The organism is Chitinophaga sp. 10T418, from assembly GCF_056394125.1.
Genome location: NZ_JBFTHG010000005.1, coordinates 115,343 through 173,013 on the forward strand (window position 1 = coordinate 115,343; position 57,671 = coordinate 173,013).

Genomic DNA, 57,671 nt, shown 5'->3' on the forward strand with positions numbered 1-57,671 from the left:
ACAGAAAGATGGCTTCTTCTCCGATATCCCAGGCTGCTGGTTTACTTGCAGCTGCATGGTGGTAAATGAGCTCGCCGTTCTCTTTTGTCTTTACTGTAAAAACCGGCGAGTAGGCATCATCAATTTCTTCCAGCGAGGTAACGGTGCCAATGGCCCGTTCGCTTTTGCTGATGAAATCAAGAGACTGTTTCAATTTGTATAATGAAACGGCAAGTAAAATGAAACCGGCTAACAAATACAGTTTGTACAACATAGGATGATTTGAATTGCATCAATTATGCAGGGCATAGAAAACCAGACTCCCCAACCGCTTCCATACACCCACATCAGAAAACGTTTAATATTTCATGCTACACTATCGCTTGCGTTGAGAGCGTTTTTTACCCTTTGGGTGCCCGAACCAATTTGACATTGAATATAAATCTACCACAAGATAACAACAAAATTTCGGGAAATTGCGGAATAGAACAACACTTGTTTTCTCATATCCGGAGCGCCTTGAAAGCCGCGCTGAGATCCTGCACCAGCGCGAAAAACAAAGAAAATAACCCCTTCTTGGTATGAATCTTGCTCAATGCATGGGCAATGGCGTAAATTAAGACTATTGGGAAAAAAGTTCAAAATTGAAAAACCATATCTTCAACGATCAATATAATCAAAAGCATAAAAATGAAATTAACCTGTTATACCCTTATTGCTTTTTCCATCCTTGTTATAGGCATCTCCAGTTGTAAAAAAGATAGAAATACAGCGTCCAATCAACCTGATGGCCCCGAAATACCCGTGTCTGAAATATATGTAGCGGGTTATGAAAGCAGCGCGGCAAAATACTGGAAAAATGGTATCGTTACCAACCTCACCGGAGGAGCCAGTGGTTATGCCACAGCTATAACTGTTGCCGGTAATGATGTATATGTAGCCGGCTGGGAAGATATTGCTGGCGGAAGAAAGCTCCAATACTGGAAAAATGGTGTAGCTACGCAACTGGCCGTTGGTGATTTCAATACACTGACAGGCGGCATTGCTGTAAATGGTAATGATGTTTACGTTACGGGAGCCCAAACAAATAGTAACGGTACCAAAGTAGGTAAATGTTGGAAGAACGGCGTGGCCACCAATCTCTCCGACGGCACAACCGGCCACCATACTAATGCAAACGGAATAGTGGTGTCAGGAAAGGATGTGTATATAGCAGGAGGCGAATTTAACGGGAGCAGGCTTGTAGCTAAATATTGGAAAAATGGAATAGCTATACCACTTACTGATGGTACTAAATCGGCACATGCCAATGCAATTGCAGTAGTGGGTAATGATGTATATGTAGCCGGATATGAATCCATATCAACTGAGGGCGGAAGCAACCCGGTTGCCAAGTACTGGAAAAATGGAGATGCGGTATCACTCACCGATGGCAGTGAATACAATGTGGCAACAGGCATTGTTGTTTCTGGGAAAAATGTATATGTATCCGGTTATCAAAATATCGGAAGCAGGGGAAATATTGCCAGGTATTGGAAAAATGGGGTTGTTAAAAATCTGGGCGATGGTACCCGAAACACCAAGGCTAATGCCATCGCTCTTTCGGGTAGTGCAGTGTACGTTGCTGGCTTCGACGGTAATTTTATCACCTACTGGAAAAATGGAGTGGCTACCCACCTTTCAAATGGTGGTAGTAGTAGCTCTGAAGGCCTGGCCATCTTTTTGAAGCAATAAAAAGGGAGATGATTCCCTTAAACATAATCTCCAATCCTGAGGAAACAAACGCCATCATCTGGTACCTATCCAAAGAGTGGATCTTACTGGGGCAGGACATAAGGATCCTTCAATCTGACAATCTTATAATGTATCCTCCGATAAAACACATACCAAAGGCAACCTGTCAAAGTATTTTCCAGGTTGCCTTGGTACAAGATAAATTGTAGTTAATCCAAACTGACCGAAAGGACTAATTACAAAGAACGTGAGGATTTGTTTCTGTAAAACAACCTGCATTAGGTAACCAGGTAGGGCATCCATAGGTAGTTCCGGGACCTCCGCCGATTAACTGATATTGTTCCTGATTGTTAAGAGGGGCAACAATTTCTCTTTGAACGAATAGTTTTTTACTTAAAGACAGCTTTTTCTTTTTCATTTTAAGGGTTTTGTTTTGTCTTAACAAAGTACGGGATAGTACTGCGGTTATTTTTCGGTAGTCATGAATGGCTATCACAACAGAATCAGAAAAGAGTCTTGTACAGATACCATATTGCGTACGGGAATCAGCAAGCGGTGGATCGTATTCAGGATATAAAGCATTGGATTTGTTTGGTATTTACAAATAGCTATTGGTACCAATTATTATTCTTTCAGGCTCAGATGATGAAAGAATTGGCATATCGGAACTGCCAGCATGTTGGGGCTAGATAGTCAACAGGATTGTCTATATAATCTATTGTATTTTTTTTATTTTCGCACTGATCTGCAACTGACACACTGTTGTCACAACCCGCTTATAACTTTGTTTCAATAAATACCCAGGATATGAAACAAACTATTCTTTTACTGAGCATCGCGATAATGGCAATGACCTCCTACGCGCAATCCAAAAAAAGCAACAATATGTTTACTGTAAAACCCTTCAAGATCAATGTGCAACAAGTTGTACTGGACGACCTCCAAAACCGCCTCCGCCAAACCCGCTGGCCTGATGCGCCTGAAAACATTGGCTGGAAATATGGTACTGATCCTGAATTTCTTAAAAGCCTCGTTGCCTATTGGCAAAATGGGTATGACTGGCGCAGCCAGGAAGCCTCCCTTAACAAGTTCCCACAGTTTACAGTGGAAATAGACAGCCTTTCCATTCATTTCCTCCATATTAAAAGTAAAAAGCCCGATGCCCCAACCCTGCTACTCATTCACGGATGGCCCGATTGCTTTTATCGCTTTCACAAAGTCATTCCACTATTAACAGACGATTACAACCTGGTAATACCTTCCATTCCCGGTTTTGGCTTTTCCAGTCATGTAGCCATGACGGACGATGGCTCTGCAAAAATTTTCGCTACGCTGATGAAAGAGGTACTTGGTTACAAAACCTTCCTGGTAGCCGGAGGAGACGTGGGTAGCGGCATCACCAAATCAATTGCTAATCTTTATCCCGAAAACGTGACAGCCATCCACTTGTCAGACGTAGGATATCCCAACGGTACGGAAGATTGGAGTACCATGTCCAAAGCCGAACAGGAATTCGGGCAGTTTATACAGCAATGGTGGTACCGGGAAGGAGCATATGCTATGCTGCACGCCACAAAACCACAAACGCAGGCTTTTGGCTTGAATGATTCCCCTGTGGGCCTGGCTTCCTGGATCGTAGAAAAATTCAATGCGTGGCGTACACCAGGCGGCGATATCGGGGATCATTTCACAAAAGATGAACTCCTCACCAACATCATGATCTATTGGGTGAGCCAGACGATTAACTCTTCTATGCGCACTTATGCCGTAGGTGCTTTTCAACAACTGGCTTCAGGCCAAAAGGTTAATACTCCCACCGGCGTTGCCATATTCGCTGGTGATGCCCCAACACCACGGGAATGGGCAGAAAGAAAAGCAAATGTCAAGCGCTTTACCGTCATAGATAAAGGCGGCCACTTTGCGGCATTGGAAACTCCGGAACTATGGGCGAAAGAAGTAGATACTTTTTTCAAAAGTACCCTGGAAAAATAACAGGAAATAATATCTTACTAAAAAAGAGAAGGCCGTACGACCTTCTCTTTTTTAGTAAGATTTCAACAGGAAAAATATAGACCAACAAGCAGCGGTGATAGCCGTTGCTTGTTGGTCTATATTATTTTCTCTGCTGATAGAACGTCTGGATACAACCGGTAATATGCGTGACCTGCTCATCCGTCAGCTCATAAAACAAGGGAAGTCTTACCAGTCTGTCTGAATAATAATCGGTATACTTCAGTTCGCGGCCATCATGCTTATCCTGATAGTAGACGGATTTATGCAGGGACAAATAATGGAAAACCGCCAGTATATCATGTTGTTTCAGCCAGGCGATGAGCGCCTGCCTTTCTTCCAGATCCCGGCACACGATGTAAAACATATGTGCGTTATTGGTAGCATAGTCCGGAATAAAAGGCAATGTGATGCGGTCTTTCAGGCTATCCAGCTCTTTTCTGTATAGCTCCCATATCTGCACTCTGCGTTGTTGTATATCTTCAATATTTTCAATCTGGGCATATAGAAAAGCGGCGATAACTTCAGAAGGCAGGAAGGAAGAGCCGATATCTACCCAGCCATATTTATCTATTTCACCGCGGAAGAAGGCGGAGCGATTGGTTCCTTTCTCCCAGATAATTTCTGCTCTCGCAATAAACTGTTCATCGTTGATGGCCAGCATACCACCTTCTCCGGCAATGATATTTTTGGTTTCATGGAAAGAGAAAGCTGCCAGGTGTCCTATAGATCCCAGCGGGCGGCCTTTGTAAGTGGCATCAATAGATTGTGCGGCATCTTCAATAACATAGAGGCCATGTTTATTGGCCACGTTCATGATCATGTCCATGTCACAGGCAATACCGGCATAATGCACGGGAACTATGGCCTTAGTGCGCGGAGTGATCAGCGATTCCAGCAATTCCGCATCTATATTGGGATTGCCTGCGCTGCTGTCGGCAAATTTAATAGTGGCGCCTCTCAGTATAAACGGGTTGGCAGTGGAAACAAAAGTATAAGAGGGGACAATGATTTCATCTCCGGGTTGTGTATTTATGAGTATGGATGCCATTTCCAGCGCATCTGTGCAGCTGGTGGTGAGCAGTGTTTTCTTAAAGCCATATTTTTTCTCCAGTGCTGCCTGGCACTTCCTGGTAAAAATCCCGTTGCCGGAAAGTTTGCCGGACAAGGCCGCCTGGTACATATAGTGGGCTTCTTTACCGGTGAGGTATGGCTTATTAAATGGTATCATATGCATGGCTTATTAAAAAAGTAAATCATGACCGTTCAGGCCAGAAATGATAAAAGTATATGGTATTCTCTACAACGCATCCGCTTTTCTCATACAGGGCACAGGCCGGGCGGTTCAGCCCCTGTGTAACTACCTGCATGGATGTATATCCCTGTGAAGCGCTCCAGTGTTCTGCAGCCGCCATCAGTGCGGTACCGATGCCCATTCCACGGTAGCGTTCATCTACCGCAAGCAGTCCTATGTCTCCCCTCCCATTTTTCTCTCCCAGTGTTACCACACCTGCGATCTTTTCTTCTACCTGATATATCAGTACTTCCTTCGCAATAGTCCGGTTAAGGGAGTTGTTCATCCAGATAGTATACAACGCTTCAAATTTACTGCCGCCAATACGGGGGTCCCTGTTAAACCTGGACCAGATCCCGCTTTGAATGGCCAGCTGTTTCAGCTGTTCATCCGGCACACCAGCCCTGCAGCTGGAAATATGCTCCGGCAGGATGCCGGTACGGATGTTATGTTTGACATAAATAGTTTTAATGTCTGCTTCGAAGCCGTGGAAAGATTGCAGTGCCGGCGATTCCAGCGCTACCTTTGCTGCACCAGGATAGTACACCAGCCGTGCAGAAGCGGGTATTGCCGTCAACAGCGCTGCCAGCTCCGTTTCGCTGCCGGCCTGCCGGTTGATCCGGTATACTTCAAATCCCAGAAAATCACTATCCCATTCCAATAATTCAAACGGCTTCATTACACAATTGTTTTTATGACAACATCTCCTGTAATACCTGCATCTTTCTTTCGGTATCAAAGAAAGCATATACAGTGCTGTTATGATGAAGAAATGCTTTCAGGCTGCGGAAAAAGAGTGTCAAATATAAATAAAATATACTAATTAAGGAGGGTGTTTTATTAAGTTAAAATCACAGCAATAGAAAAAGAGTGCGAAAAACGCGCAACTGCAGAGGTTTTTTCCACTACACATTATAGACAGTTGGAACAATTAAATGGTAAATTTCAGGTGAATCTAAGTTCAATAAAATCCCCCTTTTAAGGAACCTGGAAGGTGCCCATCGATGAATTACAGAGAGAAAAGTCACACTAAATCAAGTATTGCAGGTGTAACCTTTTATGTTACCATTCACGGATCAAGTTGAAAACCTGGGGAATCTCTTTTTTCAATATGCTCTAAATGCCCATACATTCGCATTTGTCATTCTCAAATCCCCATCGAACTATCGCTGAATATTATGCAATACTCATTACACTGGTTTTAGATAATCTTCAATTTGCCCCGAAAACAGGTTCCCCGGATTATCTTATATTTATAGTAATCAAAATCATCTCCCATGGCAAAACAAATGTCTATCTTTCCCTTTACGGGAAAACTCGGTCCTCTCATCGGCTATAAGCGCAATGGCAACTACTTCCTGCGCAGCATGCCTGAAAGCGTACGGCAAACCACTGCTACCCGCCGCGCATCCCGGCGCTTTGGCATCGCCAGCAGGAAAGGTGCTTTTATCCGTCATGCTTTCTACCCCAACCTGGATATCCATTGTGATGGCGCCCACATCAATCGTCTCAACAGGGTACTCATTGCTGCCGGCGATCACCATGCGGCCATCACAGGCTTCCGCTTCAATCAGCATGCCGGAGTAGATCGTTTCTTTCCGGTGGCTCCCCGGCTTTTGAACAACGGGATATTAAATATTCCTGCACAAACCATCGCCGGGTATCAAGGTATTGCTGCCCTGGAAGTAAAAGTGATCGCAACGCGTATTGATTTTATATCACGCCAGGTGGCGGGTAGCGAAACGGTTACGCTAACGGTAGCCCCCGATACCACTTTCCAGGAAACAAATGTTTCACTGGATGTACCCGGGAAGGGTTCACTGATAGTAGTTTTCCAGGTAAGAGCGACGTACAAAGATAGCCCATCCCGCAGCAGGCAATATATGGCGGCCGATATTATTGCGGTGGCAGCACCACAGGTACCCAAACAGGCTAATAAACGTACTTACCCCAAGCGGACGAAATTGCTTCCCAAACTCACTTATACACATGCCTATCCAGCTGTTATTCAACTGGAATAAAGCGATCTTGCCCCGGAGATATTTTGATCAATAATCCCTTTATACCTGCTTTCTTTCAATAGTATATTTCTTTCCGCAGCTACCCGCTGATGCTGAAGCAGCTCTGCTATGCCTGGTTCTGACCTCCATCCATTTGCTGATGCAATTTCATCGGGGTTATACATCCGAAACTCATCCCCGCATCAAGTCCACCTCTCCTGCACTACTTCTGTAGGTACTAAGCCGGTGCTAAGCATAGCCTGGACAGCGACTACATAATGACGATACTCTTTGTAGGTAATATTGACCATGATGATGAGTGTTCTTAATGCCCTATAAACTTCAGGCTTAAAATTTACTCTATCCCCGAGTTTTCAACTTGATCCCCCATTCACCTTAGTTTTAAATGATAAACCTTTGTAGCCCAAAATCAGCAAAGCCGCGTAAATCGTGCGATTTATGCAGCTTTGATACTGTTTGTATTCTTTGTTGTGATCCCTGTGATACAAAAATCAAACTATTTCATCCCGGAATTATGCCAAATAAGTTTCTTATAAAAAATTAAATAATTTACTCAAAATGAATATAATCTTCCGTATATCCTTCTTCATCGAAGATAAATCCCCCACCCGGGACTGTTTAAACAACTTTGTAAATCTATTTAATAAAGAAACATATCATCCATTATCATCAACTTCCTCCAATAACTCGTCAGTACTATAATACTCAGTCACAAAATATCCAGATTTACAATTGAGTGTACTAGCTATAGCTCTACCATTAGTGTTCCAAAAATTGGTGCTCCTACTTTAGTTCCTTTATTAGGCAAAGGATGCCTGGCTCTAGCAGCTGGCATACTTGTTTTAATGTAATTACTGTCTTGAGTAATGTACTAAAACTGCACCGCAGGCAAACGCTTTACACGCTACAAGTTTTAACGCTAATTCGTTTTTCAAAGGATTGAAGGTTTGTTGTCCGTTACCTAATGCAGCAGGGTTTGCAAGCACATAATACTCATCGATTAAATCATGTTGTATTAGTGATGATACAAATGAATCGCCGCCATACACAATGATGTCTTTCCCATCTTTATTTTTCAGTGCTTTTATTGCTTCTGCTAAATTGCCATTTATAATGATTGTATTGTCCCACTTGCTGTCCTTGAGGGTATTTGAAAAAATTGCATTTGGAATTTCTGCAAACCGTCTTCCAAGTTTGTGCTCATCATCATTGGGATTGTTTGCCACTTCAGTCCAATATGGAATAAACCCTTCCCCGGTTTTTCTCCCATGCAGAATACAGTCTACATTGGCGAGATTGTCAATACTAAAGTCTGACATTCCGCTGTCCCACTTATTGTCAAGTAAAATGTTCATTTGTAATTTTATCTTTCTCATTTTATTAGTTTTTACAAAAGTAATTAGGTCGTCTTACAACCGAGGTAGGCTATTGCGACATTTTAAGAGTTATTTACGACAAGTAGTGTGGTCGTTTTTGCTTGCCGCTAACATTATTAATCCTTTTAAGTGGAGCTTGACGTGCCTACCCAAATCCTTGAATATTTGAGAAGTCGTTAAGCATTACCAGTACCGGTGGTGTCGCCCAGTGCTATCTTTTAGTAGTAAATCCTATAAAATTGCTGGTCTCTGTTTCTGGAACCGTAAGAAGTTACGCATTGATGATAGTCTACCCGAAAATCACGGGAATGTAGCAGACCTCAACCAACGCCTGCAAACCAGTATACGCATTGCACAGGACATGCTTACTTATGCCATGAAAGAAAAAATAAAGGATCTTATTTCTTTTCTTAAGCACACCTTTAAGCCGGACCTTGACCCGAAAATCCTTGCCTCTACAGCCAAAGAGGCTGCCGCCAGACAGCCCTTACAGGACTCGACCCCATCACAATTGATTATTAGCAATTCACAAAATAAGGAGATTTAAGAAGGAATCAATTGAACATAAAAAGCCTCCAAATCCAATGACTTGAAGACTTTTAAATTATCAGGTGATCCCTATGATACGAATCTGGAACCAATTTATTCAAGACTTGAAAAAATCAGGTGATTTAAAGGAGGAAAAACACAGCATTAAAACCCGGCCCCTGTACTGTAATTTATTCATGCCATTAACTTACCAGGCTTACTTTTGCAACAGTATAAGGCTCTGGTATATGATCAGGAGGAACTGAACAAGTATGGCTTTGGGCAAGGAGGAAAGGGCTTAAATGTAGTAAGAACAATTTCTGGGTAGCAATCCGAAATCCTATCTATTGCGAAAAAATACTCATCACAGCTTACAAGAATGAGCCAGCAAAATTTGTATCTGGGCGACATGAGCCTTTAGTAAGTGAAGCATTGTTTCAACTAGCCCAGGAAGCCATTGATGGCAGGAAAAGAAAAAGCGCCACCAAAACAGTCTCCGAAGATAAACTTCCGCTTAGGTTTTTTATTATGTCCCAAATGCAATAAAGCACTAACCGGAAGTGCATCTAAAAGCCGATCTGATTATCATTACAATTATCATTGTACGTCTGTATGCGTTTTTCGGGTAAAAGCTGAAATTGCCTTTACTTTCTACGATCAGAAGTAATGGAATCAAAAGAAAAAGCCCAAGCTATAAGAAGGATGGGCTAGCCATATTTTGTAAAAGCACCGGTTTGATCTGACAGTGGGATCACTGTCAGAGCTTTTACACTTAAACTAATCACCAGGGCATCGCTTAATTATTTTACTTAGCTTATTTTGTTTCTATACTATATAAGTTTCCAGATGTTTGTTTACACTTGCAGGACTGGCGAAAACTCAGCACCAAAAAAAATAACGAAGCAGGCCATAAATGGGCTGCTTCGTTATTTTTTTGGTATTAATAAAATAAACTTAACGCCTTTAAAATTAGCAAAATTGGTTCGATAATGCTCTCCTGATGCGTTTATGAGTGGCATAGATTCTCATTATTTAATACTCAATGGTAACGTTTTGGGGTATCTCGAAAAAATACCTACTTCTGAAGGTAATTTTCCTTCCGCAAACTCTATTATATCGGCATAATCAAGTAACCCGTTAATCGCAATATTCATTTCCAGTTTAGATAATTGCGATCCTAAACAAAAATGCCTCCCCAAACCAAAAGTACGCAAATTTGAAGCACCTGTAAATGTTGTTTTTACGTCTAGATTGCTTCTAAAAATATTAAAAATATCCGGGTCCTGAAATTGCGAGCTATCTCTGTTAGCAGCGCCTAACATACATAATACATTAGCATTGGCAGGTATTCTTCCTCCACTCAAAATCACTTCTTCAGTAGTTATTCTGATAACCATGTGGATAGGTGGAGAAAACCTGAGTGATTCACAAATAGCCAGGTCCACCAAACTTCTATCTTTTCGTATTGATTCCATTTGTTCAGGATGCATAACGAGGTTTCTAACCATATTTGCAAGCGCTTTATCAGTTGTTTCTCCTCCTGCAAGTAGCAGCAAGCTGCAGAAGCCCTTTATAAAATCATAAGGTAATAATTCTCCATCAATATCAGCGCTGCATAAGGTAGATAATAAATCATTCTTAGGATTCTTTTGGCGTTGCAGGATATGGGAGCGAATATATTCGCCAAATTCATCCCGTGCAATAAACCCCTGTTGTTTTACCTCCTCCTCATTTTTTATGTTTTGGAAATATGCCGAAAACTGCATATACCACTCGCTGAATAATGGTAGATCATTTTCTGGGAGATCTAAAAGAAGCGAAATAACACTTATAGGAAATACTTTTGAAAAATCATTTCTATAATCAATCAGCGCCTTCCCTTTCATTTTTCCATACAATTTATCAGCGCATTTTTGAATCTCCTGATAAAAATTATCCATTAATTCCTTATTCCTGAAAAAAGGGATAATCGTATTTCGATGAGCAGAATGCTCTTTTCCATCCATTTCTGCAATAGTTTTACCGTGTATCGGCCCTAACTGCCATTGATAGCTCGCATTGGAAAATGCCGATGAGTCCTTCAGGGCTTTTCCAACATCATCCCATCGGCTGATTACATAGGATTGGGAAGCTTCATGAAAGAACAATGGGAGGTCATTCCGCATCTTTTCATAGAATAAATATGGGTTATCTTCATATTCTTTAGAAAAAATTTCTATTTCATTTTTCATCAGGAGAAATTTATTGTTTGAATAAATGGCTATTAATTAGTGCCCCTGCATACTCTCTGGCTTCGGCATCGCACTCAAAATAATCAGCCAGGGAAGGTGTTTGAATGAAGGAAATGTTGTCCATCGTTTCTTCTATTACTGCTGTCATTTGTAAAAAACCGATCCTCTCATTCAGAAAAGCATTAACCGCCACTTCATTAGCTGCATTCATTATGCAGGGGGCATTTCCTCCCTTATAGAGAGCTGAGATTGCTACTGCAAGGTTTCTGAATGTCTTAATATCAGGCTCTTCAAAAGTGAGGGCTGGGCAAATATTGAAGCTAAGACGGGGATAATTATTATCTAATCTATCAGGGTATCCTAATGCATATTGAATAGGTAATTTCATATCAGGTAAGCCCATTTGAGCCTTTATAGAACCGTCTGTAAACTGTACTAAAGAGTGAATAATTGATTGTGGATGAACAACTACTTCTATTTGTGCCGGCGTAAGGTCAAAAAGCCACCTGGCTTCGATCATTTCCAGCCCCTTATTCATCAGCGTGGCCGAATCTATTGTAATTTTAGCTCCCATATTCCAATTCGGATGCTTTAACGCCTGCTCCTTTTTAACACATTTCAAAAACTCATTACATTTACCCCTAAAAGGTCCGCCAGAAGCAGTTATAATTATTTTTTCCACCTTATGAGGATGTTCTCCCCGTAAGCATTGATAAATAGCAGAGTGTTCAGAATCAACGGGCAATATATCTGTATTATTCCGGTGCGCAGCGGCTTTAATAAGATCCCCGGCAACAACAAGCGTTTCCTTATTTGCCAGTGCCACTGTGATACCCTGCTCAACGGCGGCCAGTGTAGGACCAAGTCCTGCAAATCCCATAATAGAAGCGACCATAATATCGGTGGAAGTCCATGCCGCCACTTCTCTCATTGCTTTACTTCCAGCAAAAACTTTAATACCTCTTCGTGCCAGCACATCTTTTACCAGCAGATATTTTTCCTCATTGCCAATTACGACAGCCTGCGGATAAAATTTCAGTGCCTGGGATATTAGCAGGTCAGCATTATTCTGGGCAGTTAAAACATTTATGGCAAATCTGCCAGGATGGGCAGCAATTACCTCTAGTGCCTGGACACCGATCGACCCAGTAGATCCAAAAATGGAGATATTTTTATGATACATTCTGGTTAATATTAGAAATTAGAAATCTAACCGGATTACTAAATATAGTAATGGTGCAAACTTTGGAGCCTGTCTTGGGGTTGTTGAGTTAACTGTCGCACTACACTATGTATTGAATACGACCTATGATCAATGTGTATGGGATAATGGCGTTTCCTGCGTAACCATTTTATCGAAAATTAAAAAGAGGAATGTATATTTTCATCAAAATCGGGATCAATCCACATACCTGATGCTTTTATAAGTTCAATTAGCGATGCTACAGCAACGTTACTGTCGATATTCCGTCTAACTACTTCTTTCCCTTTATATAAAGATACTCTTCCTCGCCCACTGCCTACATAACCAAAATGGGCATCTGCCATCTCACCCGGGCCATTTACAATGCATCCCATAATAGCAATCTTTACATCTTTTAGGTGATCTGTGGCCGCCCGAATACGACTTGTAATTTCCTGCAGATCGAATAATGTGCGCCCACATGAAGGGCAGGAAACATATTCCGTGGCCGAAATCCTGGTATGTGTAGCCTGCAAAATCCCGAATGCAATGTTGCTTAATGTGCCTGAAATATCAGGTACAGTTTTACCTGTTGCTTTCAGCCATAGTCCGCTTCCCCATCCGTTCAATATCAACACGCCGGTATTTATAGCCACATGCAGGAGTAGTTTGTCGTACCTGGCACCAGCAGCATTACACTGAAGTATGAACGGAATGTTAACTGCTTCTTTTCTTAAACGGCTAAATGTCTGCACCACTTTACTAATATCGACGGAATCTTCCACATGTATCAGAAATACTATAGTATTGCTTTCGTCAAATCTATTATTAGCAATAAAAGCAAGAATATCATCTGCATCTATCTCTATCACATTCATGATAGCCGACCGCACTTCTCCATATAAATATTCCTGAGGGGTAAACAGTGGGAAGTAATTTTCTTTATCCGCTATGTTTTTCCATAGCGCACCAGGTGTGATTACCTTTAGTGCCCCTGGTAAAGGAAACAATGCGGGATGCATTGTAAAAATATAGTCTGCCGCCTGATTGGCAATACTCCACTTCCCGACATCAGGATTGTAGCTATATCCAATTTCATTAAGTTTCTGGAGTGGGAAATTATGCAGATGGGAGTAGTCAGCAATGACAACGGGCACTTTGTTTCCGCCTATATTGCATACCACTTGTGTCAAATCTCTGTCATTGCTATTTGTGTCAAAAATTTGTTTTTCCCTCCTATTTGTCAGGGCTTCAACGCTGGTATATCTCGTAATAAGATGACGACAAAAAGAGACTTCCTCTACTGGATCTTCTGTGAGTGACACCCTTATAGTATCTCCAATTCCATCTTCCAATAAAGTGCCTATACCAATAGCGGACTTGAGCCTTCCGGCCAGTCCATCCCCTGCTTCCGTTACACCAAGATGAAGTGGATAACAGTGCCCCAATTCGTCCTGCATTGTCCGAACCAATAAATGGTAAGCTTCCACCATTATAAGCGGCCGGCTGGATTTCATACTTAGAATAATATTTCTGAAATGATGTCTTTCTGCTATACGCAAAAACTCCATAGCACTTTCTACCATACCAACCGGTGTATCACCGAACCTACTCATAATTCTATCACTCAAAGATCCGTGATTGGTTCCAATGCGTAAAGCGGTACCATACTCCTTGCATATTTTCACCAAAGGTGAAAATATACGCTCTATGCGATCTAATTCAGCATTATAATTATCATCTGTATAATTAATTATTTCAAATTTCTTTCTGTCAGCATAGTTGCCAGGATTAATTCTGACTTTTTCTACTATTCTGGCTGCTATTTCAGCTGCCCTGGGAGTAAAATGAATATCAGCAACAAGTGGAATATGACAATGTTCCTCTCTAAGCTTATTTTTAATAGCGAGCAGGTTTTCAGCATCCCGTTGTCCAGGTGCGGTAATACGAACAAGATCGGCCCCGGCAGCGGCGCAAGCAATTACTTGTTTTACGGTGGCCATTGTATCCATCGTATCTGTTGTTGTCATTGTTTGGATTCGTATAGGATGTAAATGACCAAACAATAAGTCGCCTGCACTTACCTCAATCGTCTTTAGGCGTTCCTTTCTCTCCGTTCCATCGCTACTATTCACTTTCATACGATTATTTTTTTAAGATTAACTAATGCCGGCGTATCAATAACTGGTGAGTCACCTCCACCAGCTTCCCGCAAAGGGAAGCTGAGACATCTATCATATTCATACATTTAAAAGCCATCTCAATATATTTTCGATAGTGAAATATTCACTACCTGTTTTTAATGATAAAGTGAATGAAATTTGACAAAAGGCAGACTTACGGATGAAGGAGCACAGAAGTAATAATGGCTGATTTAATTGTACTGCCTTTAAAATAAATTGGATTATGGTAATTGCATTGCAGCGGTAATCAGTTACCGCCTATAATAAAGGCTGAGAAAAAATATCAAATATGAACTTGGATGTGCAAGAAAAAACAGGAAGAAATACTTTCAATTATATGCCAAAATATAAGTAGGAAGTCGGCAACTTTTTTTTATATTTAAAGGAATGGCTTCGCCAGCATCCTGCTACAATTACGCTCAATAAACAATATTCACCAGCAGATAAACCACTCTTGTAAAAATAATATTAAATACTGTACTATAAACGCGCTGGTCTAAAAAAATGGAAATGTCACCAAATCCGGGGCATCATCGTCAGTTCCGTATCATTAGGCCGCAGGAGATAAAATCGAAATATTACGAAGGCAATAACTACGTTTTCTTTTGTTGTTAATAATCTGTTCTATACTTTTCCATTGCGAATCGCTCAGTAAGGTGAATTTTGTTCCCATAGTTTGTTTCTTGTAAATCCAAACTAAGTGATCGATTCATTTTTTCTAATTTTCCCTCTCAAATTTTCAAATAAGCTCTCCGTTTACTGTGAATAAAGATCTTGTTAAAGACCTGGTAATTGTCCGGGATCTCAGTAGAAAAGAAGTACAACGAGAGGTATTACGCGGAATGGATGAACGATCTATCCAGGCGTGGTTGCCGGGATTTATTTTTATAGAGGTAGTTGTCAGTCCACAGGAAAAATACACAAGCAAGTTAATATTGCATAAATATCCCTTCTCTAAAGAATGTCACAACTGAATTAGTGGCATCTATTTTTTTATTGGAACGCAAGGGAAATGCAGTATGGATACGTACTTTTACCAAGAGCAAAATTTCGACGGTAAATATTATTTAAGAAATAGTAAATGTAACAAGGTATTGGCGAAGCCATTTTAAGAAGTATAAACTTTGTTACCACTAGTATTTATTTGCTAATATCAAAAGACGTCACCCCGCTCTTGCCCTTATAAATTCCCCCTAAATATTGAGCAATTCCAATACTGTTTCCCAATGCCTCCTGTCTTGATTAATTCATTTAATTAGTTTGACTATACCTCTTTTTCGATTCAAAGGAGTATGCATTTCTAATGCTACCTGTTATAAATCCTTTTTAGCAGAATCTATCCGCCAATTCCGCCAGGAAACTAATGAAAATCTATAACCCAAACCCTGTTTTATGCCGAAAAACCACTGGAAGATTATTTACACCTATGCTCATTACGAAAAAAAAGTGCTTGCTAGTCTTACAAAATTAACCTGTGAATCATATCTGCCATTATATCTGGTGAAGAGAAGATGGCGTGACCGGATTAAAGTATTGAGTAAACCACTTTTTCCTAATTATCTCTTTGTATTACCGTCAGATGAGCTAAAGTATGAAATCCTGAAAATACCCGGCGTAGTAAAGTATGTGGTCTTTGACGGAGAAGTTGCGACTATCTCTGCGGAGGAAATTACGGAGATCAGGCAGTTAACAGACCTGCAACATACACTTGTCAGGAAAGGGAAAGTGGATATTGAAGGTGCTACCATAGTTATGCTGGAAGGCTCCATGAAAGGGCTTCGTGGCAGTATTATCAGGCGTCTCAATGCCTCTTTCATTGAAGTAATGTTTGAATCATTGGGTCATCTTGTTACCCTGAATATTGAAAATAATATGATAAGGATAATCGAGCATAAGAAGACAACCTGATGCTTCCTAATACATAAATACGTATCATTCCCGGAACGTCTTTAGCGTAATGAATATTACGTCGGGTTTCTTATGTCTGAAAATTGTTAATGAAAATTTCGTTTATGTGTTCAGAAAATACACCTTTAAACATTTGGAAGAAAGATATCGCTATAACAGGCATCTCTTGCCGATTCCCTGGCGCCGCTAATTATAGCGCCTACTGGAAGAATTTAAGAGAAGGAATATCTTCTGTTACAGAAATTCCTCCGGAGAGATGGGATTGGAGAAAATATTGGGGAAATCCTCAAACAACTCCTGGTAAAAGCTTCAACAATTGGGGAGGTTTCATTCAGGATATCGAATATTTTGATGCCGGATTTTTTAACCTTTCCGGTACTGAACTGGAATCTATGGATCCTCAGCAACGGATAATGCTGGAACTGGTATGGGCTTGTCTTGAAGATGCAGGAATCCCCCCGTCTTCTATTGCTGATAGTAATACCGGGGTTTATATTGGCGTATTTAATTTTGATTATAAAGAACTACAGGAAAAAGAGGGCCGCCTCAATATCGAAGCGCATCATTCTACAGGTACAGCTGCAGCATTAATTCCTAACCGTATATCGTACCTGTTCAACCTGCATGGTCCCAGTGTTCCGGTAGATACAGCCTGTTCTAGTTCACTGCATGCCATTCACCTTGCCGTACAATCATTGCAGCTGGGAGAGTGTGACCATGCACTTGCTGGCGGCGTGAATTTATTGCTGACGCCTACACGTCATATTTCTTTTTCCAAAACGGGAATGTTGTCGCCGACAGGAACAAGTAAATCATTTGATGAAAGTGCTGATGGGTATGTACGTAGTGAAGGCGCCGCGGTGCTATTATTAAAGACGTTGGAAAGGGCCATTGCAGATGGCGATCATATTTATGGTGTGATTAAAGGCAGTGCGGTGAATCATGGTGGGAAAGCGCCTACACTAACTTATCCTAACCCCCATGCTCAGGCAGCGGTCATTAAGCAGGCCATTCGAAATGCTGGTGTGGATCCTGCATCCATTACTTTCCTGGAAGCGCATGGAACGGGCACTCCCAAGGGAGATCCCATTGAAATAGAAGGTATGAAACTGGCATTTGACACAGCTTCCGGCGGAGCTGGTCCCGCGTCTCCTTACTGCGGAATAGGCTCTGCCAAGTCAAATATTGGTCACTTAGAAGCTGCTGCCGGCGTAGCTGGCGTAATAAAAGTACTGATGTCTATGCAGCACAGGGAGCTGCCACCCCTGGTTCATTTTCATCAGTTGAATCCCCGTATTGATTTACAGGGAAGCCCTTTTTACATTGTAGATCATCTGCAGGAATGGCGTCACGCAGAAATAAACGAGCATCGTATTCCTTTCAGGGCGGGAGTAAGTTCTTTTGGATTTGGTGGTACAAATGCACATGTGGTAATAGAAGAAGCGCCATTGGATACGCGCCTTTCCCCGGAATACCCCGCCTATCTGCTGGTTTTCTCCGCAAAGACAAAGTCTGCATTAAGCAGGCAATTGAAACAATTTGCAGATTGGGTTAATGAAGAGAAAGAGGCAATAAACCTGACAGATATTAGTACCACACTATTTACAGGCCGGGAGCATTTTAATATCCGGGCTGCCTTACTCGTTCATAATAAAGAAGACCTGTTGCAGCTAGTAGAAAAAGTGACTGCTGATGGCCAGGGAGATGGATATTTTCTTCAGCATAAAAATAATATACCGCTTAATAACATAGAACGGGAACAAGGAGACAGCTTACTGTTTTCCTTTACAGCCGAACCTGCCGATAGCGTGGATAATTACCATGGAAAGCTGCGGGCACTGGCAGAATGGTATATATCAGGATACACTGGTAACTGGAACATGATCTTTTATAAAGGAGCAGGTATCAGAATAGGCATGCCTACTTATTCTTTTGAAAGAGAAAGATATTGGATTCCATCTATCAGTCAGACGACAGATAAAACGCCAAACGCCCCAGCTATCAACAATGATACACTGCTACCTGGTTTGTTTATGACAGCCTCCTGGCAGAAGAAAATACCTGCCCGTTCAGAGCATCATTACGAAAAACATTTGATTTGCCTTTGCGATCCGGCACCAGGTGTGCGCGACTATATTGCTACGCAGATGCCCGCTGCAGAACTCAGCACTTTATCTGCCAATGCCGCAACGATAGACCTGGCCTTTATAGAATATTCACTGGGCCTGTTTCAAATAATTGCGCAATTAGTGAAAGAAAAGATCAAAGGGAAAATATTGATCCAGGTGTTGATAGCTGGCCCTTTAGAACGTAGTTTAATGGCTGGTTTGGGAGGCTTGCTAAAAACGGCTGCATTGGAATACCCGATGGTGAGCGGGCAGATATTGGAAATTGATGGTGATGCTCCGCAACAAAGCATCGTAAATATGCTAAGAGAAAATGCCTTCCAATCAGCAGACGAGCATGTACGCATTGCCGGTGGTGAACGTTGGGTGAAGGAATGGAAACAGCCGCTCTCTAAAGAATTAAATCTGGCTATCCCCTGGAAAGAGGAAGGAGTATACCTGATAACCGGAGGCGCCGGTGAGCTGGGGCTACTCCTTACCAAAGAAATTTTGTACCGCCAGCCAACAGCCACTTTAATCCTTACCGGCCGATCAGCCCTATCTGCTAAAAAAGAAGCCCTGATAGAATCCCTGGGCCACAATGTTGTATATCTTCAAACCGATATTACTGATAAAGAAGCGGTGGAGAGATTAGTGCAAAATGTGTTAGACAATTATGGTCAGTTGCTGGGTATTATTCATTGTGCAGGAATTATCCGGGATAACTTCATTTTCAGGAAAAAATTATCTGAGGTGAAAGAAGTACTTGCGCCCAAGGTTTCCGGTGTGATGAACCTGGATCACGCCACAGCAAATTATCCACTGGATTTCTTCCTTTTATTTTCATCCGTAGTGGGTGCCATGGGAAATGTAGGGCAGTCAGATTATGCTATGGGCAATGCTTTCATGGACGAATTTGCCTTTTACCGGAATACCCTCATCAGAGAAGGGAAACGTTACGGCCATACGCTTTCACTTAATTGGGGGCTTTGGAAAGATGGCGGTATGCAGGTAGATGCAGTGATAGAAAAAAATATGATGCAAACAATGGGTATGACGCCGTTACCAGGTGTCAATGGTATCATTGCTCTTTATAAAGCAATGTCGCTGGATGCAGATCAGGTGCTCATTGCAGATGGTGATCCGGAGGGAATGAAAGCCAAACTTTTTTCAAGGGCGCATATTTTTGGACGGGAAGAAGAAAAGAGCATTGACACTCACGAAGCTGTTTCAGAAGTAACGACTCCGTTGATGTCTATCGCAGATCAGCTTATTATTATGGCTTCAGCATTATTAAAAATTAATGCCGACAACATTACGGATGATGCAAATTTTTCGGAATTTGGATTCGATTCAATTCTATATACTTCCTTTGCAGTAAACATTAATGAAGCCTGGGGACTGAGCCTGACACCGGCTATATTTTTCCAATATACAACGCTACAGGAATTGGCAGCATATCTTGTAACTACTTTCCCTGAGCTATTTGCCGCAGGCGCCGCTGCACCGGACGCCTCTATATATGTAGATCATGACGATAAAAATCCACCATTCTCCCATACGTTGGTGGATACTATCGCGATCATTGGTATCAGTGGATGTTTCCCGGGAGCTGCTGATATAGACCACTTCTGGGAAAACCTGAGGGCCGGCAAGGACAGCATTACCACCGTTCCTAAAGGCAGATGGGATTGGCAGGCCTATTACGGTAACCCTGCTACAAGCCCCAACACAACGAATATAAAATGGGGTGGCTTTATTGATGATATGGAAACTTTTGATGCCCGTTTCTTTAACATCTCTCCAAAAGAAGCCACTTACATGGACCCGCAACACCGGTTGTTACTGATGTATACCTGGAAGGTGATTGAAGATGCTGGTTATGCACCGGAATCACTGTCTGGTAGTCAAACAGGTGTGTTTATAGGTATGACCGGGCATGAATATAGTACCAGGCTTGCAAAAACCGATCACGTGGTACAGGGATATTCTTCTACCGGGATGATTGCTTCTGTAGGGCCCAATAGGGTCAGTTATTATCTGAACCTGCATGGTCCAAGCGAACCTGTGGAAACAGCCTGTTCCAGTTCCTTAATCGCTATTCACCGGGCCGTTGAAGCTATTAAGAGCGGGAGCTGCGACAAAGCATTAGTAGGTGGGGTAAATATCATGCTGGCCCCTGAGATGTTCATGAGTTTTAATAAAGCCGGAATGCTGAGCGAAGATGGGCGATGCAAAACATTTTCAAGTGAAGCTAATGGCTATGTACGTGGAGAAGGAATTGGCATGTTGTTTCTGAAAAAAATGGAAGATGCCATCAGGGACGGGGATCATATCTATGGCGTTATCCGCGCTACCGCCGAAAACCATGGCGGCCGCGCCAACTCACTGACCGCGCCTAATCCGAACGCGCAAGCCGATCTGCTGGTAACGGCTTACAGGAAAGCAGGAATAGATCCTCTTTCGGTAGGCTATATAGAAGCGCATGGTACAGGAACTGAACTGGGTGACCCTATTGAAGTCAATGCGTTGAAGCAGGCATTTGGTGAGCTTTTAAAAGAAACAGGTCATGAGCATATCACGAACAATTATTGTGGCCTTGGTTCTGTGAAAACAAATATCGGTCACCTCGAATTCGCCGCAGGAGTAGCAGGTGTAATCAAAGTGCTATTGCAGTTGAAGTATAAGAAACTGGTGAAAAGCTTGCACAGTGAGCACATCAATCCGTATGTCCGCCTGGAAAACAGTCCTTTTTATGTGGTGCAACAGGAAACTGAATGGCCCGTCATCCGTGATGCATCCGGAAACGAACTGCCGCGCCGCGCAGGAATAAGCTCTTTTGGATTTGGCGGAGCAAATGCCCATGTCGTAATGGAAGAGTACCAGGCACCTCAAAGAAAGGGAGAAAGCGGAGAGGAAGCGCTATCTTTTGTGGTGCTGCTTTCCGCTAAAAATGCTCCTTGCCTGAGAGATCAGGCGATACAACTGCTGGATGTATTCAATAAGGAAAATTTTGACGTGTCAGCATTAGCCGATATTGCGTATACCTTGCAAACCGGTCGTTCAGAAATGGAAGAACGATTGGCGATAGTTGCAGATGATATTACATCGCTCCGTAGTAAACTAACATCATTCATCACCGGAGAGGCATTGCAACCTGCTATTTTCCGCGGAACTGTGAAGAAAACAATTAAAAAGATACCCGGTATCCCAACGATTCCGGTATCCGGCCGGCTAAAACCAGATGTTACAAATATGGCAAAGGAATGGGTCAACGGCACTAAGGTGGACTGGACGCTATTGCACAAGGGAAGAAGATTACGCCATGTCAGCTTGCCTACCTATCCTTTCGCAAGAGAACATTATTCCTTGTTCACTGCTATAGCACCTGTTGCACCCTGGAAATCGCTTTTAAACGAAGTTCAGATGGCACCGCAGCACCCGTTGCTGCACGAAAATACTTCCAGCTTCTCCGCCTACCAGTTCAGCACTGTTTTTACCGGGAGGGAATTTTTCTTGCGGGATCATGTCATCAATGGCCATCGGGTATTGCCGGGCGTTGCATATCTGGAGATGGCCAGAGTAGCATTACTTCGATTATCTGGTGAAACAGATATGTCATTAGGTAATGTTACTTTCAAAAATGTAGTATGGCTACGGCCACTGGTGGTAGATGATATTCCCATAAAGGTGGGTATACAGTTGGAAAAGCAGGACAATGATCAATTTGCGTATAAAGTTACTTCAGAAAATGATATGAACGAAGTATTGGTACATGGCCAGGGGCTTATTATGCTAAGGCATCACGAGGAACGCGACAGGATCAATTTGGAGGTCGTTAAACAAAAAGTTGCACAACATACACTTTCTGCTCAGCAATGTTATGATGCCTTCCGGGAGGCAGGTCTTTCTTATGGCCCTGCACATCAGTCTATCCGGCAATTGTGGACACAGGGACCTTCGGTACTGGCGGAACTTACCTTACCGGAAAGCGCAGTGCAGGAAGCAGTTGCTTACTTCCTGCATCCCGGTTTAATGGACGGGGCGTTGCAAACTTCCATTGGTTTACAGGCGGATGAAAGTTTTGTCATCAAACCACTTTTACCATTTGTGCTGGAAACGGCGGAAATAATCTTACCCGTTAATAAAGCTGTTTGGGCATTGGTAAAATACAGTAAAGGGAGTGGTCCGGATGACAAAGTTCCAAAACTTGATATCGATATTTGTCTGGAAGATGGCACTGTTTGCGTGCATCTGGGTGGCTATACCGGTAGGTTGCAGTCTGCTGGAAGTCTGCCCATAGCAGATAATGCTGTTACTATTAGTGACGTAAGCGACACTTCTTCTTCGCAACAATCGAGGCTTATTGATGACCTGACACGACATGCTGCAGCGTTACTGGCATTACCCGTAACGGATATTGCACCGGATATCTCACTGGAAGATTATGGTTTTGATTCACTGCTTTATACACAGTTTGCCGGTGAATTAAATGAAGCCTGGCAGTTGAGGTTAACCGCCAATATCTTTTTCAATTATCCTACCCTACAGGAAATCGCTACCTACCTGATAGATCATCATGCCGATAAAGTGGTCATACCTTAAGAAACTAACAGTAGTCACTAATATCTTATTTATGAAAGCATTTTTATTTCCAGGACAAGGTTCTCAACAAAGAGGAATGGGCAGAGAGTTGTTTGATAAATATAAAGAATTGATAGTATCTGCCAATAGTATACTGAATTATGATATTGAATTACTATGCACGAAGGACCCTGACCGCCTCCTGAATAAAACCCAATTTACACAGCCCGCTCTATATGTAACAGATGTGCTGATGTATATGGAAGAGATAAATGAAAAGGGGAAACCTGACTATGTATTGGGTCATAGTTTAGGAGAATATGTAGCTCTTTACGCTGCCGGCGCTTATACTTTTGAAACCGGACTTAAGCTAGTGAAAATGCGCGCTGAAATCATGCAGAAAATGGAAAATGGCGGCATGGCAGCTTTGTTAGGGCTTTCAATAGGTGAAGTAGAAGAGTTAATACAAGCATCACAACTTGACATTGATATTGCTAATTACAATTCCCGGGAACAAATAGTTATTTCAGGGTTAAAACTAGACATAATAGCGGCACAGCCGTTGTTTGAAGCAAATGGCGCTAAATTGTATTTCCCGTTAAATGTTAGTGGGGCATTCCATTCCAGGTATATGAAAACCGCCGCTGCAAATTTTAGTCAGTATGTCCGGCAGGTTAGTTTTTCACAACTGAAGATACCGGTCATAGCCAATGTTACTGCACGGCCTTATTCGCAAAACGAAATAGCCAGGTTACTGGAGGACCAAATTGCCAGCCCTGTAAAATGGTATGAAAGCATTAGCTACTTGTTACACTCCGGTGTAACTGAATTTCGTGAAATTGGCCCCGGTGAGGTATTAACGAAAATGCTGCATTTTATTCAAAATAACCCTGCCCCAATGCATATGGAAGTTTCTCCGCCGAAAGAAATCAGTCCGGCTCCTTATTTCATACGGCCGGAAAATTTGGGAGATGCAGCATTCAAAAAGGACTACAATCTCCGATATGCTTATGTATCGGGAGCCATGGTACACGGTATTGCTTCGAAGGAGCTGGTCATTAAAATGGCGAAAGCCGGCCTGATGGGATACCTGGGAACCGGAGGGGTGAGGAAAGAGAAGGTGGAGAGAGATATTTTATTTATTCACCAGGAATTGGAAGAAGGACAGTCATATGGAGTGAACCTGCTCAATGGACCTAACGAAAAGGATACCGTAGATCTTTTGCTGAAACATAAAGTCCGGAATGTGGAAGCTGCTGCCTACATGCTGATCAGCGAGGACCTGGTAAGACTGCGTCTGACAGGTGTATCGGCCAATGGGGAGGGGACGCTGATTATTCCCACGCGCATCATGGCAAAATTATCCCGTCCGGAAGTAGCCGCTGGTTTTCTAAGCCCAGCGCCCCGGAATATAGTAGAAAAACTCCTGCGGGATAATATCTTAACGGCAGAAGAAGCAATGCTGGGGCAGCGTATCCCCATGGCTGACGATATATGCGTGGAAGCGGATTCGGGTGGGCATACTGATATGGGCGTGGCATTTGTATTGCTGCCTGCCATCATGCTCCAACGCGATGAATTTATGCTGCAATATCACTACAAAAAAAAGATAAGAGTGGGGGCCGCCGGAGGAATAGGGACGCCAGCCGCAGCAGCGGCCGCATTTGCGCTGGGTGCTGACTTCATTCTTACCGGCTCGATAAATCAGTGTACCATTGAGGCAGGCACGAGTGATATTGTAAAAAATATGCTCCAGGAAATGAATGTACAGGATACTACTTATGCACCGGCTGGAGATATGTTTGAAATAGGTGCAAAAATTCAGGTATTCAAAAAAGGCGTGTTATTTCCTGCCCGGGCTAATAAATTATATGATCTGTATCGGCAGTATAGCTCGCTGGCAGATATAGATGCAAAAACGAAATMTCAGATCGAGGAGAAATATTTCCAACGAAGCTTTGATCAGGTTCATGAAGACTGCAAAGCGTACTACTCCCCGTCGGAAATGGCGCTTGCTGAACGTAATCCCAAACAACTGATGGCTTATATATTCCGGTGGTATTTTGGCTATTCAGGAAGAATAGCAGAACAAGGTGATGAAAAAAACAAGGTAGACTTTCAGATTCATTGCGGTCCGGCATTAGGCGCATTCAACCAATTTGTAAAGGGTACTTCAATGGAAAATTGGAGAAACAGACACGTAGATGAAATAGCACAACTGATCATGGAGGGAGCTGCCAGTCTGTTGAATGACCGATTAGGAAAATTTTCCAGCCCTGACTAATTTTTATCTACCATTAAAATCGTCTTTTATGAGAAAGTATTTGCTCTCCATTTATTGTGAACTATTGAATGAAATAGGGATACTTGTTTCACATAATCTTAAAACGATTGTACATGAAATGCCACAGGTGTCAGACAAATTTATGTTTATAGCGGCTCAATATTACCGGCCTATTGTGATCAGGATAATGAGTGTTGATTCACATGTATATGCCCCTCAGCAAAAAGAATGTATTTGTATAGGCGAGGAAATTGATGATTTGGATAATATTAAGGAAGTATTCCCGGAACCAACATTTATTATAGTAGATTGAAATATCACTACTTATGGAACGATACGTACTCCGGATCGATTGTGAGGTATTTACGGAGATGGGATTATCTTCTAAAAGGATATTAACAGCGGCAGCCCATGATGCTCCAAATCTTCATGACGTATATCAGTTTGTTACGGGAGAAACATCTGGCACCATAAAAATCAGAATTACCCATATTAACGAAACAGCTCATGCAGCTAACCAGGTCCTCGAATATCATTGCCAGGGAGAAGAAATGCTCGCTGCCTGCACTATAAAGGAAGTATTTGAGTGGATGAACTACGGAATTGGATAGGCGTAGTCCACCGCATTTATAGCCAACTTTAAATTATAATCTTATGCCTCATCAGTACAAACAGGTACCTGATATATTCCTGTTGCTATCATCCTTCAGAGAGAATGATCAATATCATGAGGAAATGCAGGTGGAAAAGCTGATAGATATATTTTTTCCACCAACAGCAAAGGATTTGGTTCAACAATTATCTAACATTACGGCTGCTTTTTACGGTACCCTGCTGAAAACCGCCGGGATGATGTTTGGTACACAGCAACTGGACAACCTTTCTTACGGTGCTATGGAAAGGCTGGCAAAGATAGTGACCAATCGTGCAGTCACCACCTATCCCAGCATCGATAAAGATGCCCGTGGAGTGATGGTGGTATTGGTAGTAGCGGTATTTACTGCAAGCCCGGAGTATAACATACAGATCCACCAGTATGGCCCTGATCATGTTAAACTAACGATCACCGGTAGTGACAGGTATCATATCATCACCAATGCGCTGGGCATATCAGATCATTTCACGTGGCCGGTCATTGGTCCATTTATCCGCGCCATTAATAAGGAGCTGCAATTAACCTCCATCTATGAGGCGACGATAGTTGTAAAAGAGCTTGACCAGGAGAGCAGGTGTGTGTATGAAGTGGATATCAGGAAGATACCGGTTGACGCCATTAAACAACCTTCTGCAACGCTGACGGTTTGCCCGCCTTATTTCTCTTTGGAGGAATGCCGGTTTGATGATGTTGGTACCGCGCTGATTGTACCCATTACCCATATCAAAACATATACCCCGGAAAACTTCGGTGAATTAGTCCGCATCACGTCCTGCCTTGCAGAACATAACCTGAAACGACTTTATCCCCAACTGGCAGACCGATATATGCTCGGGAATCAACTAAACACCCTTCACTACCAGGATTTGGAAGATTCAAAACAGTTGACAGCGAACATTTCTTCCAGGCTTATTTCCGACAGGGCGGCATTTGTTACCGTAAATTTCTTTAACGAGGGAGGCGTTCCCATTTTAACTATTCATAACCGGCTACATATTTTAGCGCGCGATATTTTTTTACAGCGATTTTCTGCACTGCAACGGAATGAACTCCCCGGCATGATTTCAGGTGATGATTTTCCAATAGCGGTGGTAACTGATTGGCAGGATCCTTTTAATTACCAGGTATTCCTGCCTCCTTTTTCCCATGAACATTGCCTTGGCCATTTTCCCGGTTATCCTTGTGTAGCGGCAACCTTTCTCTATCAATGCACCGTGTCACACATAATGGATTGGTTGAAAGTGCAGCGCCATATCGTCTCCCCTGAGATAATACTGCAAGGGGTAGAAATTTACACTGCAAAGCCCATTCCCATTGATACAGCCTGTATAATAAATATGCGTGTACTGATGATATCTACCTTTCACTACAAATTTATTGCATCCGTTGCGACAGAGAATAAAAAGAGGCTGGACCATTGTACACTTGTAATTGACCTGGGCATAAAAAAGTAATATCTGTAACCCTTAAAATACCAAACATGACACAATTACTATTAAACAAAGTAGCCATTGTTACCGGCGCCAGCTCCGGTATTGGCAAAGCTATTGCTTTGCTCTATGCACAACACGGTGCGATAGTGGTAATAGCAGGCCGTGATGAAGCCCGCAATCAGGCAGTAGTAGAAGAGATCAATGCAGGCGGCGGGGAAGCTTTTTTTGTTCGCACGAATGTAGGTATACCTGCTGATTGTGATCGGCTGGTAAGGCAAACATTGGCCCGGTATCAGCGATTGGATATCGCCTGTAATAATGCCGGTATGCAAACATCCTTCAAAGAAGTAGGAGACTATGATATTGAAGAATGGCAGCGCGTTATCAACACAAATCTCAATAGCATTTTTTATTGCATGCGCTACCAGATTCCGGCCCTACTGGCTTCAGGTAGTGGGGTGATTGTAAACATGGGGTCCGCCGCTTCGCAGGTGGCTTTTCCTGGCATGAGCTCCTATGTTGCGTCCAAACATGCGCTGGTAGGGCTTACTAAAACCGCGGCACTGGAATACGCCGCCAAAGGTATTCGTGTTAACTGTATCGGCCCCGCTTTTATTGATACCCCCATGCTGGATACGATTGTTACAACTGAACAAAAGGCACAATTGGGCACCTTGCATCCGATTGGTCGTATTGGCCGCCCGGAAGAAGTAGCAGAACTGGCACTCTGGCTAAGTTCCGATAAATCTTCTTTCGTCACAGGCAGTTATTATCCAATAGACGGCGCATATATGGCGCAATAGTAACACATCTTTCCTGCTCATCTCTTTTAATACCCTAAAAATGGAAAACCCTGTAAACACTGAGAAAAAACAATCCAGGCAAGTATTTAGCTCCATCACTGCGGCTATTTATAATAACCGTACCGATATTCATCACCAATTCAAAACCATCTTCTCAGATCCGATCTTCAAGCGCACTGCTAACCTCACGCTGGAGGAGGCCCAAAAACTGGCATATAAACGTTTTCAGCATCTGACCAGCTGTTTTGAGCTGACGGATCTCTTAACCAGCGATCCGTGGAAACTACTTGCATTACATGACTGGACAGCTATGACAGATGGAGCCCTGTTCTTCATTACATCTGTACACTACAATCTTTGCGCCGGTACTATTTATGAACATAAAGCCGGTCGTACGGACCTGGAGCCGTTCCTGAAAACCCTAAACAATGGAGATGCTGCAGGGCTATATGTTGCGGTGGAGTTGGGATATGGCAATAATGTGGCAATGATGGAAACAACAGCTACCTATGATCCGGAAAAGCAGGTGTTCCTGTTAAATACCCCCGGCTCCCGATCACGTAAGTTCATGTCGCATACCGATGCACGATCAATACCTAAACTAGGGGTCCTCCTGGCCAGATTAAAGGTCGGAGATAAGGATCATGGGATCTTCTCCTTTGTGGTGCCGTTTACCAATGGCAAGGACCTCCGGAAGGGAATTACAATTATACCTTTGATCGATAAGCCTTATGCACTTGATAATGCCATCACCATGTTTAAAAATGTGGAACTGCCTTACGAATCCTTGTTGACAGGCAGTTTCTGCCATTTTACACGCGACGGGCAGCTGGAATTGGAAGAACAATACCGGGATATCCGCCTTCTTTCCTCTCTTAACAGGTTACCCATAGGGATGATATTCTTTGCCAGTGGCTGTTTGGCAATGGCCCGTGCTGCGCTGGTTATTACAACTAAGTTTATTATCCAACGATTGGCATTCACGCTTGATAGCAAAAAAGTGCATGTCGCTGACTTTAAATTTCATCAACAGGCCATCGTAAAAGGCTATGCCAGCATCATTGCCAACACTTTTTGGCTAAATGCAGTCATAAGTCAGCATTTAGCAAGTGCGAAGCAATCTCCTTATGTGTCCAGTGTTACAGCGCGGCATGCCGCACTGATCAAAGGTATCGCGCTATGGGAATCAGAAGATGTATTAAAAGCCTGCCGCGAAAGGTGTGGGGCACAAGGTTTTCTTGCTAAAAATCGCCTGGTAGATTTTGTCGTAACTAACCTTGGTAATACCACCGGCCAGGGCGATAGTCTTGTTGGATTTATCCATGCCTCAAAGGATTTACTTTCTGATAAAGAAGATGAGCCCATATTGCCTCCTAATGGAGACCCGTTAGTTGCTTCCTGGATATTACTGTTTTTTACTGCCGGGAAAATGGTAAGGAACGACATAAATAATCGTCTGGATGCCAATATCGGCAAAGGTGTGTCTGCTTTTGACGCGTGGGATGGAGAAATAAGCAATGCTATCATACTAGGCCGGTTATACACCACCAGGATGGCGCTGATGGCATTTTCCGATATATGCAGCAAACTAACGGATACTTTCGAAAAGAAGCTAATGAATAACCTATTATCCTTTTATGCTTTATCTGGCATTCTTTCTTTTGAAAATACACTCAGAAGAAATAACCTTATCAACAACGAACAAGTGGAGATAACGGAAAATATCCTATGCGAATTACTCGCAAAAATTGCCCCTCATTTACGGTACCTCGCAGATACTTTTGATCTTCCCCTTTCTTTTCTTCAGGCGCCCATTGCGTATGATGACTATATTCATCAGATGTAAAATAACCTACTTCCATTTCTAAAATTCATTACTATGTCGGCTAACAGTTTTCAAATAAAAATTATTAAGGAATATGCGATTGCATTATTAGAAGATCTCACAAAGCTAGGGGCGATTGAAATGACAGCGGAAGCCGGATCTCCGGCAATAACGCCCCCACTTCCTTTTAAAGCAGAACAACAACAGGAAACGAACCTTGAAAAAGACTTAGCAGCACTTGCTCAGAGTTGGAACCACATCAATAAATGGAGTGATATAAAACCAGTGGAGGGAAAAGATTGATTTAAATAACCGTATTAATCCCTGCTAATTATGGGTAAATTAACCGCGATGATCACCGCTGTAGGCGGATATGTACCGGAGTATATCCTGACCAATGAAGAACTGGTAACCACCCTTGATACTACGCCGGAATGGATTGAAAGTAAGCTGGGTGTTAAAGAAAGACGAATCATGAAGGAACCGGGTAAAGGAACATCTGCCATTTGTATCCCTGTGGCCCAGGAAATCTGCCGCAAAAGAAATATCAGTCCGGAGGAAATCGATATGCTGATCGTAGCTACTTCAACACCGGATATGCCAACACCTTGTACCTCAAACCTGGTGGCAGGCGCCATTGGTGCAAAGAATGCCTGGGCCTTTGATATTTCACTGGCATGCTCCGGTTTTCTCGCCGCGCTTGATACCGGTGCAAGATATATTGAAAGCGGGCGTTATAAGAAAATAATGATCATTGGAGCCGATAAAATGAGCTCGATAATAGATTATACAGAAAGACTTACCAGCGCTGTTTTTGCAGATGGTGGTGGAGGCGTGCTGCTGGAACCTGATGAAAATGGATACGGCCTGTTGGATAGCATTTTCAAAACGGACGGATCTGGTGCCGGCTTTGTAGCGATGAAAGCCGGTGGGTCAGCCAGACCTGCCAGCCTGGAAACCATCACTAACAAAGAACATTTCCTATATATGGATCCCAAGGCTGTATTTCGATATGCCGTGTCTTCACTGGAAGAAATTCTGAACCAGATAATGCAGCGCAATAATATCCGGGTGGAGGATATAAAATGGCTGGTACCACATCAGGCAAATAAGATCATCGTTGAAACGGCTTTACAGATAGTCGGGTTGCCAAGGGAAAAAGCTATGATCAACATACAACGTTACGGAAATACTTCTGCAGGTACAATTCCACTTTGCCTTTGGGACTACGAGAAATTATTAAGAAAAGATGACTTGTTATTATTCGTTTCCTTTGGCGCAGGATTCACCTGGGGAGCGGCTTCTCTGAAATGGGGATATGATGCGGGTATATAGCAAAAAGGCATCTATTCCAGAAGTGCCACAAATATTCTAATCCCTTTTATTTATACCATTTTTTAAAACTTTTATTCCCCAAAAAATTACCGAACTATTATAGTAGAAGAAAAAATTAAAATGAATTATCATGATTCCAAATTAAAAATATACTCCCATTTTTTAGCTACTGCAGGACGTCTGCAATTGAGTAATTTATCTTACATGCAGAAGGCATTAATAGATGTACTCATTGTTTCAACCCGTGTTTTAGTTTAATCTTTAGTCCATGATAAAATTCACATAATCAAGCAACCACTTCAGCCTCGTAATAAAGACCAACTGCTTTTGTTTTAAATGAGTTTTCTACATCTCATTTTTATATGATTCGCAATGTAAACATCAGCTATTGTTTAAAAGTATTTATGCAGCATAGTCACCGATAGCTCAGACGACAGTATTGCTGCTGCATAAGGGAAAAAATTTCCCGGATAAGTATATGTCCTTATAAAGTAACATCTCTTCATAACCTTTTACTATTAAAACTATCGTATGAAATCAGCATCTCCAAAATTCAGCTATCCATCTGCAGGGAAAGCAAATCCATTCATGGAAAAAATAAATGCACAGGTAGTGCAATGGATCAATGAATATACCTGTATTGATGACACACTAAAAAATACGCTCAAGAAAGCGCAATTTGGATATTTATCCAGCCGTGTATTTCCGAACGCCACTTTTGATCAACTAATCGTAGGTACCCGTTATTTCCTATGGGTATTTGTGCATGATGATCATTGGGGGCCGCTTCCGGTAAGTGAATTAGCGCCAATATGTGATACGCTTATTGATATACTGAAAGGGGAAGGCCGTAGGCCACACGCCAATGAAATATATCAGCAGATGGCGATTATAAGAGAAGAGGCACTACAATTTGGAACAGCCGACTGGCTCACCAGGTTCACAAACGACATGCGGGATTATTTCGATGCCATGCTGATAGATGCGCAATATAGCTACAAGGAAATAGTTACTTATCCTACCCTTCAGGAATACCTGCCACTTCGTGATAGTATATGCGGAGCATTGCCTACCGCATCAATGGTAGAAATATGCTCTGACACCGTATTGCCACAGGCCATTTTTGATCATCCATACATTCAGGCATTGAGGTATAAGCTTGCGCGCACGGATGGCATCAGAAACGATATTTCGTCGGCCTGTAAAGAAAGACAGGACAAGGAAGCCATGAACATACTGTTGGTTATTCAGAATGAAGAGAAATGCGGTTTCGAGGAATCCCTGGATATCGCAGTGAAAATTCATGAAGAGGCATTATCTCAGCTCCTTGCGTTATGCGATCATGTACCCGATTTCGGCCCGTCTAACGACCTTGTAAAAAAGTATGCAGCGCAGATTAAATTGCAAACAGAGGGCCATAATGCGTGGTATGTATATTCACACAGATATGGTGTAAACTATCATGAACAGCGGCACTTCAATAACCCGGAAGTGTTACCTGCCAATTTATAACAGTTAACAATTGCATGCTTTATAACTATTTGTTGAGATCCGGAAACAGGATCTTATGGATTTTAATTGTCTAAAAAATAGTGCGTATGACTTCTCTCAATAAAATACTAACCCTGTATCAATCACATTTTGATGCGCTCTGTTTTCCGCCGGAGCCAGGCAACTTGTATGAAGCCATCCGGTATTTTTTAGCCGCTGGTGGTAAAAGAATCCGGCCGGTATTATGCTTGCTGGGCAATGACCTGTTTGGTGACATACAGGAAGATACTTTTCATGCAGGGAATGCTATTGAATTATATCATAATTATTCTTTGGTGCATGATGATATCATGGATCGTTCACCTTTGCGGCGTGGCAGAACAACATTACATATAAAGTACAACACCCCCACAGCTATCCTGGCAGGTGATGTACTCCTGATAAATGCATTTTCGCATATTAATAATATCCGGGAAGAATACCGGGAGAAAATATACTCCCTGTTTACAGCAACAGCATTGCAGATTTGTGAAGGTCAGCAGATGGATCTTGATTTTGAGGAAACGGATGTGGAACTAATCGGATACCCCGATTATCTCCGGATGGTGACCCTCAAAACATCGGTTTTGCTTGCTGCCAGTATTAAAATAGGGGCCATTATTGGCGGAGCAACTGCTCAGGAGCAGGCTTATATCTACGACTTTGGTAAAAATATCGGAATTGCGTTTCAAATGCAGGATGATTACCTCGATGCTTTTGGAGACCCGGCTAAAACAGGTAAACAGCCTGGGGGGGACATTCTTGAAAATAAAAAAACCGCGTTATTGATTAAAGCGTTGGAAATGAGCAATACAGCGGAAAGAAAAGCATTAAGAAGCGCCATGCTTAAAGAGGGAGACGAAAAAATAGCATCCGTGTTAAATATCTACAAAGCATGTAAGGTAGAAGAGTGGGCCATCAATACCACCGCAAAATATACAGAAATGGCTTTTAACTGCCTGAGTATGATAGATATCCCCACAAAGCGCAAAGATAACCTGATAACATTGACAGATCATTTATTGGTACGCCAGTCTTAGTTAATGTATGAAAATCAGTTAATCAATTCATCCTTTAAAATTATTATTACATGAGTAGTTATTTTTCAATTTCTCCTGCACCATGGTTTATTAAAATGCAAAAGGAAGATCCTGTTTCTTTTGATGAAGAATTTACTCTTGCCAGTGGCCAAAAGGGGGCCTGGCATATTGTTCGTTATAAGGACGTACAGTATGTATTACGGCAGCATAGTCTTTTCTCCAACATGGTATTACCCCCGGTAACACCATTTTCGCAGAGCTTTTATCAGACAGATCCTCCACGTCATACATTACTTCGTTCCCTGGTTACCAAAGCATTTGCATCTTCTTACATGACCCGCATGAAAGGCTGGATTGAGGACATTGCCACAGAATTATTGCAACCATTGCTGGAATGCAATGAAGTAGAATTTATAAACAAATTTGTGATTCCTTTTCAGATACGAGCATTGTCATATATCCTTGGTATGCCTACCGGCCATGAAGAACGCTTGCATGGATGGATGACGACCATGCTCTCTAATCCCTCCATATCAGGAGATCCGGACGCATTTGTGAATAGCCAGGCAGATTTTAAAGCATTCATTATTCAAACACTGGAGGAAAAGAAGAAGCATCCGGCGGAGGATCTTCTAACCCACCTATTGAACGTAGAAATAGATGGGCAACAGTTAAGTATGGACGATCTGGTGCCAACAGTAGTTTTATTGTTGGTAGCAGGTTCTGATGAAACAGGGATGTTGGTAGCTAATACAATGTCTTTATTAATTGAATTACCTGACTGGCAATTTCATCTTCAACAGCATCCGGAAGACATTGAACGAGCCATTAATGAAGTGTTGCGTTATCGCTCACCATCACAGGGGGTTTGGCGCATAGCCACGGAGGATACAGAACTTGGTGGAAAGCTTATCAAAAAAGGAGACCTGCTGAATGTATGGTTATCGGCCGCCAACTTTGATCCCGAAGTATTTCCCGATCCGGAACACTTTGATATATACAGAGATAATTACGCGCAACTCATGACTTTTGGAAGTGGCATTCATCACTGTTTTGGATATGCGCTATCGAAACTGGAAGGTAAAATAGCAATAGAAGTTATTCTTAAACATCTGTACGATATAGATATTAAACAAGGAACAGTACTAACACGGTTGCCCAGCACAATATTTTATGGATTAGAAGCATTACCGATAGTATATAAGGTAAGAAGATAAATATTGGATAATAAGCAGATAATATGTATGATGATCTAATACCTATAAAGCTGCCCGATAGCGCATTCCAATAACTAATACTTTGTAAATGACTACGCTAAAAACATCATTACTGGATCAGATCGATTATCCGTCTGACCTTCGCAAGCTGCCACCCGAGGCACTTTTGCCGCTTTGTGAAGAACTGAGGCAATATATTATTGAAATGGTGAGTATCAATGGCGGACATTTTGGAGCCAGCCTTGGCGTTGTTGAACTAACTGTTGCATTGCATTATGTAATGAATACACCTGATGACCGGTTGGTATGGGATGTTGGCCATCAAGCATACGTACATAAAATACTAACAGGTCGGCGCACTGTTTTTCATACAAATAGAAAGTACAAAGGCATCAGCGGGTTCCCGAAACGGGATGAAAGTGAGTATGATACTTTTGGCGTGGGGCATTCTTCTACCTCTATATCCGCAGCATTGGGAATGGCTATTGCCTCCAGGTACAAAGGTGAAATAAACAGACAGCATGTTGCTATAATAGGTGATGGCGCCATGACTGCCGGCATTTCATTTGAAGCGCTCAATCATGCAGGAATAACAGATGCCAACCTTTTGGTGATTCTGAATGATAATTCTATATCAATTGACCCTAATGTGGGGGCATTAAAACATTACTTTGCAAGGCTTACCGCTTCGCAAACATATAATAGATTGCGTAACAAAACAAAACAGCTAATTAATCGGTTTCCGGTTGTAGGAAAGGTCGTAAGAAAAATTTTCGGGCATACTAAAGGCGTCATCAAATCAGTAGTTTCAGATAAGGGTAATCTTTTTGAAGCTTTTAATATCCGTTATTTCGGACCGGTTGACGGACATAATGTATTAGAACTGGTGGCTATATTGGAAGACATGAAGCATATAACCGGTCCAAAGTTGCTGCATATCAACACCATCAAAGGGAAAGGGTATCTATTGGCAGAAAAAGAACAAACCATCTGGCATGCACCAGGCTTATTTGATAAAACCACCGGGGAAATATATAAAAAAACATTCACTACCCCTCAACCGCTAAAATACCAGGATGTATTTGGATATACGATAATAGAGCTGGCGGAGCTGAATGACAGTATTATGGCGGTAACACCTGCCATGCCGTCTGGCTCTTCCCTGAAGTTTATGATAGAAAAGATGCCTGACCGCGCTTTTGACGTGGATATTTGCGAACAGCACGCTGTTACACTATCTGCCGGGCTTGCCACGCAAGGTATACGGGTATTCTGTAACATCTATTCAACGTTTATGCAGCGTGCATATGATCAGTTGATTCATGATGTGGCCATTCAGCATCTTCCTGTTGTTTTTTGCCTCGACAGAGGAGGGTTAGTAGGGGAAGATGGTACCACCCACCATGGCGTGTTTGATATTGCATATGTACGTTGTTTACCGGGCGTTATCCTCTGCGCTCCCATGAATGAAGGAGAATTGCGGGACCTGATGTATACAGCCCAACTACCCACTATCACCCAGCCTTTTATTATCAGGTATCCCAGGGGGGAGGGTGTAATGGCAGACTGGAAAAAGCCTTTTAAAGAAATTCAGATAGGTACCGGCCGCATCATTAAAACAGGAGCTGACCTGGCGATTCTATCTGTAGGTCATCCTGGAAATTTTGTGGTCGAAGCATGTAAAGAACTGGAAGAACAGGGAATCCATGTTGCACATTTTGACATGCGGTTTATAAAGCCTTTGGACGAGGTTTTATTACACAACATATTTAATGAGTTCCATACTGTTATTACCATTGAAGATGGCACTATTACTGGTGGGTTTGGGAGTGCAGTACTGGAGTTTATGGCTGCCAACCGCTATAGTGCCCACATACAAATGCTGGGTGTACCGGACAGGCTGATAGCTCACGGAATGACCAAAGAACTGTTCAGGGAATGCGGATATGATATATATGGAATTGTTAAGGCAGTACAGCATATGCTTAAAGAAGAAAATCGTTAATCGTTACAACCAGTATATATGAAATCATTCAATATACCAGATACCTACCGAAGCCAGATCATTACTGCTATTAAAAATAAAAGAATTGAATCTGATCATCTAAAGAAAGATTTAAGCCCAACAGAGCTGGACTTCGGCGCAGTTAAAATATTCCTTGCCCGCCATTTCGGATTTTGTTATGGTGTGGAAAACGCCATTGAAATTGCCTATAAAGCGATAGCAGAAAATTCGGGAAGGAAAATTTATCTCCTGAGTGAAATTATACATAACCCGTATGTAAATCTATTATTACTTAATAAAGGTGTGGAGTTTATAATGAATACTTCCGGAACACAACTCATCCCCTGGGATAAGATAAATGCGGAAGACATTATCATCATTCCGGCATTTGGCACCACCCTTGAGATAGAAGCAATATTAAGGAATAAGGGTATTGAATGTCTAAACTACAATAGCACCTGCCCATTTGTAGAAAAGGTATGGACACGCGCTGCACAAATAGGCAAAAAAAATTACACTGTAATTATACATGGTAACCCCCAACATGAAGAAACCAGGGCTACATTTTCCCATAGCCGGAGTGTAACTCCTACTGTAGTGATAAGAAATTTAGAAGAAGCCAGCATACTTGGTGAAATCATTCTTGAACAGCGACCTACAGCCTCCTTTTATGAATTATTTAAAGACCGGTATTCTCTCGGTTTTGATGCCAGGACAGATCTGGCAAAAATAGGTGTGGTTAATCAGACAACAATGCTTGCCGGGGAAACGCAGGCTATTGCGGATTACATTAAAAATGTTATGATCAGAAAATACCAGTTAAACAGTAATAATCTGGCTGACCATTTTGCAGATACCCGTGATACACTTTGCTATGCTACACATGATAACCAAAGCGCTGTTTTAAATATGCTTAATCACCCATCAGATCTTGCGCTGGTGGTAGGCGGATATAATAGTTCCAATACGTCACACCTGGTAGAAATACTAGCCGAAAAGCTACCCACTTATCTTATTTTTTCAGATGAAAACCTTATCTCGAACGAGGAGATACAACATTGGGATATTCATTCCTGCCAGTTGAAAAAGACCACTCCATTTCTTCCCGAAAAATCGCAAGTACGTATTCATATCACCAGCGGGGCTTCCTGCCCGGATATTCTGATGGAACGGGTGATACTAAAGCTACTATCGTTTTATGGACTGGCATCTGAGGTAGACAGTTATATTAAATTATCTGAATGATTTTCATAAGACTTAGAGCTTGTTTAACAATTTGAGGGCGGGAGATTAGAAAAAACGAATCGATCACTAGAAATCCATAAATCATAACGTGAGAGCAATATCTCCCCCATCACATTGCAGTTATTGCCCAAAAAAAATCATGTTCTGCTCCTCTCCCAGGTCATCAGCAATGCACCCTCGGAATACTGGAGTAGGGAAAAAACGCATTTCTACTGTACCTCGCAACTGCATCATAAACAATTTTGCCGAATTCAAAGCTAACGTCTCTGCAGGAAACGATCTGCGGCCGATACGATTCTGACGCCAATGCTCTCATCAGGAATAGCTGTGTGATACAACCTGTAATCTTGCAGTTTACAGCGAAGCAGGGATACAAAAGATAGATTGTGATACAACCTGACATCTTGCGGGTTTCGGCGAAGTAAGAAACTAGTATAGTAGATATTCTTATATCAAAGAAAAAGTCTATTCTTCAATTAAAAACAAGTCCTCATCATTGTCATCTATTTTTTGAGATACAACCTGTTCTTCTCCCTTACTTGTAATTAAAATCCATGAAAAGGGGTTCACGCTTTCATCACTAAGTAGTACTTTCGTTTTTTCAAAGTTGCAGATATGAATAGCTAGTTTTTTAGGATCGTACATTATTTTCGTATACAGCCATAGCTGAAGGCAAAAATCGCCTTTGATTAACATACACTCAAACAATATGTAGTCATGTTGATCTTTACTCGTATCAAAAGGCGCCACCAGAATATTTTGATTTTTAAAATATTCTTCCAAGCATCTTAAAATACTCTCGTTGCTAATACAATCCTTAATAATCAAATTAAACATATGATTTCGATTGTAACCTAGTTAAATTCTATTGTACTTAACTAAGATAGCTTATAGCCATTTCTTAAACGCATTAAATAATTTTGGCTTGTCGAAGATATTTCAAGTCGAATTTTCAAGTAAATTCGTATAGATAGATCAGCTCTTTGTAAAGCCACGTAAACTCTACCGCCTTACTCAATCATTATAGAGTAAATTATAGAGCAAAAAAAGAAGACCCACGCCACGCGCAGGTCTCCAAATCTTCCAGTGATCCCCTTGGGACTCGAACCCAAGACCCATACATTAAAAGTGTATTGCTCTACCAACTGAGCTAGGGAATCGTTTGCTGTTAAGCGGCTGCAAAAATAACAATATTTTTTTTCCTGCCAAATTTTTCTTCTAAAAACCTTCAAACTCAACGTAGAAAAGCATTACAAGCAACTAAACATACAAAGCAGCAGTTACAGTAATGTAAATAAGAAGTAATAAAATGCTGTTACTATCATCTTCTCGCCTATTTTTGTGGGGCTTAAATTATACCCATGAAAACATACTTTCAAAACAAGACGGTTGTCATCACCGGTGGATCGTCAGGAATTGGAAAAGCACTGGTATCGGAATTATTGGCGCATGGAGCTACGGTAGCCGTTTGTGGCAGAAAGCAAAATGCCCTCGATGCCTTACAACAGGAAATCAATAACAAGGCGCTATATACTTTTGTAGCGGATGTTAGTATAGAGGCAGACTGCAAAGCGTTTATTGAAAGTACGATTGCGAAGTTCGGGAAGATAGATATACTCATTAACAATGCGGGTATTTCTATGCGTGCCATGTTCCGTGATCTGGAAGTGGGTGTGTTGAAGTCACTGATGGATATCAATTTCTGGGGTACTGTGTATTGTACCAAATTTGCGTTTGAATCTATTCTGGCAAATAAGGGAACAATTGTAGGGGTATCATCTATTGCAGGGTACAGGGGCTTGCCGGCGCGTACAGGTTACTCGGCTTCTAAGTTTGCGATGCAGGGCTTCCTGGAAGCGCTGCGGACAGAAAATTTACATACAGGCGTTAACGTGATGTGGGTATGCCCGGGCTTCACGGCATCGAATATCCGTAATACGGCACTGAATCCTAAGGGGCAGGCACAGAGTGAAACGCCGCTGGAAGAAGGAAAGCTGATGAGTGCTGAGGCGGTGGCAGCTGCAATAGCGAAGGCAATCGCCAAACGTAAACGTACCCTGGTACTCACCGGTCAGGGCAAGTTAACGGTGCTGCTGAGCAAACTGTTGCCGGGCTTTTTGGATGGTATGGTATACAATCACTTTAAAAAAGAACCAGGTTCTCCCCTGCAGTAATAAACAATTATTTCACTTTAGCCGTTAACGTTAGTGTGAAAAAATTCCACCTAAATAACGATCGCATCGGGTTTTTTGTCTTTATTTGCACTAAGTTTAGCTCACATAACCCCCATGGCATCTTTTTTGGAAGGAAAGCGCACATTTAATTTGTCATTCTGATTGTGAGAAAACAGATAGCATAGTGAGGACGGGATTTGAATTGTGGGTTTTGAACATAGGGATTTGGATTTAGATTTTCTGGCATGTCCATCATAACATTAACATCAGACATAGGAATGCAGGATTACCTGGTAGGTGCCATTAAAGGGCAGCTCTGGCAATACTGCCCGGAATGTCATGTTACGGACATCACACACCATATAAGCCCTTTTAACTTACCACAGGCTGCTTACATCTGCAAAAGCGCCTTCGCTTACTTCCCACTGGGTACCTTCCATTTTGTATTGATCAATTTATTTGACAAACGACCGGATCATGTACTGGTGGCGGAGCACAACGGGCAATACATGGGCTGTGCCGACAACGGACTGCTAACGATGATTGTTGGAGGTATGCCGGATAAGGTAATCAAAATACCGTTGCCTGCTGATGCACCCAAGAATACCTTTACTATCATACAACTCCTGGCATCAGCTGCCAGGGAATTGAGCCGCGGCAAGGCGCTGGGTGAACTGGGACCATTAACCCAACAGATCAATGTAAAGAACAACCTGCAACCGCTGGTAGGCGATGATTTCATAGAAGGGCAAATCATTCATATCGACAGCTTCGAGAACGTGGTGGTGAACATCACCCGGCAACAGTTCGATATGCAATGCAAGAATCGCCGCTTCCGTATCTTCTTCCGCCGCGATGAAGTCATCAACCAGGTCAGCGAAACATATGCCGATGTACCGGAAGGAACCAAACTAGCCCTCTTCAATGCGGCCGGGTACCTGGAAATCGCCATTAACAAAGGAAATGCTGCCGGCCTTTTCGGCCTTCAGGGCTTTAGAAGAGATCAGCTTACCCAACCCTCCGGATACCAGCAACTGTCGTACTACCAAACTGTAAGAATAATTTTTCAATGATTAACCGTATCGTTAAAATGGAATTTGACCCGGAAAAAGTAAACAGCTTCCGGGCCCTCTTTTCGCAACAACAACAGCTGATCCGCCATTTCCCCGGATGCACGCACCTGGAACTATGGGAACATCCCGCTTCCGGAAATACCTGGTTTACCTTCAGCCAATGGGAATCTGAAGCCGCGCTAGAGAAGTATCGTGCGTCAGACCTCTTCCGCGAAACCTGGGCCGCTACCAAAGTCCTGTTCAACGCAAAACCTGCCGCCTGGACTGTACAAACCGCCGTTAGCCTCTAACTTATTGAAGTTTAATGCTTTTTTAATCTCCCCGCTAACACAAAACGGGAGCCTAAAAGCTAATACCTAAAGGCTAACAGCTAAAAAGATATTTACAAAAAGTTAAAACTGTTCGTCAGATTAGCATAATTTGCTGTTTTTTATATTTTTGTCGGACCTTAAAACAACCTTATGAATTTTAAAAGGACCAACAACATGGTCGGCTGGGTCATCTGCATCATTGCCTGCTTTGTTTACATTAAAACGATGGAAGCTACAGGCAGCTTGTGGGACTGCGGCGAGTTTATTTCAAGTGCCTACAAAGTACAGGTTCCACATCCGCCCGGAGCACCGTTGTTCGTGTTGCTTGGAAGATTGTTTAGTATGTTCCTGAAACCTTCTCAGGCTGCATTGGGCGTTAATACCATGACTGCCCTGGCCAGTGGTTTCACTATTTTGTTCCTGTTCTGGACCATCACCCACTTCGCACGCCGACTGATGGTGAAAGCCGGTGAAGAAATTTCACAGGAAAAAATGATTGCCATCATGGGTGCTGGTGCCGTAGGTGCACTGGCTTATACCTTTTCCGATTCATTCTGGTTTTCCGCCGTTGAAGGTGAAGTATATGGCATGTCCTCTTTCTTTACCGCCATCGTTTTCTGGGCGATCCTGAAATGGGAACATGAAGCCGATGAACCTTATGCAGACCGCTGGATCGTATTGATCGGCTACCTGCTGGGACTCTCTATCGGTGTCCATCTCCTTAACCTCCTCACCATCCCCGCCATGGTAATGGTGTACTACTTCAGACGCTTCAAAGTAACCGGATGGGGTACTTTCTGGGCGTTTGTAGCTGGTTGTGGTATCACTGGTCTGGTACAGAAATACCTGATCCAGGATACTGTTAAGGCCTCCGGATACATGGACGTATTCTTCGTAAACACCCTCGGAATGGGATATTTCTCCGGATTTATCTTCTATTTCCTGTTGATTATAGCAATACTGGCGATTGGTTACAGAAAACCGAAATTCGGCCTGTACGCGCCTTTCATCGTAATCGCCACCGTTATCCTGGTACCTGCATTTAATGATGCCAGCGGCGGGGTTATCTTCTTCAAATTTGTACTGGCAGCGTTCTTTGTGGCTATCCCTTACCTCATGAAAGTGGTGGGTATAAAAACAGATTTCGCCAAAGCCACCCATTTCAGCCGCCTCACGATCACTTTCGTGCTGTTCATGCTGCTGGGCTACTCTACTTATATTACTACCATGGTACGTTCTACTGCCAATCCTTCAGTAGATATGTATAATGTAGACAACCCCATTTCCCTGGTAGGTTACCTGGGTCGTGAACAATACGGTGATTTCCCGCTGATCTATGGTCAGGTATTTACGGCTCGTCCGGTTGAATACAAAGAAGGTGGCAACATCTACGCACGTGGTCCTAAGAATTATGTGGTAGCTGGTAAAAAAATGGATCCGGTATATGCACCCGAAGACATGATGCTGTTCCCACGTGTATGGGATGCCAGCAATGATCAGGGTCATGCTGACTTCTATAAATCCTGGCTGGGATTACAACAGGGCGAAAAACCAGGCTTGGTGGATAACGTGAAGTTCTTCCTCCAATACCAGGTAAACTTTATGTACTTCCGCTACTTCATGTGGAACTTTGCCGGTAAACAAAATGATACACAAGGCTACGGTAACGTACGCGATGGTAACTGGATTTCCGGTATTCCTTTTATAGATAACCTGATTTATGGCGACCAGGGCATGTTGCCGGACAGTCTGAAAGATAACAAGGCACACAACACCCTGTTCTTCCTGCCGTTCATTCTCGGTCTGCTGGGCTTCTTCTATCAATATAATAACCACAGGAAAGATACCCTCATTGTATCCCTGCTGTTCTTCTTTACGGGTTTTGCGATCATTATTTACCTGAACCAACCCGGTAACCAGCCGCGTGAACGTGACTACGCTTTTGTAGGCTCTTTCTACGCATATGCGATCTGGATTGGCTTAGGAGTATTGTCGGCCTACAGTTTCCTGAGAAAGAAAATTAAAGGCGCCGCTAGTCCTGTTCTGGCTACCGCCATCTGTTTACTGGCAGTACCGGTACTCATGGCATTCCAGGAATGGGATGACCACGATCGTTCTACCAAGTACGTGGCAAGAGACGTGGCGAAAGACTACCTGGAATCCTGCCAGAAAAATGCGATCCTGTTTACCGTAGGTGATAACGATACTTATCCGCTCTGGTACGCACAGGAAGTAGAAGGCATCCGTCCGGATATCCGCGTGATCAACCTGAGTCTCCTCGGCGTTGACTGGTACATTGATCAGATGCGCAGAGCCGTAAATGAAAGTCCGGCTATTCCAATGACCTGGTCTGCTGATAAATACCAGGGCGAAAACCGCAACTACATCCGCTTCTTCGATCCGGGTAATATTCCTGCCAACAAGTCCTTTAACCTGATCGAGATCATGAACTTCATGGGAAGCGATGATCCTAACAGTAAAGTGACTACACAGGATGGTGGTGCAGAAAACTTCCTGCCTACCCGTCAGTTGTATATTCCGGTAGACAAACAGGCTATTCTCGCAAATGGTGTGGTGGCAGCGAAAGACAGTGCGAAGATTTTACCTTCCATGCCTTTCAAAATCACTAAAAACTACCTGCTGAAAAATGACCTCGCCGTATATGACATCATTTCTGCCAACAACTGGAAAAGACCTATCTACTTTACCAGCCCTACAGATCTTGGCCTGAATGAATATATGCAAACAGATGGTCTGACTTATCACCTCGTGCCATTGGCTAAGCAAACAGCTGCTGATCCGCTAGGCATGGATATCAATGCGAACGTAGGCGTGATGTATGATAACCTGATGCACAAATTTGAGTTCGGTGGCGCACAAACCCGCGGTACCTACTTCGATGAGCCCAACAGGAAAATGATCATGTACCTCCGTCAGGCATTTACTAAATTGTCTGTAGCCATGACACAGAATGGTATGTCGAAAGACAGCGCCCTGAATGTGCTTCATTATATGGATAAAGGTATACTGGAAACTAACTTCCCGTATGCAATGACTACTCCGGGCAACATGCACAACTATACCTCCATCCAAACCATCTACGCTTATTACATAGCGGGTGATGCGAAGAGGGCAGATGAACTGGCAGACAAAGTGATCAGAGATTGCGAGCAACAGCTGCGCTACTATGCACAACTGCCTGCCAGCAAAATGACCAACGACTTACAACGCGATGGCCAGAATGCACAACAGTTCATTACCTGGTTACACCAGATGAAATCTGACTATGGTGTAAACGGCACTAAAAGAAATAAAGAAGGCGTAATACAAATGAATACAGAAGATTCTAACGCTGTACCAGCTGCAGAAGATACTTCGAAGTAATCATCTGCCGAAAAAAGGAAAGCCCATACCAGTAACGGTATGGGCTTTCCTTTTTTATATACTACCTGTTATAGTTTCCCTTCGGGAGAAGTCCTGCTGACTACCATCTCCCCTGTTTTTAATTTCCCTTCGGGAGAAGTTAACCTTCGCCGGGCGCGTTCAACAATACGCTAACAACAATACCAATCATCTACATCAGTCTAATCCTGCCAAAGGCAAACCCCTCCTCTTCCGGCAACAATAAAAAATCCGGAGATCCCGGTGAATCATCACCGTTATCTCCGGACCACATCATCCCGGGGATGAAAAGTTAATTACAGGTTAGACACCATTGTTCTCCAGAAAGCAGCACTGGCTTTCACTTCTGGCACATTGTTATCCCAGTTATACTCATATTCAGCAGAAAACAATCCTTTGAACTTCTGATTCTTCAGTGTTTCCAGTACTTTAGGCATCTGGCTAACACCGTTACCCCAGATAACATCATGTGAGTCTGCAGATTTATCGTTCAGATCTTTAAAGTGCAGGCTTACAATATGACCTTCCAGTTTTTTAATACATTCTACCGGATCCAGACCTGAGCGCACCCAGTGGCCAATATCCGCGCAGGCGCCCATTAATTTGCTTCTGCCTTTGATAGCTGCCAGCACAATTTCAGGATTCCAGTAATGACTTGGTTTAGGATGATCGTGGATCGCCAGTTTAATATTGTACTGGTCACACAGGGAAGAAATCAGATCCAGGTCTTCTTCCTTAGGTTCGGAAGTGATGCTCTGAATACCCATTCTGTTGGCGAAATCAAACAACATGCGCCATTCTGCTGCAGATCCTGGTACTACTACACCAAATGCCATCAGCACTTTGTGTTTCTTTTTAAATAAAGATTTCACCTTTTCCTGCTGTTCCGGTGACATGTGGTAATCAAATTTACCTTCAATACCACCACCAATCACCTGGCCTGGAAAAGCTTCCACATACTGGATGCCGCAGCTATCCATTTTATCCAGCGCTTCTGCTAACGTAAAATGATTGAATGTCCATGCCTGCGCTCCCAGCTTCCAGCCCAATGCATCTGCCCTGGCTTGCCCAGCCGCAGATTTTGCAAATAATGCAACTGCTAATCCGCCTGCCAGCATCAATGCATTTCTCAGTTTTTTCATATGAATATTTTTTTGATGATTGAAAGTAGTTGCTTTCAGGATAAAATGCAAGTTTTCACGGAAGAAATTGTTGCGGAGGAGATCGCCTTCGGCGCTTGTCTTTAGCAGGATTATACTGATTTTGATGATTTTAGCTTATTCTAAAAATAGTGTTTTATCCTTTACTTCAAGTTTCCGGAAAAGAAGAAAGCATCTCCATAAAAAAGAAAAAAATCATCRAAATCAGTATAATCCTGCTAAAGACAAGCGCCGAAGGCGCTCCCATCAAGCTCTCCGCAACAGGGTGTACTTTCTAACCGAAAAGTGGTAAATTTAATTCAGAAGACGTGCTATGAGAGGAATACAATTTACCAGGTTCAACCCGGACGAAAATAAAAAACCACCTTTCCAGAAACTACTGGACCTTTTTACCCAACTCCTCACCTACACCAGTGGAGATGTTTCAGAAGCGCTACAGTGGCTCACTGAGCTGGATAAGGAATATAATCTTACTAACCAGGATTATGGGATCGGCGACTTTATACAGGAGCTGAAAGACAAAGGATATCTTCGCGAAAACGAGGAAAGCGGTGCCGTGGAACTTACTTCCAAAGCGGAACAAACCATCCGTAAAAACGCATTGGAAGAAATCTTCGGCAAACTGAAGAAGTCGGCCACCGGCAATCATAATGTCCGCAAATCCGGTATGGGCGATGAGCTCAATGCCGAAACACGCCCATTCGAATTCGGCGATGGCGTGGACCAGTTGGACATTACCGCCTCCATCCGCAACGCCCAGATCAATCACGGCATAGACAGTTTCTCCATCAGCCAGGACGACCTGGAGGTGAAAGAAACGGATTTCAAAACACAAACGTCTACCGCCCTGATGATCGATATCTCCCACTCCATGATCCTTTATGGAGAAGACAGGATCACACCCGCCAAAAAGGTGGCCATGGCCCTGGCAGAACTGATCACCACCCGGTATCCCAAAGATACCCTCGACATCATCGTATTCGGAAATGATGCGTGGCAGATCGAAATCAAGGATCTCCCCTATCTGCAGGTAGGGCCTTTCCATACCAATACCGTTGCTGGCCTGGAACTGGCTATGGACCTGCTCCGCCGCCGGCGAAACCCTAACAAACAAATATTTATGATCACCGACGGCAAACCCACCTGCCTGAAAATAGGATCTCAATATTATAAAAACAGCTTCGGCCTCGACAGGAAAATACTGAACCGTACCCTCAACCTGGCCGCACAATGCAAAAAATTGAAAATACCCATTACTACCTTCATGGTAGCCACCGATCCATGGCTGCAAAAGTTCGTTCAGGAATTTACCGAAACCAACAACGGTAAAGCCTTCTTTTCCGGCACAGACAAACTGGGACAATTTCTCTTCCGCGATTTTGAAAGCGGTAAAAGAAAATTCTATTAAGAGATCCGTAACATCTCATTCACAAACCGTAATCCGTAATTTGTAATTCGTAATTATAGAAGATGAATACAAGCATAAAAACATTAGGCGAACTTAAAAAAAGTGGCTATAAATCAGTATCAGTAAAAGAAGAGATCAGACGTAACCTGATTAAAAAATTAAAAGATAAAGAAAGTACCTTCCCAGGTATCATCGGTTATGAAGACACCGTAATACCCGATACAGAAAGAGCCCTGCTCTCCAGGCATAACATCCTTTTCCTTGGCTTACGCGGACAGGCAAAAACACGTATGGCCAGGCAAATGACCGACCTCCTTGATGAATATATTCCCATCATCGAAGGCTCCGAAGTAAATGACGATCCCTTTAATCCGCTGTCACGCTACGCGCGCGACCTCATAGCAGAAAAAGGCGATCAAACACCAATCACATGGCTGCACAGCAGCGCACGATACGGCGAAAAGCTGGCTACACCCGATGTTTCTGTAGCTGACCTCGTGGGTGATATTGACCCTATCAAGGCCGCTAACCTTAAACTCAGCTACGCCGATGAAAGAGTGATCCACTTCGGTATCATTCCCCGCTCTAACCGCGGCATCTTCGTGATCAACGAATTACCCGATCTGCAGGCACGTATTCAGGTATCCCTGTTTAATATCCTCCAGGAAGGCGATATACAGATCAGAGGCTTCAAAGTAAGGATGCCACTGGATATCCTGTTTATCTTCACCGCTAACCCGGAAGACTATACGAACCGTGGCTCTATCGTTACACCGCTGAAAGACAGGATCGAAAGCCAGATCATCACCCACTACCCGAAAACAATCGAAAATGCCCTGCTCATCACCGAACAGGAAGCAGATATACACGCCGATCAGCTCACAAAAGTGCAGATCGCTGATATGGTAAAACGCCTCATTGAACAGGTGTCTTTTGAAGCACGCACCAGTGAATATGTAGATAAAAAAAGTGGGGTGTCTGCCCGTCTCACCATCGCTGCCTACGAAAACGCTGTCAGCGCCGGAGAACGCCGGGCCATCATCAACAAGGAAAAAGAAACCCAGGTGCGGATAGCCGATTTGCAGGCCATCATCCCCGCTATTACCGGCAAAATAGAACTGGTATACGAAGGCGAACAGGAAGGCCCCCTGCAGGTAGCGCATAACCTGCTCGACAAAGCCATTCGTACCCTCTTCGCCCTTTACTTCCCCAACCCCGATTCTTTCAAGAAAAAGAAACAGGGCGCACCCGCTGAAAACCCCTACCGCAGCGTTATTCAGTGGTTCGACAAAGGCAATGCGGTACAATTATTACAGGATGTCAGCGATAAACAATACGAGGCTACCCTCAGCAAAGTAGAAGGCCTTAAGGAACTGATTAAAGCCAGATTCCCTAAAGCCAATAACAAAGAGGCCCTGCTCCTCATGGAATTTGTACTCCATGGCCTGTCGTCCTATTCACTCATCAGCAAAAAAGTAGTGGAAAATGAAACCCGCTTCAGTGACCTGCTGGGCACCATGATGAACTTCAGCCTGGGCGGAGATAGCGAGGAACCGGAAGAAGAATAATGTAGCGAAGATTGTCTTAAGCAGGATTATACTGATTTTGATGATTATCCGGATTTTGTTATACAGGATTAAAAAAGATTAGCGAAGATGAATGCGGATATCCACATTCATCTTCGCTAATCTTTTTTAATCCTGTATACATCAAATCAGTATAATCCTGCCCAAGATAAAAACTCGCTGAAATCATTGCTAATTTTTCCTATTTTGTATTTTTAAGTGTCAATTACACAATTCCACAAAACCGTTTTATTACATGAACAATTCCCGTAGAAACTTCATCAAATCTGCCTCTACGCTGATGGCTGGAGCCGGATTGGTATCCGCCCTGCCAGCCGCTCTGCAGGCATTGCCCCTGAGATCCGTGGCCGCCAGCGACCGCCTGAACATCGCTGCCATTGGTATTAATGGAATGGGCTGGGCCGATTTAACAGCCATGCTGAAAAACCCGGCAGCACAATGCGTAGCCCTCTGCGATGTCGACAATAATGTACTCGACAAACGCGTAGCTGAGCTGGCCCAGAAAGGCATCAAAGTAAAAGCTTACAACGATTACCGTAAGCTGCTGGAAGACAAAAACATCGATGCCGTGATCATTGGCACCCCCGACCATTGGCATTGCCTGCAAATGACGGATGCCTGTTCTGCCGGCAAAGATGTATACGTGGAAAAGCCCATGGGCAACTCCATCATTGAATGTCGTGCCATGGTAGCCGCACAGCAGCAACACAGCCGCGCCGTACAGGTAGGGCAATGGCAGCGCAGTCAGCAGCATTTCAGAGATGCCATCGAATTTGTACATTCCGGTAAACTGGGCAAAGTACGCCTGGTAAAAGCCTGGGCTTATATGGGCTGGATGAAATCCATTCCTGTAAAACCAGACGGCACCCCGCCACCGGGAGTAGACTACCAATCATGGCTGGGCCCCGCTACCACCAGACCGTTCAACGAAAACCGCTTCCATTTTAACTTTCGCTGGTACTGGGATTATGCCGGTGGACTGATGACCGACTGGGGCGTACACCTCCTGGATTATGCCCTGCTGGGAATGAAATCCGGTGCACCTAAATCTGTTATGGCTGCAGGTGGTAAGTTTGCTTACCCCGATGATGCCGCGGAAACACCGGATACCCTCACTACTGTATATGAATTTGAAGGCTATAACATTCAGTGGGAACAAGCAACGGGTATCGATGGTGGTCCTTATGGCCGTGATCACGGTATTGCATTCATCGGCAACAACGGTACCCTGGTGCTGGACCGCGGCGGCTGGGAAGTGATTCCTGAAAAAGGTAAAATGGAAGCCGTACCCAGACAAAAATCAGTGGACAACGGCCTCGATCTGCATACCACCAATTTTGTGGAAGTAGTGAAATCCCGTAAGCTGGATGATCTCCATGCCCCGGTACAGGTAGGCGCCCTGGTGGCCACTACTGCGCAAATGGGTAACATCGCGTATCGTACCGGCCAAAAAGTTTACTGGGACGACGCCAAAGGTAAATTTACCAATCGTGCTGCCAACAAACTGTTAGCAGCGCAATACCATAACGGGTATAGGCTTCCTAACGTGACCGCATAAACGACAACGCCATTTTTCATCTACAAAAAAATAAAAAGACACATGCGTACGCTATTTCTCTCTGCCTGCACGCTGCTATCCCTTACCGCAGCGGCGCAAAACAATGAGCAGATGAAACCTGAAGCCACAGAGGTTTGGGAGCCGGTTCCCAAAGTAATTAATGCCGGAACAGAAACATTAACTGCTCCCTCCGATGCCATCATCCTGTTCGATGGTAAAAACCTGGATAACTGGGAAGCAGAAAAAGGAGGTCCCGCTAAGTGGGAAGTGAAAAATGATGTGATGACGGTAGTAAAAGGTGGTGGAGTTATTAAAACCAAACAACAGTTCGAAGATTTTCAACTGCATATCGAATGGCGCACACCTGCTGAAGTAAAAGGAGAAAGCCAGGGACGCGGCAACAGCGGTATTTTTATGCAGGAGTACTATGAACTGCAGGTATTGGATAATTACAATAACCGCACCTACTCCAATGGCCAAGCCGGCAGCTTCTATAAACAAAAAATTCCGCTGGTAAATGCCTGCAAAAAACCAGGCGAATGGCAAACATATGATGTGATCTGGACTGCTCCCCGCTTTAACGATGACGGGTCTCTGAAATCGCCTGCACGTGCTACTGTACTACAAAATGGTGTGCTGGTACAAAATAATGTGGAGTTGGAAGGGCAAACACAGTACATAGGCAAGCCTTTTTACGTAAAGCATGGCCCTAAGTCTATCGCCTTACAGGATCATGGCAACCCGGTAAGCTATAGAAATATCTGGATCAGGCAGCTGTAAAGCTTTTAGCCATTAGCTTTTAGCTTTTAGGAAATGCAGCGGATGATTAACATAACATGGTCTTCGCTGCATTTCCTAAAAGCTAATGGCTAACAGCTAAACCGTCGCTTCTTCTATATTCAGCGATAAATACACCGCATCACTGATAGGATTATCATAATACGCCGCTATCGGCTGAAATCCTAATGAAGTATATAAATCAATAGCTGGTCGCATATGCGCCAGGGTATCCAGCAAAATACGTTTATAACCCAGCCGCTTACTCTCTTCGATAGCTGCGCTGGCAAGGGCCTTCCCTACACCATGTCCCTTAAATACATCTTTTACAAAAAGACGTTTCATTTCTGCAGTACTGTTGTCGAATGACCGAACCGCCACACAGCCGGCCAGCTTTCCATCTACCTGCGCCAGAAACAATGCTCCGGCAGGAGGTACATACACACCCGGCAAGTGTGCCAGCTCTTCTTCAAATTGCTGAAAACTAAGGTCAACATTTAACCAATTGGCATATTCGCGGAAAAGCAGCTTCACCTGGTCCAGGTGCTTGGAATCTTCGGCGGTTACTTTAATAATCTCTGTCATAACCACTTCTTTTAATTGTATATAAAACGCAAAAAGCCTTCTGCATGCAGAAGGCTTTTTGCTTGGATAAATTTAGACAACACTTCTTTTTAGTAGAAATGCTGCCGGATATCTTCATTATCAAATTACATACGCTGTGTAATATAGCTCTGGTATATCATTGATAAATTTCATGCCTCCTGCTTACTCGTCCTGCCTGATGCGGGGGGATGCAATATAACCTTTTACATTGACATTATCACCGCTATTTTAATAAATATTTTTAACGACTGAAACCTGCCAGCAGTAAGCTTCTACGCATTTGTCTGGCAGCAGATCCGGAGATCCTGAACATTTACAGTACCTGGATTGCTATTTTCAGCCGGAAGGCGATAAAGCCTCAGATATGATAGGAAAGTAACTTGGTAAAACTATGGTAAAACGTTTGGCCGATAAAACATTACTTACGCATGTTACCGCTTTTAATCCAAACGACTGAAATCTGCTACAGGATGGGTATAAAAAGATAAAAGCCGCGATATACGCGGCTTTTATCTTTTCAGAGGTTTCGAGCGGATTCGAACCGCTGTACGAGGTTTTGCAGACCTCTGCCTAGCCACTCGGCCACGAAACCATCTATTTCAAAACGTCCGCCTTAACTCCCCCACTGGCGTACATCTCATTCGTTTTGTGGGATTGCAAAAGTAGTAAATTTCTGATTACCACCAAATATTATTTAAAAAATATCTGAAAAAATATTTTGATAATAAGGCAGAACAAAGGAATATTGAGTCTGGAAAACAGGAAAAGTTGATTCGTGAAAAATAAAAATTAGTACAATGGATAATCGTATTGCAGAATCAGAACTGATCATCAACAGCCGCGGAGCGGTGTATCACCTGGACGTAAGACCGGATGAACTGGCTCACACTATCATCACCGTAGGTGACCCCGACCGTGTAAGTGCAGTAAGTCAACACTTCGATAAAATAGAAGGTAAATTTCAACACCGGGAGTTCGTTACTCATACCGGTTATATCGGTAATAAACGCCTGTCTGTAGTTTCTACCGGCATCGGTACCGACAATATCGATATTGTGCTCAATGAGCTCGATGCACTGGTAAATATTGATTTCAACACCCGTCTCGTTAAATCCGAACTCACTTCATTACAGATTATACGCCTGGGTACTTCCGGTGCTTTACAGGAAGCTATTCCTGTAGATAGCTTCGTGGTATCTTCTCATGGCCTGGGCCTCGACAACCTGATGCCCTACTATGCTTTTGAAAATACCACCGCCGAAAAACAACTGCTGGAAGCCTTCCGTGGACAGGTATTCCTGCAACCCGGCGGCGCCAACCCATGCCTCTTTGAAGCATCCGGAAAATTGCATGACCATTTCAGAGATGGTTTTCATACAGGCATCACCGTTACCTGCCCCGGTTTTTATGCACCACAGGGCCGGGTACTGCGCGGCACCTTATCTAATCCCAACCTGATCGACAATCTGACCGGCTTCTCCTACGAATCACACCGCATTACCAACTTTGAAATGGAAACATCCGGCATCTATGGTATGGGCCGTGTACTGGGTCACGAATGCCTCTCTATCAGCGCCATCGTGGCCAACCGCATCCGCAGGGAATTCAGTAAAGATGGCGGCGCAGCAGTAGCAGCACTCATTGAAAAAGGACTGAGCATTATCGCAGGTATATAGCAGACAAGATCCCGCTGCGGCATTGCTTATTTTTTTATCTTTGTCATCATGAACAATATCCACTTTTATAAATATCAAGGTACCGGAAATGATTTTGTGATCATGGATAACCGGGACGGAAAATACGACTGGCTTACAGACGAACAGGTGAATGAATTGTGCGATCGCCGCTTTGGCATCGGTGCAGACGGATTAATGTTGCTGAATAAAAGCGAAGACTACGACTTCGCCATGAAATACTACAATGCGGATGGCCGCGAAGGTACGATGTGCGGCAATGGCGGCAGATGCCTCGTTGCCTTTGCGCATAAAATGGGCGTAGGCGATGGTAACCTGTACTTTATTGCAGTAGATGGTGAACATGAAGCCACCATGGATGGTGATAGCTGGGTAAACCTGAAAATGTCGGATGTACATGATGTGGAACATGGCCCCCTCTACTATTACCTGAATACCGGCTCCCCGCATTTTGTAAAATTTGTGGAAGATGTACAGGCAGTAGATGTTTTCAACGAAGGCCGTGGCATCCGCTACAACGAACGCTTTGCCGAAGAAGGTACCAATGTCAACTTCGTGCAACCATTCGAAAGTGGCATCTTTGTCCGCACCTACGAAAGAGGCGTGGAAGATGAAACCTATTCCTGCGGTACCGGCGTAACTGCAGCCGCACTCACTTTTGCCGGCAAAGAAGAAAAAGAATACACAGTTCCCGTACAAACTTTAGGCGGACAACTGGAAGTACGTTTCTCTAAAACCGGAGAACGCACCTTCAGCGAAATCTGGCTCTGTGGCCCCGCTACACTGGTATTTGAAGGCGATATTACCGTAAAATAATCAGACCCGCTTTAGATCGTTTTTGCCGGAGCTTCCGGCAAAAACGGCTACTATCCGGCATCCTATCCAATCATAGCAGCAGTATAAACAGAATTGCATGAATTATCATTTAATGGTCGACGACAAGTTCATCAACGGCTTTATTCAGGATGCAGAAAAAGTAGCGCCGGGGAAAAATGTATATATCATTGATAACTGGAAAAATAAAGCGCAATTTGTAAACTCCGGCCTGGTAACCTTTGCTCCCTTTTATACCCCTGCTTTTACGGCTATTTTAAAAAAGGTGACGGATAAAGACAAAGTATTTGTACACTGGGCATCCGATCTGGCCGTAAACGCCGTACTGAAACTCCCCCCCAACGTTACAACGGGCATGTTCTTCTGGGGCGGCGATGTGGTGGAAATTCCTGCCTCTCGCTTCAAAAAAACGATATACGGGCCTTTAAGTCTGGAATACTTTGAAAAAAATGAGGAACGACCTCCGCTGAAGTTCAATCCCTTGCGCCCTAAAAGGGTGCTAACGTCTTTCGCCCAACGTTTTTTCAACTACAAAGGACCAGAACGTGAAGTAGCCCGCACCCGGGAACTCTTTTTTAAAAGATTAAATCTCTTTCTCAACTGGAGCCATATTGACTATGAATGGGTATTAAATCATTATACCACTCCGGCAGCATATAAATACTTCTATTACGGTGTTGATCCAAAGCCTGGTGCAGCTGATCAGGCATTAATGAATGCGCCTAAAGATAATAGCATTACCACCATCCTGTTGGGCAATTCAGACACCATCACCAATAACCACCTCGAGGCGTTACAAGCCTTATCTGCCTATAAGGACATGCCCATTAAGCTGGTCATCCCCCTCAACTATGGCAACCATAAATATGGCGACCTCGTGGAAAGGGAAGCTATCCGCATCTTCGGAGCCGATAAAGTGATAGCCTTACGCAGCTTCCTCCAGCGTGCCGATTACTATAAACTACTGGCACAGGTAGATGTAGCAGTGATGTTCCATTATCGTACCCAGGCGGCTGGAAATATGCGGGCATTGCTGTACCGAGGCAAAAAGATTTTCATTCATAGTAATAGTACAACGTACCAGTTCCTAAAAACAAATGATATCGCTTTTTTTGACGCCAAAGAAATCGGTCAGGTAGATTTCAAACAGTTTATTGCGCCGTTGGATCAGGCCGCAATTGATAAAAACATTGCGATTGTGGATAGGCTATTTAATGAAGAGGAGAAGTTGGAGTCGCTGAAGCAGGTGCTCAATTAAGCAAGCCTCCTGTAAAAATAAAACAGCCGCCGCAGATCATTTCTACGGCGGCTGTTTTATTTTATCACCTTCATTATTGCTTGCCTCTCAACTTATCAATCGTTGAATAAACAGTACTGTTAATATCATCAGACACCCGAAGCACCAATATCAGCGAAACAAATATCACGGCAAACAACGCTCCCCTGATCGCGATATCAATAAACGGATGTATTATAAACGGGATCCACATGGTACCAAAATAAGCTATCAGCGCCACGCCTATTGCTTTCAAAGTATTCGCAGTAAAAGGTTGTAAGCCAAATTTCATCCAGATAAACACATACCTGATAAGATTAAACACCAATATGGAAATCAACTCGGCATAACCGGAACCCGTCATCCCAAAATCACGAATCAGGAAATAATTTAACGGGAAAGACAACGCCAGCAAAACTATCGAGCTATACAAATCATAACGCCAGAAACGGGATGTAGCCAACACCTGGCTATTCAGCCCCGTTCCCATATCAATTACCCTGGCCATGCCCAGGCATAACACCACATATTTACCCTGACTGTACGCCTCCGGTAACAACTTGAAAAAACTATCGATGTTGAGCCAGATAATGAAAAAAATAAACAATCCATAAATTAACTGCAGCAGGGAAGACTTGGTATACACTTCGTCGATCTTCCTCATATCCCGCTCTTTCCAGGCCTGCGCCAATACCGGCAGGCCAATGGCGGAAATGCTACGTTGCGGAATCAGTATCAGCATCGACACATAATTGACAATGGTGAGGTAGGCCACATCTCCCAACCCCTTGGTACTGGCCAGAATCAGCGACGCTATATTCTTCGCCAGCAACGAAAATAAGATCGCTCCCAGCAACGAAAACGAATAGGTAACCATCCGCCCTGATAATCTACGCGTAACCTTACTCACCTTAAAGGTGAAGTGCAGAAAATGATGCCGGTGCAGGTATACCAGTAATGCCAGCAGTAATACACCATATAAAAGGGAAAATAACCACAGAAAAGCATCAATGCCAATCCATTTAAAATAATAAGCTACAATCAATACAGTGGTAAGTAAACGCATTGCCAGCTCCTTCAGGAAGTTAGGAAATACTGACAGGTGCCTGGAACCGCTATAGCTCTCAAAAATGGCAAACACCGCAAATAAAAAAACGTTGGGATATAACAGGTAGAAATAAGTGATAAACAACGGCGACTTCTCTATATAAGCGTTGATGATCATGTCTTTAAAAAAAACAGTACCCGCCACAAATAATGTAAACCCTATCAGGGTCGCCAGCAGCGCCCAGGTTAACATATCA

Annotated in this window: 42 protein-coding genes, 2 tRNA genes and 1 pseudogene (2 of these 45 running past the window's edge); 31 read left to right on the forward strand and 14 right to left on the reverse strand. The window is 43.2% G+C overall.

All coding sequences use genetic code 11. The features are described from left to right. A protein-coding gene (locus tag AC1DCV_RS15815) for a DUF3592 domain-containing protein (RefSeq protein ID WP_477024042.1) crosses the window boundary here: on the reverse strand, positions 1 to 193 show its 5' portion. Its footprint begins 161 nt before the window's first position; only the first 193 of its 354 coding nucleotides appear in the window; its start codon is at positions 191 to 193; its stop codon lies off the left edge, out of view. 476 nt (positions 194 to 669) lie between these two features. On the opposite strand from AC1DCV_RS15815, the gene AC1DCV_RS15820 reads away from it, so the two are divergent. Next, entirely contained in the window at positions 670 to 1,713 is a 1,044-nt protein-coding gene (locus AC1DCV_RS15820) for a hypothetical protein (protein WP_477024043.1), read from the forward strand. A 232-nt stretch (positions 1,714 to 1,945) separates the two neighbouring features. Here the strand turns inward: AC1DCV_RS15820 and AC1DCV_RS15825 are convergent, their stop codons facing one another. Continuing rightward, positions 1,946 to 2,131, reverse strand: a complete 186-nt coding sequence (locus AC1DCV_RS15825; protein ID WP_477024044.1) for a class I lanthipeptide — start codon at positions 2,129 to 2,131, stop codon at positions 1,946 to 1,948. Between the two features lie 389 nt (positions 2,132 to 2,520). Here AC1DCV_RS15825 and AC1DCV_RS15830 point away from each other — a divergent pair, with 389 nt between their 5' ends. Then, on the forward strand, positions 2,521 to 3,705 hold the full coding sequence (locus AC1DCV_RS15830) for an epoxide hydrolase family protein (protein WP_477024045.1): 1,185 nt from the start codon (positions 2,521 to 2,523) through the stop codon (positions 3,703 to 3,705). Positions 3,706 to 3,826: 121 nt separating this feature from the next. Here the strand turns inward: AC1DCV_RS15830 and rffA are convergent, their stop codons facing one another. Beyond that, positions 3,827 to 4,954 carry a dTDP-4-amino-4,6-dideoxygalactose transaminase gene (gene rffA / locus AC1DCV_RS15835; protein WP_477024046.1) on the reverse strand — a complete coding sequence of 376 codons (1,128 nt, stop codon included), beginning with the start codon at positions 4,952 to 4,954 and terminating at the stop codon, positions 3,827 to 3,829. A gap of 25 nt (positions 4,955 to 4,979) precedes the next feature. Further along, positions 4,980 to 5,696, reverse strand: a complete 717-nt coding sequence (locus tag AC1DCV_RS15840; protein ID WP_477024047.1) for a GNAT family N-acetyltransferase — start codon at positions 5,694 to 5,696, stop codon at positions 4,980 to 4,982. Between the two features lie 598 nt (positions 5,697 to 6,294). On the opposite strand from AC1DCV_RS15840, the gene AC1DCV_RS15845 reads away from it, so the two are divergent. Next, positions 6,295 to 7,038 (forward strand): hypothetical protein, encoded by a 744-nt coding sequence (locus AC1DCV_RS15845; RefSeq protein ID WP_477024048.1) that lies wholly within the window; start codon positions 6,295 to 6,297, stop codon positions 7,036 to 7,038. Positions 7,039 to 7,889: 851 nt separating this feature from the next. On the opposite strand, the gene AC1DCV_RS15850 is transcribed toward AC1DCV_RS15845, so the two are convergent. Next, positions 7,890 to 8,414: a dihydrofolate reductase family protein gene (locus tag AC1DCV_RS15850; protein ID WP_477024049.1), complete on the reverse strand. Its 525-nt coding sequence runs from the start codon at positions 8,412 to 8,414 to the stop codon at positions 7,890 to 7,892. An 825-nt stretch (positions 8,415 to 9,239) separates the two neighbouring features. Here AC1DCV_RS15850 and AC1DCV_RS15855 point away from each other — a divergent pair. After that, positions 9,240 to 9,488 (forward strand): annotated as a pseudogene (locus AC1DCV_RS15855) (recombinase family protein); the annotation flags it as partial. A 482-nt stretch (positions 9,489 to 9,970) separates the two neighbouring features. Here the strand turns inward: AC1DCV_RS15855 and AC1DCV_RS15860 are convergent. Beyond that, positions 9,971 to 11,173, reverse strand: a complete 1,203-nt coding sequence (locus AC1DCV_RS15860; RefSeq protein WP_477024050.1) for a cytochrome P450 — start codon at positions 11,171 to 11,173, stop codon at positions 9,971 to 9,973. Between the two features lie 10 nt (positions 11,174 to 11,183). Beyond that, positions 11,184 to 12,356 (reverse strand): 1-deoxy-D-xylulose-5-phosphate reductoisomerase, encoded by a 1,173-nt coding sequence (locus tag AC1DCV_RS15865; protein WP_477024051.1) that lies wholly within the window; start codon positions 12,354 to 12,356, stop codon positions 11,184 to 11,186. Positions 12,357 to 12,390: 34 nt separating this feature from the next. Between AC1DCV_RS15865 and AC1DCV_RS15870 the strand changes: the two genes are divergently transcribed. Continuing rightward, positions 12,391 to 12,600, forward strand: a complete 210-nt coding sequence (locus AC1DCV_RS15870) for a 1-deoxy-D-xylulose-5-phosphate synthase N-terminal domain-containing protein (protein ID WP_477024467.1) — start codon at positions 12,391 to 12,393, stop codon at positions 12,598 to 12,600. Here the strand turns inward: AC1DCV_RS15870 and ispG are convergent. Continuing rightward, positions 12,536 to 14,497, reverse strand: coding sequence for a (E)-4-hydroxy-3-methylbut-2-enyl-diphosphate synthase (gene ispG, locus AC1DCV_RS15875; protein WP_477024052.1), 1,962 nt, complete (start codon positions 14,495 to 14,497; stop codon positions 12,536 to 12,538). The genes AC1DCV_RS15870 and ispG overlap by 65 nt on opposite strands. 1,434 nt (positions 14,498 to 15,931) lie before the next feature. Here ispG and nusG point away from each other — a divergent pair. From nusG to AC1DCV_RS15950, 15 genes are all read left to right on the forward strand, one after another. Continuing rightward, complete coding sequence (nusG, locus tag AC1DCV_RS15880; RefSeq protein ID WP_477024053.1) at positions 15,932 to 16,447, forward strand: transcription termination/antitermination protein NusG; 516 nt, start codon at positions 15,932 to 15,934, stop codon at positions 16,445 to 16,447. 104 nt (positions 16,448 to 16,551) lie between these two features. After that, entirely contained in the window at positions 16,552 to 23,157 is a 6,606-nt protein-coding gene (locus AC1DCV_RS15885; RefSeq protein WP_477024054.1) for an SDR family NAD(P)-dependent oxidoreductase, read from the forward strand. Positions 23,158 to 23,188: 31 nt separating this feature from the next. Continuing rightward, on the forward strand, positions 23,189 to 25,420 hold the full coding sequence (fabD, locus tag AC1DCV_RS15890; RefSeq protein ID WP_477024055.1) for an ACP S-malonyltransferase: 2,232 nt from the start codon (positions 23,189 to 23,191) through the stop codon (positions 25,418 to 25,420). 28 nt (positions 25,421 to 25,448) lie between these two features. Continuing rightward, the gene (locus AC1DCV_RS15895) at positions 25,449 to 25,733 is read left to right on the forward strand and encodes a DUF5952 family protein (RefSeq protein ID WP_477024056.1); all 285 of its coding nucleotides are present in this window, start codon (positions 25,449 to 25,451) and stop codon (positions 25,731 to 25,733) included. Positions 25,734 to 25,746: 13 nt separating this feature from the next. Next, positions 25,747 to 26,031, forward strand: a complete 285-nt coding sequence (locus tag AC1DCV_RS15900) for a DUF5952 family protein (protein ID WP_477024057.1) — start codon at positions 25,747 to 25,749, stop codon at positions 26,029 to 26,031. A gap of 43 nt (positions 26,032 to 26,074) precedes the next feature. Further along, a complete protein-coding gene (locus AC1DCV_RS15905) occupies positions 26,075 to 27,529 on the forward strand; it encodes a hypothetical protein (RefSeq protein ID WP_477024058.1) in 1,455 nt (484 codons plus the stop codon). A gap of 26 nt (positions 27,530 to 27,555) precedes the next feature. Next, complete coding sequence (locus tag AC1DCV_RS15910; protein ID WP_477024059.1) at positions 27,556 to 28,311, forward strand: SDR family NAD(P)-dependent oxidoreductase; 756 nt, start codon at positions 27,556 to 27,558, stop codon at positions 28,309 to 28,311. A 40-nt stretch (positions 28,312 to 28,351) separates the two neighbouring features. Further along, the gene (locus AC1DCV_RS15915; RefSeq protein WP_477024060.1) at positions 28,352 to 30,157 is read left to right on the forward strand and encodes an acyl-CoA dehydrogenase; all 1,806 of its coding nucleotides are present in this window, start codon (positions 28,352 to 28,354) and stop codon (positions 30,155 to 30,157) included. 33 nt (positions 30,158 to 30,190) lie between these two features. Next, positions 30,191 to 30,439, forward strand: a complete 249-nt coding sequence (locus AC1DCV_RS15920; RefSeq protein ID WP_477024061.1) for a hypothetical protein — start codon at positions 30,191 to 30,193, stop codon at positions 30,437 to 30,439. 30 nt (positions 30,440 to 30,469) lie between these two features. Next, complete coding sequence (locus AC1DCV_RS15925; protein WP_477024062.1) at positions 30,470 to 31,471, forward strand: 3-oxoacyl-ACP synthase III family protein; 1,002 nt, start codon at positions 30,470 to 30,472, stop codon at positions 31,469 to 31,471. Between the two features lie 531 nt (positions 31,472 to 32,002). Next, positions 32,003 to 32,983, forward strand: coding sequence for a terpene synthase family protein (locus tag AC1DCV_RS15930; protein ID WP_477024063.1), 981 nt, complete (start codon positions 32,003 to 32,005; stop codon positions 32,981 to 32,983). An 86-nt stretch (positions 32,984 to 33,069) separates the two neighbouring features. Further along, on the forward strand, positions 33,070 to 34,041 hold the full coding sequence (locus AC1DCV_RS15935; protein WP_477024064.1) for a polyprenyl synthetase family protein: 972 nt from the start codon (positions 33,070 to 33,072) through the stop codon (positions 34,039 to 34,041). A 50-nt stretch (positions 34,042 to 34,091) separates the two neighbouring features. Continuing rightward, the gene (locus tag AC1DCV_RS15940; protein ID WP_477024065.1) at positions 34,092 to 35,258 is read left to right on the forward strand and encodes a cytochrome P450; all 1,167 of its coding nucleotides are present in this window, start codon (positions 34,092 to 34,094) and stop codon (positions 35,256 to 35,258) included. Between the two features lie 88 nt (positions 35,259 to 35,346). Continuing rightward, positions 35,347 to 37,263 (forward strand): 1-deoxy-D-xylulose-5-phosphate synthase, encoded by a 1,917-nt coding sequence (dxs, locus tag AC1DCV_RS15945; protein WP_477024066.1) that lies wholly within the window; start codon positions 35,347 to 35,349, stop codon positions 37,261 to 37,263. 18 nt (positions 37,264 to 37,281) lie between these two features. Continuing rightward, positions 37,282 to 38,508, forward strand: coding sequence for a 4-hydroxy-3-methylbut-2-enyl diphosphate reductase (locus AC1DCV_RS15950; protein ID WP_477024067.1), 1,227 nt, complete (start codon positions 37,282 to 37,284; stop codon positions 38,506 to 38,508). Between the two features lie 465 nt (positions 38,509 to 38,973). Here the strand turns inward: AC1DCV_RS15950 and AC1DCV_RS15955 are convergent, their stop codons facing one another. Together AC1DCV_RS15955 and AC1DCV_RS15960 are read right to left on the reverse strand one after the other, a co-directional pair. Then, the gene (locus tag AC1DCV_RS15955) at positions 38,974 to 39,345 is read right to left on the reverse strand and encodes a hypothetical protein (RefSeq protein ID WP_477024068.1); all 372 of its coding nucleotides are present in this window, start codon (positions 39,343 to 39,345) and stop codon (positions 38,974 to 38,976) included. 250 nt (positions 39,346 to 39,595) lie between these two features. Then, positions 39,596 to 39,668: transfer RNA gene (locus tag AC1DCV_RS15960), tRNA-Lys, on the reverse strand. A 201-nt stretch (positions 39,669 to 39,869) separates the two neighbouring features. On the opposite strand from AC1DCV_RS15960, the gene AC1DCV_RS15965 reads away from it, so the two are divergent. From AC1DCV_RS15965 to AC1DCV_RS15980, 4 genes are all read left to right on the forward strand, one after another. Beyond that, positions 39,870 to 40,682: an SDR family oxidoreductase gene (locus AC1DCV_RS15965; RefSeq protein ID WP_477024069.1), complete on the forward strand. Its 813-nt coding sequence runs from the start codon at positions 39,870 to 39,872 to the stop codon at positions 40,680 to 40,682. Positions 40,683 to 40,927: 245 nt separating this feature from the next. Then, entirely contained in the window at positions 40,928 to 41,755 is an 828-nt protein-coding gene (locus AC1DCV_RS15970) for an SAM hydrolase/SAM-dependent halogenase family protein (protein ID WP_477024070.1), read from the forward strand. Beyond that, positions 41,752 to 42,045, forward strand: coding sequence for a putative quinol monooxygenase (locus tag AC1DCV_RS15975; RefSeq protein WP_477024071.1), 294 nt, complete (start codon positions 41,752 to 41,754; stop codon positions 42,043 to 42,045). The genes AC1DCV_RS15970 and AC1DCV_RS15975 overlap by 4 nt, the downstream gene beginning before the upstream one ends. Before the next feature lie 171 nt (positions 42,046 to 42,216). Continuing rightward, entirely contained in the window at positions 42,217 to 45,450 is a 3,234-nt protein-coding gene (locus tag AC1DCV_RS15980; protein ID WP_477024072.1) for a glycosyltransferase family 117 protein, read from the forward strand. Between the two features lie 314 nt (positions 45,451 to 45,764). Here the strand turns inward: AC1DCV_RS15980 and AC1DCV_RS15985 are convergent, their stop codons facing one another. Beyond that, positions 45,765 to 46,610 carry a sugar phosphate isomerase/epimerase family protein gene (locus AC1DCV_RS15985; RefSeq protein ID WP_441576291.1) on the reverse strand — a complete coding sequence of 282 codons (846 nt, stop codon included), beginning with the start codon at positions 46,608 to 46,610 and terminating at the stop codon, positions 45,765 to 45,767. A gap of 331 nt (positions 46,611 to 46,941) precedes the next feature. Here AC1DCV_RS15985 and AC1DCV_RS15990 point away from each other — a divergent pair, with 331 nt between their 5' ends. From AC1DCV_RS15990 to AC1DCV_RS16005, 4 genes are all read left to right on the forward strand, one after another. Next, a complete protein-coding gene (locus AC1DCV_RS15990; protein WP_441576290.1) occupies positions 46,942 to 48,036 on the forward strand; it encodes a vWA domain-containing protein in 1,095 nt (364 codons plus the stop codon). Between the two features lie 62 nt (positions 48,037 to 48,098). Continuing rightward, entirely contained in the window at positions 48,099 to 49,604 is a 1,506-nt protein-coding gene (locus tag AC1DCV_RS15995; protein ID WP_441576289.1) for a sigma 54-interacting transcriptional regulator, read from the forward strand. A 253-nt stretch (positions 49,605 to 49,857) separates the two neighbouring features. Next, positions 49,858 to 51,180, forward strand: coding sequence for a Gfo/Idh/MocA family protein (locus tag AC1DCV_RS16000; RefSeq protein WP_477024073.1), 1,323 nt, complete (start codon positions 49,858 to 49,860; stop codon positions 51,178 to 51,180). 42 nt (positions 51,181 to 51,222) lie between these two features. Then, positions 51,223 to 51,960: a 3-keto-disaccharide hydrolase gene (locus AC1DCV_RS16005; RefSeq protein ID WP_477024074.1), complete on the forward strand. Its 738-nt coding sequence runs from the start codon at positions 51,223 to 51,225 to the stop codon at positions 51,958 to 51,960. 96 nt (positions 51,961 to 52,056) lie between these two features. On the opposite strand, the gene AC1DCV_RS16010 is transcribed toward AC1DCV_RS16005, so the two are convergent. Together AC1DCV_RS16010 and AC1DCV_RS16015 are read right to left on the reverse strand one after the other, a co-directional pair. Further along, a complete protein-coding gene (locus AC1DCV_RS16010; RefSeq protein ID WP_477024075.1) occupies positions 52,057 to 52,542 on the reverse strand; it encodes a GNAT family N-acetyltransferase in 486 nt (161 codons plus the stop codon). Positions 52,543 to 53,084: 542 nt separating this feature from the next. Next, positions 53,085 to 53,155: transfer RNA gene (locus tag AC1DCV_RS16015), tRNA-Cys, on the reverse strand. 205 nt (positions 53,156 to 53,360) lie between these two features. Between AC1DCV_RS16015 and AC1DCV_RS16020 the strand changes: the two genes are divergently transcribed. From AC1DCV_RS16020 to AC1DCV_RS16030, 3 genes are all read left to right on the forward strand, one after another. Then, positions 53,361 to 54,239: a nucleoside phosphorylase gene (locus AC1DCV_RS16020; protein WP_477024076.1), complete on the forward strand. Its 879-nt coding sequence runs from the start codon at positions 53,361 to 53,363 to the stop codon at positions 54,237 to 54,239. Positions 54,240 to 54,287: 48 nt separating this feature from the next. Further along, complete coding sequence (gene dapF / locus AC1DCV_RS16025) at positions 54,288 to 55,073, forward strand: diaminopimelate epimerase (RefSeq protein WP_477024077.1); 786 nt, start codon at positions 54,288 to 54,290, stop codon at positions 55,071 to 55,073. A gap of 97 nt (positions 55,074 to 55,170) precedes the next feature. Next, positions 55,171 to 56,349, forward strand: a complete 1,179-nt coding sequence (locus AC1DCV_RS16030) for a TDP-N-acetylfucosamine:lipid II N-acetylfucosaminyltransferase family protein (protein ID WP_477024078.1) — start codon at positions 55,171 to 55,173, stop codon at positions 56,347 to 56,349. A gap of 73 nt (positions 56,350 to 56,422) precedes the next feature. On the opposite strand, the gene AC1DCV_RS16035 is transcribed toward AC1DCV_RS16030, so the two are convergent. Further along, a protein-coding gene (locus tag AC1DCV_RS16035; RefSeq protein ID WP_477024079.1) for a hypothetical protein crosses the window boundary here: on the reverse strand, positions 56,423 to 57,671 show its 3' portion. The gene runs 239 nt beyond the window's last position; 1,249 of the gene's 1,488 nt are visible here — the last part of the coding sequence; its start codon lies beyond the right edge, outside the window — the gene reads right to left on this strand; the stop codon is at positions 56,423 to 56,425.

Bases quoted from the DNA above. Each gene is read 5' to 3' on its own strand.
- AC1DCV_RS15990 (WP_441576290.1), top strand. From the start codon at position 46,942: ATGAGAGGAATACAATTTACCAGGTTCAACCCGGACGAAAATAAAAAA.
- AC1DCV_RS15955 (WP_477024068.1), bottom strand. From the start codon at position 39,345: ATGTTTAATTTGATTATTAAGGATTGTATTAGCAACGAGAGTATTTTA.
- AC1DCV_RS15825 (WP_477024044.1), bottom strand. From the start codon at position 2,131: ATGAAAAAGAAAAAGCTGTCTTTAAGTAAAAAACTATTCGTTCAAAGA.
- AC1DCV_RS15830 (WP_477024045.1), top strand. From the start codon at position 2,521: ATGAAACAAACTATTCTTTTACTGAGCATCGCGATAATGGCAATGACC.
- AC1DCV_RS15820 (WP_477024043.1), top strand. From the start codon at position 670: ATGAAATTAACCTGTTATACCCTTATTGCTTTTTCCATCCTTGTTATA.
- rffA (WP_477024046.1), bottom strand. From the start codon at position 4,954: ATGATACCATTTAATAAGCCATACCTCACCGGTAAAGAAGCCCACTAT.
- AC1DCV_RS16005 (WP_477024074.1), top strand. From the start codon at position 51,223: ATGCGTACGCTATTTCTCTCTGCCTGCACGCTGCTATCCCTTACCGCA.
- dxs (WP_477024066.1), top strand. From the start codon at position 35,347: ATGACTACGCTAAAAACATCATTACTGGATCAGATCGATTATCCGTCT.
- AC1DCV_RS15885 (WP_477024054.1), top strand. From the start codon at position 16,552: ATGTGTTCAGAAAATACACCTTTAAACATTTGGAAGAAAGATATCGCT.
- AC1DCV_RS16010 (WP_477024075.1), bottom strand. From the start codon at position 52,542: ATGACAGAGATTATTAAAGTAACCGCCGAAGATTCCAAGCACCTGGAC.
- AC1DCV_RS15965 (WP_477024069.1), top strand. From the start codon at position 39,870: ATGAAAACATACTTTCAAAACAAGACGGTTGTCATCACCGGTGGATCG.
- AC1DCV_RS15925 (WP_477024062.1), top strand. From the start codon at position 30,470: ATGGGTAAATTAACCGCGATGATCACCGCTGTAGGCGGATATGTACCG.
- AC1DCV_RS16000 (WP_477024073.1), top strand. From the start codon at position 49,858: ATGAACAATTCCCGTAGAAACTTCATCAAATCTGCCTCTACGCTGATG.
- AC1DCV_RS15935 (WP_477024064.1), top strand. From the start codon at position 33,070: ATGACTTCTCTCAATAAAATACTAACCCTGTATCAATCACATTTTGAT.
- AC1DCV_RS15975 (WP_477024071.1), top strand. From the start codon at position 41,752: ATGATTAACCGTATCGTTAAAATGGAATTTGACCCGGAAAAAGTAAAC.
- AC1DCV_RS15840 (WP_477024047.1), bottom strand. From the start codon at position 5,696: ATGAAGCCGTTTGAATTATTGGAATGGGATAGTGATTTTCTGGGATTT.
- AC1DCV_RS15910 (WP_477024059.1), top strand. From the start codon at position 27,556: ATGACACAATTACTATTAAACAAAGTAGCCATTGTTACCGGCGCCAGC.
- AC1DCV_RS15920 (WP_477024061.1), top strand. From the start codon at position 30,191: ATGTCGGCTAACAGTTTTCAAATAAAAATTATTAAGGAATATGCGATT.
- AC1DCV_RS15865 (WP_477024051.1), bottom strand. From the start codon at position 12,356: ATGTATCATAAAAATATCTCCATTTTTGGATCTACTGGGTCGATCGGT.
- AC1DCV_RS15915 (WP_477024060.1), top strand. From the start codon at position 28,352: ATGGAAAACCCTGTAAACACTGAGAAAAAACAATCCAGGCAAGTATTT.
- AC1DCV_RS15980 (WP_477024072.1), top strand. From the start codon at position 42,217: ATGAATTTTAAAAGGACCAACAACATGGTCGGCTGGGTCATCTGCATC.
- AC1DCV_RS15930 (WP_477024063.1), top strand. From the start codon at position 32,003: ATGAAATCAGCATCTCCAAAATTCAGCTATCCATCTGCAGGGAAAGCA.
- AC1DCV_RS15905 (WP_477024058.1), top strand. From the start codon at position 26,075: ATGCCTCATCAGTACAAACAGGTACCTGATATATTCCTGTTGCTATCA.
- dapF (WP_477024077.1), top strand. From the start codon at position 54,288: ATGAACAATATCCACTTTTATAAATATCAAGGTACCGGAAATGATTTT.
- AC1DCV_RS15900 (WP_477024057.1), top strand. From the start codon at position 25,747: ATGGAACGATACGTACTCCGGATCGATTGTGAGGTATTTACGGAGATG.
- AC1DCV_RS15895 (WP_477024056.1), top strand. From the start codon at position 25,449: ATGAGAAAGTATTTGCTCTCCATTTATTGTGAACTATTGAATGAAATA.
- AC1DCV_RS15950 (WP_477024067.1), top strand. From the start codon at position 37,282: ATGAAATCATTCAATATACCAGATACCTACCGAAGCCAGATCATTACT.
- nusG (WP_477024053.1), top strand. From the start codon at position 15,932: ATGCCGAAAAACCACTGGAAGATTATTTACACCTATGCTCATTACGAA.
- AC1DCV_RS16030 (WP_477024078.1), top strand. From the start codon at position 55,171: ATGAATTATCATTTAATGGTCGACGACAAGTTCATCAACGGCTTTATT.
- AC1DCV_RS16020 (WP_477024076.1), top strand. From the start codon at position 53,361: ATGGATAATCGTATTGCAGAATCAGAACTGATCATCAACAGCCGCGGA.
- AC1DCV_RS15845 (WP_477024048.1), top strand. From the start codon at position 6,295: ATGGCAAAACAAATGTCTATCTTTCCCTTTACGGGAAAACTCGGTCCT.
- AC1DCV_RS15985 (WP_441576291.1), bottom strand. From the start codon at position 46,610: ATGAAAAAACTGAGAAATGCATTGATGCTGGCAGGCGGATTAGCAGTT.
- ispG (WP_477024052.1), bottom strand. From the start codon at position 14,497: ATGAAAGTGAATAGTAGCGATGGAACGGAGAGAAAGGAACGCCTAAAG.
- AC1DCV_RS15860 (WP_477024050.1), bottom strand. From the start codon at position 11,173: ATGAAAAATGAAATAGAAATTTTTTCTAAAGAATATGAAGATAACCCA.
- AC1DCV_RS15995 (WP_441576289.1), top strand. From the start codon at position 48,099: ATGAATACAAGCATAAAAACATTAGGCGAACTTAAAAAAAGTGGCTAT.
- AC1DCV_RS15940 (WP_477024065.1), top strand. From the start codon at position 34,092: ATGAGTAGTTATTTTTCAATTTCTCCTGCACCATGGTTTATTAAAATG.
- AC1DCV_RS15850 (WP_477024049.1), bottom strand. From the start codon at position 8,414: ATGAGAAAGATAAAATTACAAATGAACATTTTACTTGACAATAAGTGG.
- AC1DCV_RS15970 (WP_477024070.1), top strand. From the start codon at position 40,928: ATGTCCATCATAACATTAACATCAGACATAGGAATGCAGGATTACCTG.